The 57,671-nt window shown below is 34.8% G+C and carries 63 protein-coding genes and 1 pseudogene (1 of these 64 running past the window's edge); 43 read left to right on the top strand and 21 right to left on the bottom strand.

All coding sequences use genetic code 11. The annotated features are described in order from the left end of the window. Positions 1-659, bottom strand: partial view of a carbohydrate-binding family 9-like protein gene (locus EV142_RS15750; RefSeq protein ID WP_132036803.1) — the 5' portion only. 40 nt of this gene lie to the left of the window's left edge; 659 of the gene's 699 nt are visible here — the first part of the coding sequence; its start codon is at positions 657-659; its stop codon lies beyond the left edge, outside the window. Between the two features lie 179 nt (positions 660-838). Here EV142_RS15750 and EV142_RS15745 point away from each other — a divergent pair, with 179 nt between their 5' ends. Continuing rightward, positions 839-2,494, top strand: a complete 1,656-nt coding sequence (locus EV142_RS15745) for a M1 family metallopeptidase (RefSeq protein WP_132036802.1) — start codon at positions 839-841, stop codon at positions 2,492-2,494. Between the two features lie 353 nt (positions 2,495-2,847). On the opposite strand, the gene EV142_RS15740 is transcribed toward EV142_RS15745, so the two are convergent. Beyond that, on the bottom strand, positions 2,848-4,392 hold the full coding sequence (locus EV142_RS15740; RefSeq protein ID WP_132036801.1) for a hypothetical protein: 1,545 nt from the start codon (positions 4,390-4,392) through the stop codon (positions 2,848-2,850). A 155-nt stretch (positions 4,393-4,547) separates the two neighbouring features. Here EV142_RS15740 and EV142_RS15735 point away from each other — a divergent pair, with 155 nt between their 5' ends. From EV142_RS15735 to acs, 7 genes are all read left to right on the top strand, one after another. Then, positions 4,548-5,723 carry a 2-isopropylmalate synthase gene (locus tag EV142_RS15735; protein ID WP_132036800.1) on the top strand — a complete coding sequence of 392 codons (1,176 nt, stop codon included), beginning with the start codon at positions 4,548-4,550 and terminating at the stop codon, positions 5,721-5,723. A 95-nt stretch (positions 5,724-5,818) separates the two neighbouring features. Then, on the top strand, positions 5,819-6,937 hold the full coding sequence (leuB, locus tag EV142_RS15730; RefSeq protein WP_132036799.1) for a 3-isopropylmalate dehydrogenase: 1,119 nt from the start codon (positions 5,819-5,821) through the stop codon (positions 6,935-6,937). A gap of 267 nt (positions 6,938-7,204) precedes the next feature. Then, complete coding sequence (gene ilvD / locus EV142_RS15725; protein ID WP_132036798.1) at positions 7,205-8,878, top strand: dihydroxy-acid dehydratase; 1,674 nt, start codon at positions 7,205-7,207, stop codon at positions 8,876-8,878. Positions 8,879-9,038: 160 nt separating this feature from the next. Beyond that, positions 9,039-10,727: a biosynthetic-type acetolactate synthase large subunit gene (gene ilvB / locus EV142_RS15720; RefSeq protein WP_132036797.1), complete on the top strand. Its 1,689-nt coding sequence runs from the start codon at positions 9,039-9,041 to the stop codon at positions 10,725-10,727. Between the two features lie 93 nt (positions 10,728-10,820). Further along, a complete protein-coding gene (ilvN, locus tag EV142_RS15715; RefSeq protein WP_132036796.1) occupies positions 10,821-11,342 on the top strand; it encodes an acetolactate synthase small subunit in 522 nt (173 codons plus the stop codon). Positions 11,343-11,385: 43 nt separating this feature from the next. After that, positions 11,386-12,855 carry a ketol-acid reductoisomerase gene (gene ilvC / locus EV142_RS15710; RefSeq protein ID WP_132036795.1) on the top strand — a complete coding sequence of 490 codons (1,470 nt, stop codon included), beginning with the start codon at positions 11,386-11,388 and terminating at the stop codon, positions 12,853-12,855. A 503-nt stretch (positions 12,856-13,358) separates the two neighbouring features. Continuing rightward, positions 13,359-15,269 carry an acetate--CoA ligase gene (acs, locus tag EV142_RS15705; protein ID WP_132036794.1) on the top strand — a complete coding sequence of 637 codons (1,911 nt, stop codon included), beginning with the start codon at positions 13,359-13,361 and terminating at the stop codon, positions 15,267-15,269. A 105-nt stretch (positions 15,270-15,374) separates the two neighbouring features. Here the strand turns inward: acs and EV142_RS15700 are convergent, their stop codons facing one another. Both EV142_RS15700 and EV142_RS15695 read right to left on the bottom strand, forming a co-directional pair. Then, on the bottom strand, positions 15,375-15,971 hold the full coding sequence (locus EV142_RS15700; RefSeq protein ID WP_132036793.1) for a 3'-5' exonuclease: 597 nt from the start codon (positions 15,969-15,971) through the stop codon (positions 15,375-15,377). Between the two features lie 3 nt (positions 15,972-15,974). Next, entirely contained in the window at positions 15,975-17,891 is a 1,917-nt protein-coding gene (locus tag EV142_RS15695; RefSeq protein ID WP_132036792.1) for a DUF294 nucleotidyltransferase-like domain-containing protein, read from the bottom strand. 295 nt (positions 17,892-18,186) lie between these two features. Here EV142_RS15695 and EV142_RS15690 point away from each other — a divergent pair, with 295 nt between their 5' ends. From EV142_RS15690 to EV142_RS15625, 15 genes are all read left to right on the top strand, one after another. Beyond that, complete coding sequence (locus tag EV142_RS15690; RefSeq protein ID WP_127339953.1) at positions 18,187-18,495, top strand: hypothetical protein; 309 nt, start codon at positions 18,187-18,189, stop codon at positions 18,493-18,495. Positions 18,496-18,497: 2 nt separating this feature from the next. Next, complete coding sequence (locus EV142_RS15685) at positions 18,498-18,824, top strand: hypothetical protein (RefSeq protein WP_127339952.1); 327 nt, start codon at positions 18,498-18,500, stop codon at positions 18,822-18,824. Further along, the gene (locus EV142_RS15680; RefSeq protein ID WP_132036791.1) at positions 18,821-19,312 is read left to right on the top strand and encodes a hypothetical protein; all 492 of its coding nucleotides are present in this window, start codon (positions 18,821-18,823) and stop codon (positions 19,310-19,312) included. The genes EV142_RS15685 and EV142_RS15680 overlap by 4 nt, the downstream gene beginning before the upstream one ends. Before the next feature lie 85 nt (positions 19,313-19,397). After that, the gene (locus EV142_RS15675) at positions 19,398-20,591 is read left to right on the top strand and encodes a hypothetical protein (RefSeq protein ID WP_127339950.1); all 1,194 of its coding nucleotides are present in this window, start codon (positions 19,398-19,400) and stop codon (positions 20,589-20,591) included. Between the two features lie 3 nt (positions 20,592-20,594). Then, the gene (locus EV142_RS24070; RefSeq protein WP_158286334.1) at positions 20,595-20,765 is read left to right on the top strand and encodes a hypothetical protein; all 171 of its coding nucleotides are present in this window, start codon (positions 20,595-20,597) and stop codon (positions 20,763-20,765) included. Between the two features lie 110 nt (positions 20,766-20,875). Continuing rightward, entirely contained in the window at positions 20,876-21,595 is a 720-nt protein-coding gene (locus tag EV142_RS15670) for a hypothetical protein (protein WP_127339949.1), read from the top strand. A gap of 2 nt (positions 21,596-21,597) precedes the next feature. Continuing rightward, positions 21,598-22,104: a hypothetical protein gene (locus EV142_RS15665; RefSeq protein ID WP_127339948.1), complete on the top strand. Its 507-nt coding sequence runs from the start codon at positions 21,598-21,600 to the stop codon at positions 22,102-22,104. Between the two features lie 111 nt (positions 22,105-22,215). Next, positions 22,216-22,617, top strand: a complete 402-nt coding sequence (locus EV142_RS15660) for a hypothetical protein (RefSeq protein ID WP_127339947.1) — start codon at positions 22,216-22,218, stop codon at positions 22,615-22,617. Positions 22,618-22,642: 25 nt separating this feature from the next. Continuing rightward, on the top strand, positions 22,643-22,831 hold the full coding sequence (locus EV142_RS15655; RefSeq protein WP_132036790.1) for a hypothetical protein: 189 nt from the start codon (positions 22,643-22,645) through the stop codon (positions 22,829-22,831). Beyond that, the gene (locus EV142_RS15650; RefSeq protein ID WP_127339945.1) at positions 22,824-23,369 is read left to right on the top strand and encodes a hypothetical protein; all 546 of its coding nucleotides are present in this window, start codon (positions 22,824-22,826) and stop codon (positions 23,367-23,369) included. The genes EV142_RS15655 and EV142_RS15650 overlap by 8 nt, the downstream gene beginning before the upstream one ends. A gap of 157 nt (positions 23,370-23,526) precedes the next feature. After that, positions 23,527-24,048 (top strand): hypothetical protein, encoded by a 522-nt coding sequence (locus EV142_RS15645; protein ID WP_127339944.1) that lies wholly within the window; start codon positions 23,527-23,529, stop codon positions 24,046-24,048. Positions 24,049-24,053: 5 nt separating this feature from the next. Next, positions 24,054-24,911 carry a hypothetical protein gene (locus EV142_RS15640; RefSeq protein ID WP_127339943.1) on the top strand — a complete coding sequence of 286 codons (858 nt, stop codon included), beginning with the start codon at positions 24,054-24,056 and terminating at the stop codon, positions 24,909-24,911. Beyond that, positions 24,904-25,131 (top strand): hypothetical protein, encoded by a 228-nt coding sequence (locus tag EV142_RS15635; protein WP_127339942.1) that lies wholly within the window; start codon positions 24,904-24,906, stop codon positions 25,129-25,131. Before EV142_RS15640 ends, EV142_RS15635 begins: the two co-directional genes overlap by 8 nt. 127 nt (positions 25,132-25,258) lie before the next feature. Further along, positions 25,259-25,666: a hypothetical protein gene (locus EV142_RS15630; RefSeq protein ID WP_127339941.1), complete on the top strand. Its 408-nt coding sequence runs from the start codon at positions 25,259-25,261 to the stop codon at positions 25,664-25,666. Positions 25,667-26,189: 523 nt separating this feature from the next. Beyond that, entirely contained in the window at positions 26,190-26,600 is a 411-nt protein-coding gene (locus EV142_RS15625) for a helix-turn-helix domain-containing protein (RefSeq protein ID WP_132036789.1), read from the top strand. Positions 26,601-26,856: 256 nt separating this feature from the next. Here EV142_RS15625 and EV142_RS15615 read toward each other — a convergent pair whose 3' ends face one another. Continuing rightward, positions 26,857-27,276 carry a hypothetical protein gene (locus EV142_RS15615; protein ID WP_132036787.1) on the bottom strand — a complete coding sequence of 140 codons (420 nt, stop codon included), beginning with the start codon at positions 27,274-27,276 and terminating at the stop codon, positions 26,857-26,859. Between the two features lie 144 nt (positions 27,277-27,420). Between EV142_RS15615 and EV142_RS24715 the strand changes: the two are divergent. Next, positions 27,421-28,510 (top strand): annotated as a pseudogene (locus EV142_RS24715) (multidrug effflux MFS transporter). Positions 28,511-28,651: 141 nt separating this feature from the next. Here EV142_RS24715 and EV142_RS15605 read toward each other — a convergent pair. From EV142_RS15605 to EV142_RS15590, 4 genes are all read right to left on the bottom strand, one after another. Continuing rightward, on the bottom strand, positions 28,652-29,911 hold the full coding sequence (locus tag EV142_RS15605) for an NAD(P)/FAD-dependent oxidoreductase (RefSeq protein ID WP_132036786.1): 1,260 nt from the start codon (positions 29,909-29,911) through the stop codon (positions 28,652-28,654). 85 nt (positions 29,912-29,996) lie between these two features. Beyond that, positions 29,997-31,331, bottom strand: a complete 1,335-nt coding sequence (locus tag EV142_RS15600; RefSeq protein WP_132036785.1) for a DEAD/DEAH box helicase — start codon at positions 31,329-31,331, stop codon at positions 29,997-29,999. Positions 31,332-31,439: 108 nt separating this feature from the next. Then, entirely contained in the window at positions 31,440-32,978 is a 1,539-nt protein-coding gene (locus EV142_RS15595; RefSeq protein WP_127339934.1) for a DEAD/DEAH box helicase, read from the bottom strand. Positions 32,979-33,089: 111 nt separating this feature from the next. Further along, positions 33,090-33,620, bottom strand: a complete 531-nt coding sequence (locus tag EV142_RS15590; RefSeq protein ID WP_132036784.1) for a DUF6155 family protein — start codon at positions 33,618-33,620, stop codon at positions 33,090-33,092. 103 nt (positions 33,621-33,723) lie between these two features. On the opposite strand from EV142_RS15590, the gene EV142_RS15585 reads away from it, so the two are divergent. Together EV142_RS15585 and EV142_RS15580 are read left to right on the top strand one after the other, a co-directional pair. Continuing rightward, positions 33,724-34,011 (top strand): DUF3817 domain-containing protein, encoded by a 288-nt coding sequence (locus tag EV142_RS15585; RefSeq protein WP_132036783.1) that lies wholly within the window; start codon positions 33,724-33,726, stop codon positions 34,009-34,011. Further along, a complete protein-coding gene (locus tag EV142_RS15580; protein ID WP_132036782.1) occupies positions 34,004-35,260 on the top strand; it encodes a mechanosensitive ion channel family protein in 1,257 nt (418 codons plus the stop codon). The genes EV142_RS15585 and EV142_RS15580 overlap by 8 nt, the downstream gene beginning before the upstream one ends. Before the next feature lie 174 nt (positions 35,261-35,434). On the opposite strand, the gene EV142_RS15575 is transcribed toward EV142_RS15580, so the two are convergent. Then, the gene (locus tag EV142_RS15575) at positions 35,435-35,875 is read right to left on the bottom strand and encodes a hypothetical protein (RefSeq protein WP_132036781.1); all 441 of its coding nucleotides are present in this window, start codon (positions 35,873-35,875) and stop codon (positions 35,435-35,437) included. 54 nt (positions 35,876-35,929) lie between these two features. Beyond that, on the bottom strand, positions 35,930-36,313 hold the full coding sequence (locus EV142_RS15570) for an acyl-CoA thioesterase (protein WP_127339929.1): 384 nt from the start codon (positions 36,311-36,313) through the stop codon (positions 35,930-35,932). Positions 36,314-36,383: 70 nt separating this feature from the next. Between EV142_RS15570 and EV142_RS15565 the strand changes: the two genes are divergently transcribed. Then, positions 36,384-36,776, top strand: a complete 393-nt coding sequence (locus EV142_RS15565) for a glyoxalase (RefSeq protein ID WP_132036780.1) — start codon at positions 36,384-36,386, stop codon at positions 36,774-36,776. A 96-nt stretch (positions 36,777-36,872) separates the two neighbouring features. Here the strand turns inward: EV142_RS15565 and EV142_RS15560 are convergent, their stop codons facing one another. Then, positions 36,873-38,615: a DUF885 domain-containing protein gene (locus EV142_RS15560; protein WP_132036779.1), complete on the bottom strand. Its 1,743-nt coding sequence runs from the start codon at positions 38,613-38,615 to the stop codon at positions 36,873-36,875. 48 nt (positions 38,616-38,663) lie between these two features. Next, complete coding sequence (locus tag EV142_RS15555) at positions 38,664-40,640, bottom strand: alpha-ketoacid dehydrogenase subunit alpha/beta (protein ID WP_132036778.1); 1,977 nt, start codon at positions 40,638-40,640, stop codon at positions 38,664-38,666. A 267-nt stretch (positions 40,641-40,907) separates the two neighbouring features. Between EV142_RS15555 and EV142_RS15550 the strand changes: the two genes are divergently transcribed. The 12 genes from EV142_RS15550 to EV142_RS15495 all read left to right on the top strand — a co-directional run bounded on the left by EV142_RS15550 (position 40,908) and on the right by EV142_RS15495 (position 48,917). Further along, positions 40,908-41,858, top strand: a complete 951-nt coding sequence (locus EV142_RS15550) for an isopenicillin N synthase family dioxygenase (protein WP_132036777.1) — start codon at positions 40,908-40,910, stop codon at positions 41,856-41,858. Positions 41,859-41,972: 114 nt separating this feature from the next. After that, complete coding sequence (locus EV142_RS15545) at positions 41,973-42,305, top strand: translation initiation factor (RefSeq protein ID WP_132036776.1); 333 nt, start codon at positions 41,973-41,975, stop codon at positions 42,303-42,305. Between the two features lie 103 nt (positions 42,306-42,408). Next, entirely contained in the window at positions 42,409-43,278 is an 870-nt protein-coding gene (locus tag EV142_RS15540; RefSeq protein WP_132036775.1) for a nucleoside phosphorylase, read from the top strand. 116 nt (positions 43,279-43,394) lie between these two features. Then, positions 43,395-43,868 (top strand): DUF4265 domain-containing protein, encoded by a 474-nt coding sequence (locus EV142_RS15535; RefSeq protein ID WP_132036774.1) that lies wholly within the window; start codon positions 43,395-43,397, stop codon positions 43,866-43,868. Between the two features lie 69 nt (positions 43,869-43,937). Continuing rightward, a complete protein-coding gene (locus tag EV142_RS15530) occupies positions 43,938-44,789 on the top strand; it encodes a substrate-binding domain-containing protein (RefSeq protein ID WP_132036773.1) in 852 nt (283 codons plus the stop codon). A gap of 19 nt (positions 44,790-44,808) precedes the next feature. Next, a complete protein-coding gene (locus EV142_RS15525; protein ID WP_132036772.1) occupies positions 44,809-45,741 on the top strand; it encodes a transglutaminase in 933 nt (310 codons plus the stop codon). A gap of 184 nt (positions 45,742-45,925) precedes the next feature. Continuing rightward, complete coding sequence (locus EV142_RS15520; protein ID WP_132036771.1) at positions 45,926-46,291, top strand: hypothetical protein; 366 nt, start codon at positions 45,926-45,928, stop codon at positions 46,289-46,291. 156 nt (positions 46,292-46,447) lie between these two features. After that, complete coding sequence (locus tag EV142_RS15515; protein ID WP_194100239.1) at positions 46,448-47,023, top strand: YdeI/OmpD-associated family protein; 576 nt, start codon at positions 46,448-46,450, stop codon at positions 47,021-47,023. A 118-nt stretch (positions 47,024-47,141) separates the two neighbouring features. Then, the gene (locus EV142_RS15510) at positions 47,142-47,459 is read left to right on the top strand and encodes an ArsR/SmtB family transcription factor (RefSeq protein ID WP_132036769.1); all 318 of its coding nucleotides are present in this window, start codon (positions 47,142-47,144) and stop codon (positions 47,457-47,459) included. A 4-nt stretch (positions 47,460-47,463) separates the two neighbouring features. Beyond that, the gene (locus EV142_RS15505; RefSeq protein ID WP_132036768.1) at positions 47,464-47,931 is read left to right on the top strand and encodes an SRPBCC family protein; all 468 of its coding nucleotides are present in this window, start codon (positions 47,464-47,466) and stop codon (positions 47,929-47,931) included. Between the two features lie 5 nt (positions 47,932-47,936). Beyond that, the gene (locus EV142_RS15500; RefSeq protein ID WP_132036767.1) at positions 47,937-48,311 is read left to right on the top strand and encodes a DoxX family protein; all 375 of its coding nucleotides are present in this window, start codon (positions 47,937-47,939) and stop codon (positions 48,309-48,311) included. Between the two features lie 39 nt (positions 48,312-48,350). Continuing rightward, the gene (locus EV142_RS15495) at positions 48,351-48,917 is read left to right on the top strand and encodes a DUF4256 domain-containing protein (protein WP_132036766.1); all 567 of its coding nucleotides are present in this window, start codon (positions 48,351-48,353) and stop codon (positions 48,915-48,917) included. A gap of 82 nt (positions 48,918-48,999) precedes the next feature. Here the strand turns inward: EV142_RS15495 and EV142_RS15490 are convergent, their stop codons facing one another. From EV142_RS15490 to EV142_RS15480, 3 genes are read right to left on the bottom strand one after another with little or no spacing between them, the layout of a single operon-like run. Then, positions 49,000-49,914 carry a helix-turn-helix domain-containing protein gene (locus EV142_RS15490; RefSeq protein ID WP_132036765.1) on the bottom strand — a complete coding sequence of 305 codons (915 nt, stop codon included), beginning with the start codon at positions 49,912-49,914 and terminating at the stop codon, positions 49,000-49,002. A 31-nt stretch (positions 49,915-49,945) separates the two neighbouring features. Then, complete coding sequence (locus EV142_RS15485; protein ID WP_132036764.1) at positions 49,946-50,683, bottom strand: SDR family oxidoreductase; 738 nt, start codon at positions 50,681-50,683, stop codon at positions 49,946-49,948. 12 nt (positions 50,684-50,695) lie between these two features. Further along, a complete protein-coding gene (locus EV142_RS15480; protein ID WP_132036763.1) occupies positions 50,696-51,595 on the bottom strand; it encodes an NmrA family NAD(P)-binding protein in 900 nt (299 codons plus the stop codon). A 185-nt stretch (positions 51,596-51,780) separates the two neighbouring features. Between EV142_RS15480 and EV142_RS15475 the strand changes: the two genes are divergently transcribed. From EV142_RS15475 to EV142_RS15460, 4 genes are read left to right on the top strand one after another with little or no spacing between them, the layout of a single operon-like run. Next, positions 51,781-52,587 (top strand): SDR family oxidoreductase, encoded by an 807-nt coding sequence (locus EV142_RS15475; protein ID WP_132036762.1) that lies wholly within the window; start codon positions 51,781-51,783, stop codon positions 52,585-52,587. Between the two features lie 7 nt (positions 52,588-52,594). After that, a complete protein-coding gene (locus EV142_RS15470; RefSeq protein ID WP_238698736.1) occupies positions 52,595-52,921 on the top strand; it encodes a hypothetical protein in 327 nt (108 codons plus the stop codon). An 11-nt stretch (positions 52,922-52,932) separates the two neighbouring features. Then, on the top strand, positions 52,933-53,847 hold the full coding sequence (locus EV142_RS15465) for a helix-turn-helix domain-containing protein (protein ID WP_132036760.1): 915 nt from the start codon (positions 52,933-52,935) through the stop codon (positions 53,845-53,847). A 3-nt stretch (positions 53,848-53,850) separates the two neighbouring features. Then, a complete protein-coding gene (locus EV142_RS15460; protein ID WP_132036759.1) occupies positions 53,851-54,174 on the top strand; it encodes a nucleoside triphosphate pyrophosphohydrolase family protein in 324 nt (107 codons plus the stop codon). Positions 54,175-54,231: 57 nt separating this feature from the next. On the opposite strand, the gene EV142_RS15455 is transcribed toward EV142_RS15460, so the two are convergent. The 5 genes from EV142_RS15455 to EV142_RS15435 all read right to left on the bottom strand — a co-directional run bounded on the left by EV142_RS15455 (position 54,232) and on the right by EV142_RS15435 (position 57,567). Then, positions 54,232-54,678: a VOC family protein gene (locus EV142_RS15455; protein ID WP_132036758.1), complete on the bottom strand. Its 447-nt coding sequence runs from the start codon at positions 54,676-54,678 to the stop codon at positions 54,232-54,234. 17 nt (positions 54,679-54,695) lie between these two features. Beyond that, positions 54,696-55,433, bottom strand: a complete 738-nt coding sequence (locus tag EV142_RS15450) for an SDR family oxidoreductase (protein WP_132036757.1) — start codon at positions 55,431-55,433, stop codon at positions 54,696-54,698. 80 nt (positions 55,434-55,513) lie between these two features. Then, positions 55,514-56,083, bottom strand: a complete 570-nt coding sequence (locus EV142_RS15445; protein WP_132036756.1) for a Crp/Fnr family transcriptional regulator — start codon at positions 56,081-56,083, stop codon at positions 55,514-55,516. 124 nt (positions 56,084-56,207) lie between these two features. Further along, positions 56,208-56,957, bottom strand: a complete 750-nt coding sequence (locus tag EV142_RS15440; protein WP_132036755.1) for a glycoside hydrolase family 25 protein — start codon at positions 56,955-56,957, stop codon at positions 56,208-56,210. 1 nt (position 56,958) lies between these two features. Beyond that, positions 56,959-57,567 carry a hypothetical protein gene (locus tag EV142_RS15435; protein ID WP_132036754.1) on the bottom strand — a complete coding sequence of 203 codons (609 nt, stop codon included), beginning with the start codon at positions 57,565-57,567 and terminating at the stop codon, positions 56,959-56,961. Positions 57,568-57,671: the final 104 nt, after the last annotated feature.

Raw genomic sequence — 57,671 nt, 5'->3', positions numbered from 1 at the left:
TGAAACCCGAATTTTAAACTCTTATAAGGTTGTAAAGCAAGATATTCGGTTGTATTACCGTAATCAATCCTAAAAGCATTGGCTTTCCATTTTGTGCCGTTTTTTGGTTTCGAAAAATGGCCGTTTTGGATTTTTTCCAGACTCGAAAACGGAATCTTAATTTCGGTGCAGAAACCTTCCGGAGTTATTTTACTCACGGCTTCCAATCCCGAAATATCAAAACTTACTGAAGTTTTCCAGCCACCGCATTCCCGAGAAATACACTTTATCAGCATGTCATAATTCGTCGAGAACGCATTTACGCCAATTTCAATATAATTTTGACCATCTCCGTCCGGATCTATAAAAATTTCTACTAAATCATCTGTTTTATAAATTTCAGCATCCTTCTTTTTAGATTCACCAATAATCTTGGAATCTGCAGCACGATAGGCGATATAAAGGTTTTCTTCATTCCACGAAAGTGAAACAAAAGTATTTTGAGTGGCTTTTGCTCCTGAATTATGGATTACAAACAGGCCTGAAAAGGAAGTTTTCCAATCCGATAAATCGCCGTCGATCGTTATTTTGTCAGTTATTTTAGGAACGGCAATGGTCTGTGAATAAGTCTTCACATATATCATAACGCCCAAAAGAATGACAATTTTATTGATTTTCATACGTAACATAACTTTTTTGAAGAGCTAAAATACAGAAGAATAAATGAATTTTAACATTAATTTTATCTATTCACCCTTATAAAATTATTCAAAACTTGATTCGAATGTTTACATTTGTTGAGACATAAGCAGGTTGAAATGCCTTCTTTATTTCGATTAAAAGAAAATATTTAGTTCGTATGAAAAAATACTTTGCCGGCGTTTTTATCGCCTCCGTTTTTGGTTTTACTGCCAACGCACAAGGACTTTTAAATAAGTCTGAAATGGTTTTTACACATCAGGATACTTTACGCGGAAGCATTACAAAAGAAAGAGCCTGGTGGGATTTAAAATACTATCACCTGGATGTGAAAGTTAATCCTTCTGAAAAAACGATAACGGGATCTAATACAGTTCGTTATACTGTTTTATCGTCTAATAACAGAATGCAGATTGATTTGCAGGAACCCATGCAGATTTATAAAGTAACCCAGAACGGAAAAGAACAGAAATTTGTCAGAGAGGGAAATGCTTTTTTTATTGAACTGACTGCCGCGCAAAAAGTAGGAGAAACCAAAGAAATTGTAATTTCTTTTGGAGGAAAACCTAAAGAAGCCGTAAAACCGCCATGGGATGGAGGAATTACCTGGAAAAAAGATAAAAACGGAAAAGATTTTATTGCATCATCCTGTCAGGGCCTTGGTGCAAGTGTCTGGTGGCCAAATAAAGATCATATGTACGATGAAGTCGAGAATATGCTGATCAGTGTAAATGTTCCGGGAGATTTGACTGATGTTTCGAATGGAAGATTGAAAAGCGTTAAAAAAGAAAAAGACGGTACGAAAACCTTTAACTGGTATGTTTCGAATCCGATTAATAATTATGGGGTAAATATTAATATTGGTGATTACGTAAATTTTTCAGAGAAATACAAGGGAGAAAAAGGAGATTTAGATTGTAATTATTATGTCTTAAGAGACAATTTGGACAAAGCTAAAGAACAATTTAAAGATGCTCCAAGAATGCTGAAAGCTTTTGAAAATTGGTTTGGACCTTATCCGTTTTACGAAGACAGTTATAAATTGGTTGAAGCTCCCTATTTAGGTATGGAGCACCAAAGTTGCGTAACTTACGGAAATGGTTTTAAAAATGGTTATTTAGGCCGTGATTTAAGTGGAACAGGCTGGGGATTAAAATTCGATTTTATCATTATCCATGAATCTGGACATGAATGGTTTGCGAACAATATTACGTACAAAGACATAGCAGACATGTGGATTCATGAGAGTTTTACAAGCTATTCTGAAAGTCTTTTTGTTGAATATTATTATGGAAAAGAAGCCGGAGCTGAATATGTAATTGGTTGTAGAAACGGTATTCATAATGATAAACCCGTTATTGGGAATTATGATGTGAATAATGAAGGTTCCGGCGATATGTATCCAAAAGGAGCCAACATGCTGCATTCCATTCGTCAGGTAATTAATGATGATGCAAAATGGAAGTCGATTTTAAGAGGTTTGAACAGTACTTTTTACCATCAGACTGTTACTTCCAAGCAAATTCAGGAGTATATCAATACACAATCAGGAATTAATTTCAACAGGGTTTTCGCACAGTATTTAACGACAACCAAAATTCCGGTTTTTGAATATATGTTTAAAAACGGAAATTTAGGCTACCACTGGACCAACTGTGTTGCTAAATTTGATATGCCGGTAAAAGTTAAAATCAATGGTATTGAAACCTGGTTAAAACCAACAACAGAATGGCAATCAGAGAAAACTACCAATGAAAACAGAACTCTGGAAGTTGATAAAAACTTTTATGTAACGAGTGCTAATATTGTGGAATAACACTGAAGTATAAATTTCAATAGTAAAAATCCCAAATTCCAACCGATAATTATCAGGAGGAGTTTGGGATTTTTTTATTTTTAAACCCGACAAGTTTTAAAAACTTGTCGGGTTGTTGTAGATAAACTTTATAACCCAAAGTATGTCATTTCGACGAAGGAGAAATCTTCGTGAGAAACTCCGCAAAGAAAGTCGCCAGTCTTTGTGGAGCCTCTTGTGGAGATTTCTCCTCCGTCGAAATGACAAAACTATAGTAAAAGTAAACCTGACAGGTTCACTTTATTTTGGAATTTGGACCCAAGCGCTAGCGAACAGCGAAGCAATTCAAAAAAAAAAATTGGAATTTCAAACCCCTAGCGACTATTCAGTTTTGCTTTTTCCTTAATAATATCAGCAATTTTTCGGTTCTCAATTTTACTTTCCAGCCAGGAAATAATATCCAGATACAGGAAAGCCCTTTTCTCGTAAGTATTTTTCTCCAATTCAATAAAACGCAGGCGCATCTTGATAAATTCCTTTTTGATGTCCGCAGGATATAAATTATTCAGGTTTCTCAAAAACTTGATAATTTCTTTTTGAACTTCATGTAGGTCGTTCATTTTGATTAGAAACTTATACGTGTTTTTAATGTTGTTTTCTAAGTAATAATCTTTTCCAAGCTCATAATGTGCAATTAGAGACAAAAGTCTCGCAAAACACATTAAATCTTCGCGCATGGATAAGTTTTTATTATTGATGATTTTATCCAGATAATAAATACATTCCGTATACTTTTCATTACCAAAATAAATAGAAGCAATCTTATAGTAGAACAACATTTCGTGATGTTCATCCAGATGTTCACTGTGTATTTTTATTTTTTCTAAAATCTCCGGAATCAGGTATTCACTCTCTGCAAAAGTACCTTCCAGAATGTGCAAATTGAGCTTATTGTTATAAACGTATAGAAATGATAGCGATGCAATGTTATCGTTTACGGGAAATTTGGGATCCTCAATCGTTTCTTCCAAAAGCGCCAGGTATTTCTTGAAATTCGATTTGTATTTCAACATATATAAAGACTCCAGAAAGTAATGATTTCCCTTTAGGAAAAATACCGGATTCTGAATAATCATATTCGGGTTATCGTAAAACAGCCGAACCCATTTATAGGCATATTTGTAACTTGCTAAAAAATCCTGAACAAGGAAACTTCTCCAGAGATTAGCATTATAAAACCAGTATTTCTCACGGAAACCAAATTTGCTTTCGTCTAATTTTGCAATATGTTTGTTGAAATAGTCATCGATATATTTATACTCCTCATCACTTTTTACGTAACCTGTTTTCAGCATGATTCCGTAGAGCTGAAGCGATAAATTTGATAATTTACTCGAAATAGTATTGCGATAATTCAATTCTTTCGCCTGAATCACCAATTCGTCGGCGCGACCCTGAATACTTCTTGTAATATATTGCGATTCTATTAGTTTTTCGAATTCTACAATTTCATACGCCATATATTTTTCATCATTTTCAAGCGCGATAATTTTTGTTTTATCCAGAATTTTCAGACTCTGTTTGTACAATCCTTTGTTATACAGGATTACCGCAAAATCGATTTGTTCCCGCAATTGGTATCTTATGTTCTGACTTGGAATATTCAACCGTATACTTACCAAAATTTGTTTGTATAAGTATGATTTTAAGTTAGATAGCTGTACTTTTTTAATGATTCCGCTCTTCAGGATCAGCCTTTCATCGTAGTTTTCAGACTTATCTAAAATATTAAACAATTCAATAAATTTTGTATTTGAACTCGTCTCCAAACGACTTGCAAAAATTTTAAACTGTCTTTTTTCAGATTTTGAAAGTGATTTTATCAGAACAAATAAGAAATCTTTTTGATGGTTAGCCATTGTAAAATATAATAATGTAACTTATTGGTTGTTAGTTGTTTAATAGCGTATAAATTGTTTTATGAACAGTATAATTTCATTAAAATGAATTTCATACTTATAATGTACAATATATATTTGTTATCAAGATGTGAAATTACATTAAATAAATGAATATGAATAGAGAGAAAGTTCAAATTTTTGACACCACTTTGCGCGATGGTGAGCAGGTCCCGGGATGTAAGTTAGATACGAAACAAAAATTAGTTATCGCAGAAAGACTTGACAAAATGGGAGTTGACGTTATCGAGGCAGGTTTTCCTGTGTCAAGCCCGGGCGATTTTTTATCCGTCTCTGAGATTTGTAAAATAGTAGAAAACGCAACCGTCTGCGGACTGACAAGAGCCGTAAAAAACGACATTGATGTTGCCGCAGCCGCCCTGAAGCACGCTAAAAGACCCAGAATCCACACAGGAATCGGAACATCTGAATCTCATATACTCCATAAATTAAATACCACCAGAGAAGATATTATTGCAAGGGCAAAATATGCTGTATCTCATGCAAAATCTTATGTAGAAGATGTTGAATTTTATGCAGAAGATGCCGGTAGAACGGATAACGCTTTCCTTGCAAAAGTTTGTGAAGAAGTAATTAAATCCGGAGCAACTGTATTAAATATTCCGGATACGACAGGATATTGTCTGCCTGATGAATACGGAGCAAAAATTAAATATTTAAAAGAAAACGTAAAAGGTATCGAAAACGTAATCCTTTCGTGCCACTGTCATAATGATTTAGGAATGGCCACTGCAAATTCAATCGCAGGAGCCATAAACGGAGCGAGACAAATAGAATGTACTATTAATGGTATTGGAGAAAGAGCCGGAAATACTGCTCTTGAAGAAGTCGTAATGATTTTCAAGCAGCATCCTTACTTAAATTTAGATACCAATATCAATACAAGAGAATTGAACGAAATGAGCCGTTTGGTTTCTGAAAGTATGGGAATGATCGTTCAGCCAAATAAAGCAATTGTTGGTGCAAATGCTTTCGCACACAGTTCAGGAATTCACCAGGATGGAGTGATCAAAAACAGAGCAACTTATGAAATCATGGATCCGCTTGATGTGGGTGTAAATGAATCTTCCATTATTCTTACAGCAAGAAGCGGAAGAGCTGCTTTGGCTTACCGTGCTAAAAAAGTAGGTTACGAGCTTACAAAAGTACAATTGGACATTGTATATATTGAGTTTTTGAAATTTGCTGATATCAAAAAAGAAGTTTTAGATGTAGACATTCATCAAATTATTGAAGCTTCTAAAATTGAAGGCGATTTAATCAGAAGCTAGTTGAATAGAAAATAGAATAAAGAAAATAGAATAAAGAGAATAGAACAAAGAAGAAAGAAAAAATAGAGATTTAAATACATAAAGAACGAGACGTTATGAATTTGAAAATAGCAGTTTTACCGGGAGACGGAATTGGACCAGAGGTAATTTTACAAGCCAAAAAAGCATTATATGCCATTGGTGAAGTGTACAATCATGAATTTGTTTTTGAAGAAGCCCTAATGGGAGCTATCGCTATTGACAAAACAGGAAATCCTTTGCCGGAACAAACCCTGAATCTCTGTCTAAATACAGATGCGGTTTTGTTTGGAGCGATCGGAGATCCTAAATATGACAATAATCCAAATGCAAAAGTTCGTCCGGAGCAGGGATTGTTAAAACTGCGTAAAGAATTGGGTTTGTTTGCGAACATTCGTCCTATAAAACCATACAAATCATTGCTCGATGCTTCTCCTTTAAAAAGAGAAATTATCGAAGGAGCTGATTTTACTATTTTCAGAGAATTAACAGGTGGTGCTTATTTTGGAGCTAAAACATTAAATGAAGAAGGAACACATGCTTCAGATTTATGTGAATATTCAGAAGAAGAAATTACCAGAATTACACATTTAGCTTTTAAATCGGCACAAAACCGACGCAAAAAGTTAACCATGGTAGACAAAGCAAACGTTTTGGAAACCTCGAGATTATGGAGAAAAGTAGTGCAGAAAGTGAGCGTAAATTATCCGGATGTAGCCTTAGACTTTTTATTTGTAGACAATGCAGCTATGCAGATCATTTTAAACCCAAAACAATTTGATGTGATTTTGACAGAGAATTTATTTGGAGATATTCTATCTGATGAAGCCAGCGTAATTACAGGTTCTATCGGTTTACTGGCTTCGGCATCTTTGGGAGAAAAAAATGCGTTGTTCGAGCCTATTCACGGTTCTTATCCTCAGGCAAAAGGAAAAAACATTGCCAATCCAATTGCTTCTATTTTATCTGCCGCAATGTTGTTGGAACATTTCGGATTATTTAAAGAAGCAAATGTAATTCATCAGGCTGTTGAAAAAGCAATAGAGTTTAAAGTGGTTACAACGGACTTAAAATCAGATTCAAAATTCGGTACCAATGAAGTAGGGGAGTTTGTTTCCAATTTTATATTCAGTAAAGACGATTTACTGTATTTCAATAATGATAACGTTCATATCGGACAATCGACGATTGTTTAATTTTTGTATTAAAATAATGCAATAAATAACAAGAAGTATCTTAAATGTTGAGATTTTATTTTTTTAGTACTTAAAGTTTCTATACTTTTGTAACACTAAAAAATTAATGATGCAAATCTCAATTATTATTACTTCTGTCGTTGTTGTCAATGTGTTTAACACATCTGCATCGGGAATGGTATAAATATAATTGAAAAACTATATGACAAACCTTCCAAATACTGGAAGGTTTTTTTTTGAATAAAAATTAAAATAAATAATACAATAATGGAATTAAATAAGTACAGCAAAACCATCACTCAAGATCAGACACAACCTGCGGCGCAAGCAATGTTGTACGGTATTGGTTTAACTGAAGAAGATTTGAAAAAAGCACAAGTTGGTATTGTGAGCATGGGTTACGATGGTAACACTTGTAACATGCACCTGAATGATTTAGCAAAAGAGGTTAAAAAAGGTGTTTGGGATGCAAATCTGGTCGGACTTATTTTTAATACCATTGGTGTAAGTGACGGAATTTCAAACGGAACTGAAGGAATGCGTTTTTCGCTGGTTTCCCGCGATGTAATTGCAGATTCTATTGAAACTGTAGTGGGAGCGCAATGGTATGATAGTATTATTGCCATTCCGGGTTGCGATAAAAATATGCCCGGAGCCTTAATCGCAATGGGAAGAGTAAACCGTCCGTCGATTATGGTTTACGGAGGATCTATTCACTCCGGAAAGTGGAAAGGGGAATCTCTTAATATCGTTTCTGCTTTTGAAGCCTTAGGAAAAAAAGTTAAAAACGAAATTACTCCCGAAGATTTTAAAGGCGTAATTCAGAATGCCTGTCCGGGAGCTGGTGCCTGTGGTGGAATGTACACAGCAAATACAATGTCATCTGCCATTGAAGCATTGGGAATGAGTTTGCCATACAGCTCATCAAATCCTGCTTTAAGCCAGGAAAAAAGAGACGAATGTCTTGCTGCCGGAGCTGCTATTAAAATTTTATTAGAAAAAGATATTAAACCAAGAGATATCATGACGCGCAAAGCTTTCGAAAATGCTATTACAATTGTAGCAGTTTTAGGAGGTTCTACAAATGCGGTGATGCACTTAATCGCAATGGCTCATGCCGTTGATATCGAAATTACACTGGATGATTTTCAGGCAATAAGTGATAAAACACCTGTACTTGCTGATATGAAACCTAGTGGTAAATACATGATGGAAGATATTCATGCAGTCGGAGGAATTCCTTCATTAATGAAATATTTATTGAAAGTTGGATTAATTCACGGAGATTGTCTGACTGTAACAGGAAAAACAGTAGCGGAGAATTTAGCAGCTACTCCGGATTTACAAGATGGTCAGGAAGTAATTCATGAAATTCAGAAAGCACTGAAACCAACCGGAAACATTCAGATTTTATACGGAAACCTTGCAACTGAAGGAGCTGTTGCAAAAATCAGCGGTAAAGAAGGAGAATATTTTGAAGGTACAGCAGTGGTGTTTGAAGGCGAATTTGAAGTAATTCCGGGGCTTGAAGCCGGAAAAATAAAACCGGGTAATGTAGTCGTCATCAGGTATTGTGGACCAAAAGGTGGTCCGGGAATGCCTGAAATGCTAAAACCTACATCGGCAATTATTGGCGCCGGATTAGGAAGCAGTGTAGCACTGATTACAGATGGCCGATTCTCGGGAGGTTCACATGGATTTGTGGTAGGACACGTAACACCCGAGGCTTATGATGGTGGTGGTATTGCACTTGTTAAAGATGGCGATTTAATTGCTATTGACGCTGTGAAAAATACAATCGACCTGAAAATATCCGACGCAGAATTTGCAGCTCGTAAAGCGAGTTGGGTTCAGCCTCCTTTAAAAGTTTCAAAAGGAGTTTTGCTTAAATACGCCAGATCGGTTTCCAGCGCCTCTACAGGTTGCGTTACCGATAAATAATTATACAATAACAATTTCAAAAATCAATTACAATAGCAATGAAAAAAAATCAAGAGCAATAAAAAATAGAAACATAAAAGATCAATTTAGCTTGAAATTGATTTTTTAGATTGCCAGTGATTTTTGAAATTGACATTGAAATTGATAAAAAAAATATACTATGAAAATATCAGGGGCAGAAGCCGTTATAAGATGTTTGTTAGCAGAAGGAGTAGACCTGGTTTACGGATACCCGGGAGGGGCCATAATGCCGGTTTATGACGAATTATATAAATTTCAGGATCAGTTACACCATGTTTTAGTACGCCACGAACAAGGCGCGACACACGCAGCTCAGGGATATGCAAGAGCTACAGGGAAAGTTGGGGTTGCAATCGCTACTTCAGGACCCGGAGCAACAAACTTGGTTACAGGAATTGCAGATGCTCAGATTGATTCAACTCCAATGGTTTGTATCACCGGGCAGGTTGGGAAACATTTATTGGGATCTGATGCTTTTCAGGAAACCGATATCATCGGAATTTCGACTCCTGTAACCAAATGGAATTATCAGGTTACAGAAGCATCCGAGATCCCTGAAATCATTGCAAAAGCATTTTACATCGCACGTTCCGGACGTCCTGGGCCGGTTTTAATTGATATCACTAAAAACGCTCAGTTTGATGAGTTTGAATTTAGTTATGAAAAATGTACCAGTATCAGAAGTTATGTTCCGGTTCCGAAATTAAAACTAGATAAAGTAGCGGAAGCTGCCGCTATCATTAATAGCGCTAAAAAACCATTCATCGTTTTTGGTCAGGGAATTATTCTCGGTCAGGCCGAAGAACAGTTGAAAGCATTAATTGAAAAATCAGGAATTCCGGCAGGATGGACCATCTTGGGACTTTCTGCTTTGCCGACAGATCACCCCTTAAATGTTGGAATGTTAGGAATGCATGGAAATTATGGCCCTAATTTACTGACTAACGAATGTGATGTTTTAATTGCATTAGGAATGCGTTTTGATGACCGTGTAACGGGAGATTTGAAGACTTACGCCAAACAGGCGAAAGTAATTCATTTTGAAATTGATCCCGCTGAAGTAGATAAAAACGTAAAAACCGAAGTAGCCGTTTTAGGAGATGTAAGAGAAGCTTTAAATGCATTATTGCCTCTAATTGATGACAATTCTCATGCAGCCTGGCACAACGAATTCAAAGAAAAACATCAAATCGAATTTGATTCCGTTATAAAGGAAGAATTAAATCCGACCAATAATAAAGGTATTTCCATGGGAGAAACCATCGAAATGATCAATAAACACTCCAAAGGTGATGCGATCATGGTTTCAGATGTGGGTCAGCACCAGATGTTTGCCTGTCGATATGCTAAATTTAATTCCACTAAAAGTAATATTACTTCCGGTGGTTTGGGAACAATGGGATTCGCTTTGCCGGCTGCAATCGGAGCTAAAATGGGAAGACCGGATCGCGAAGTGGTGGCAATTATTGGAGACGGTGGTTTTCAGATGACCATTCAGGAATTAGGAACCATTTTTCAGACCAAAGTTCCGGTAAAAATTGTGGTGCTAAACAATGAATTCTTAGGAATGGTGCGTCAGTGGCAGGAATTGTTCTTTGATAACAGATATGCTTCAACAAATATGATTAATCCAAATTTTGTAGCAATTGCCGAAGGGTATTACATTAAATCTAAAAAAGTAACACAACGCGAAGATTTAGATGCTGCTGTTGCTGAAATGATGGCTTCAAAAGATTCTTATTTCCTTGAAGTTATGGTTGAAAAAGAAAACAATGTATTTCCGATGATTCCAACAGGAGCGTGTGTTTCTCAAATTAGATTAAGCTAAAATAGAAGTTTCAAGTTTTAAGTTTCAAGTTTCAAGTTCTCAGCAACGTGAAACCTGAAACCTGAAACAAAATAAACTTTAAACAAAAATTACATGGAAGATAAAACATTTACCATATCGGTATACTCGGAAAATAACGTGGGCTTGTTGAACAGGATATCAGGAATATTCTTAAAGCGTCACATTAATATATTAAGCTTAAACGTTTCAGAATCAGAAATAGAGAATGTTTCCAGATTTATCATTGTGGTCAATACAACGGAGAAATGGGTTCAGAATATTGTTGGACAAATTGAAAAACAAATTGAAGTGATAAAAGCATTTTATCACACCGATGAAGAGACGATTTATTTAGAAAATGCTTTGTTTAAAATCGCTTCAGGTTTGTTATTTGATGAAAAACAAATTCAGAACATTATCAAGGAAAGCCAATCGACAATTGTGACGGTTTCCCGCGATTTCTTTGTGATTTCAAAATCAGGAAGACGCTCTGAAATCGAAGAATTATATGCAAAATTCAAACCGTACGGCATTATGCAATTTGTGCGTTCGGGAAGAATATCGGTTTCTAAAGAGAAAATGGAAATTTCAACCATGTTAGAAGCACTTAAATAGTATCAATATTAAATTACACATTCATTAAATATTATTAAAAAAAATGGCAAATTATTTCAACACACTACCACTTAGATTACAATTAGAACAATTAGGCGTTTGCGAATTTATGGAGCAATCAGAATTTGCAGACGGAATTGCAGCTTTAGCCGGAAAAAAAGTTGTGATTGTAGGTTGTGGTGCACAAGGTTTGAATCAAGGTTTAAACATGAGAGACTCTGGATTGGACATTTCATACGCACTACGCGCTGATGCAATCGCCGAAAAAAGAGCTTCTTATAAAAATGCTGCAGAAAATGGTTTCAAAGTGGGTACTTATGAAGAATTAATCCCAACTGCTGATTTAGTTTGTAACCTGACTCCGGATAAACAACATACTGCGGTTGTTACTGCGATTATGCCATTAATGAAAAACGGTTCTACATTGGCTTATTCTCACGGATTTAATATTGTGGAAGAAGGAATGCAGATTCGTAAAGATATTACAGTAATCATGTGTGCCCCTAAATGCCCGGGTTCCGAAGTTCGTGAAGAATATAAAAGAGGTTTTGGTGTACCCACTCTTATTGCAGTTCATCCTGAAAATGACCCAAACAGTTTTGGTTTAGATCAGGCAAAAGCTTATGCTGTAGCAACTGGTGGACATAAAGCAGGAGTTTTGAAGTCATCATTTGTTGCTGAAGTAAAATCAGATTTAATGGGAGAACAAACCATTCTTTGCGGTTTATTACAAACCGGATCTATTTTATGTTTTGATAAAATGATTGAAAAAGGAATTGATGCTGCCTATGCTTCAAAATTAATCCAATACGGATGGGAAACAATCACAGAAGCGTTGAAACATGGTGGAATCACCAATATGATGGACAGACTTTCAAATCCGGCAAAAATTGAAGCTTACGAGCTTGCCGATGAATTAAAAGATATTATGCGTCCGTTATTTCAAAAACATCAGGATGATATCATTTCAGGAGAATTCTCCAGAACGATGATGATCGACTGGGCCAATGATGATGTGAACTTATTGAAATGGAGAGCTGCAACCGGAGAAACGAACTTCGAAAAAACAGCTCCGCAGGAAGCTCCGATTGCTGAACAGGAATATTTTGACAATGGCGTTTTGATGATTGCAATGGTAAAAGCCGGAGTTGAATTGGCTTTTGAAACTATGACAGAAGCCGGTATCATTGAAGAATCAGCTTACTATGAATCTTTGCATGAATTACCATTGATTGCCAATACAATTGCCAGAAAAAAATTATTTGAAATGAACCGTGTTATTTCAGATACAGCAGAATATGGTTGTTATTTATTTGACCATGCCTGTAAACCGTTATTGACTGAATTCATGAAAAAAGTAGAAACAAACGTAATAGGAAAACCATTCTCGACTTCAAACGGAGTAGATAATGCTGTTTTAATTGCAGTAAACAAAGAAATCCGTCAGCATCCTATCGAAGAAGTAGGAGCATGGTTGAGAGAATCGATGACTGCAATGAAAAAAATTGGATAATAAATTGGGAATTACCACACAATCGACTGTGATGGGATTTGCACTGTATCTCTGTTTTATGTAATATTTTGAATTAGTAAGCACTTATTAAGATAATATGGATATAGATGCATATTGTATTCACTTAACTTCTGTGAGTTTGTAAGTTAAGTGAAGGTAATCCCGAAGAATGGGGTATGTTTAGTAATAAATGTACTTGTATGGATTTCTATATTAATTAATAAAGATGCTGCTATTTTCAAAATAGAACAAAGCATTGTAATGCAGAATTACAAAAGAAAATTAATTGTTATTGAAATTGTTAAAAAGAAGAAGGCATGATATTTATATATTGTGCCTTTTTTGTGATAATCAATTTATCATAAAACCTTAATTTTTATATTAAATTCATAAAAAAACTACATTTTTTTTAATATATGTTTTTTTATGCTAAAATTTATGAATTAAATAATTTTAAGAATACGCTGATATTTAATACATTTATAAAAAAATTCCAAAAACATATGAGTTATTATAAAATTGAAAATTTAGAACAATATTTTAAACATTACAATAAGTCAATAAGGGAACCAAGGAAATTTTGGGGGAAAATAGCAGAAGAAAATTTCACATGGTACCAGCAATGGGAAAAAGTTGTAGATTTCAATATGGCTGATGCTGAAGTAAAATGGTTTACGGAAGCAAAAGTAAATATTACTAAAAATTGCATCGATAGGCATTTAAGTAAAAGAGGAGAAAAAACGGCAATCATTTTTGAACCAAACGATCCTTCAGAAACTGCTTTACATATCACATATAACGAACTTTATGAGCGTGTGTCAAGAATGGCCAACGTTTTGCGTGAGCAGGGAGTTCGCAAAGGAGACCGGGTTTGTATTTATTTACCAATGATTCCGGAATTAGCAGTGGCTGTATTGGCCTGTGCCAGAATCGGAGCTATTCACTCTGTGATTTTTGCAGGATTTTCAGCATCTGCTGTATCTGCACGAATCAACGATTGCGAGTGTAAAATGGTAATCACCTCAGATGGCGGTTACAGAGGAAACAAAACTATCGATCTAAAAGGAATTGTAGATGAAGCACTGGATACTTGTCCATGTGTTTCTAAAGTTTTAGTAGTTAAAAGAACTCAGACTGAAGTTAAAATGAAAGACGGTCGTGACTTTTGGTTACAGCCTTTATTAGATGCAGCTATAGATAATAGTGTTGCTGAAATCATGGACGCCGAAGATCCTTTGTTTATTTTGTATACTTCCGGATCAACAGGAAAGCCTAAAGGAATGGTCCACACCACAGCCGGGTATATGGTTTATACTGCTTATACTTTTAAAAATGTTTTCAGTCACGAAGAAAATGATATTTTCTGGTGTACGGCAGACATCGGTTGGATTACAGGTCACTCTTATATTTTATACGGACCCTTATTAAACGGAGGAACAACCGTAATTTTTGAAGGCGTTCCGTCTTATCCTGATTTCAGCCGTTTTTGGGATATCATCGAAAAACATAAAATTACACAATTTTATACGGCGCCAACTGCAATCCGTTCATTAGCAAAAGAAAGCTTAGATTATATTCAAAAATATCCTCTAAAATCGCTTAAAGTTATTGGATCTGTTGGAGAACCAATCAACGAAGAAGCATGGCACTGGTTCAATGACCACGTAGGAGACAAAAGATGTCCCGTAGTAGATACCTGGTGGCAAACAGAAACAGGTGGAATCATGATTTCACCAATTGCGTTTGTAACACCAACAAAACCAACCTATGCAACTTTACCATTACCTGGAATTCAACCTGTTTTAATGGATGAAAAACGTAATGAAATTGAAGGAAATCAAGTGGTAGGAAGTTTATGTATTAAATTTCCATGGCCGGGAATCGCCAGAACAATCTGGGGAGATCATGAACGTTATAAAGAAACTTATTTTTCTGCTTTTCCAGGGAAATATTTCACAGGTGACGGCGCTCTAAGAGATGAAGTAGGCTACTACAGAATTACAGGAAGAGTTGATGATGTTGTGATTGTTTCCGGACATAATTTAGGAACAGCTCCTATCGAAGATGCTATTAACGAGCATCCTGCAGTTGCAGAATCTGCCATTGTTGGTTTTCCTCATGAAATTAAGGGAAATGCCTTATATGGTTATGTGATTCTGAAAGAAACTGGAGAGGTTAGAAATAAAGAAAATTTATCAAAAGAAATCAATCAGTATATTTCGGATCATATTGGACCAATTGCTAAATTAGATAAAATTCAATTCGTTTCGGGATTACCAAAAACGCGTTCCGGAAAAATTATGCGTAGAATTCTGCGTAAAATTGCGGAAGGAGATTTTTCTAATTTTGGAGACACTTCAACTTTGTTGAACCCTGAGGTTGTTGAAGAAATTACAAAAGACAGAATTGCTTAAAAGAAGTTCGTTCACTATAAATTTAAAAAATAAAAATGCCTCTTAGTTTTAAGAGGCATTTTATATATAAGCTGCTTTGGAATTTAAAATTTAAAAATAATTATTTTATTTAATTCCTAATCGGGATTTCAGTTTTAAGAACAATAATGAAATTCGGTAAGCATCTTCGGAAGATGAATTCCGGTCGCTTTTTGGGATTTTATAAAGATCGCATAAATCATCTAATGAAAACTGTTTGTCGTTGATATCCATTAATTTCCGATACATCATATCAACATCCAGAGCCTCATTTTTTAATCTTCCACAATCCAGACGTTCCAAGGCGCTGTTGATCATTTCGACGTCAAAATTAATATGATGACCCACTAAAACCGCATTACCCAAAAAGTTGATAAAAGCTTCAATTGCTGCAGGTTCCTCCATTTTGATCAATTTGCTTTCAATGATAAATTCATTTGAAAGCCCATTGTCCTGCAAAAATTTATATTGCAGTAAAACAGATTCAAAACTATCTTTTATAACAACACTATCGTCAACTACAGAAAAAGCGCCCAAAGATAAAATCACATCCTTATTCGGATTAAGACCAGAAGTTTCTGTAGATAAAACTACAAAACGATTTGGTTTTGTCTCGAATTTCATCAGGTAATCCTTCCAGAAATCAGGATGTTCTTTGTTGATATTTTTAATCCAGTCAAGCATATATTACGAGAATTGTGTAAGTTGAAATTTGTTCTTAATTAATTCTTCAAGATCCTTCATTGGTGTTAAAGCATTTTTTAATTTTTCTTTATCATTTTTTGACATTTCTCTCAGATTTAAAAATTGTCCCGAATCATCATTTTTTAAACCTTCTACAGTTCTGAATTTTGACAGTGTCAAAAAAGCTTCGGCACAACTCAGGTAGATTTCAGCATTTTTAGAATCAGTTATTGCTAACTGCTTGAATCTTAAATAAGTATTTTGTATTCCTTTTATGTTTGAATTCAGAATTAGTAAACGCGCACCATCAATTAAAGGCATCAAGGCACGGGTTTTTATGTCAAATTTTCCTTTATTCGGACCATCTTCTTCTACAAGGAATTTTTTGAAAAAACTCAATGGAGAATTTTTCTTTAAGGCATCATTACCCAGAAAATCAAAGAATAAAGTATTGTTTACGGCATTTTTAAAAATAACATTTTCTATCGCTTCTTCAATTTTGGCCTCCCCGAAAACAATTTCATAATCAAAGAAAATACTACTCAGATCATTGCTGTTTTCACCTGGAGTATTCATCCAGCTGTTGTATTGTTTCGTCCAGTCACTCAATGATTTACACCATAACATATTACTTCCCATATGCCCGTTTGGACAAAGTTCATAACCTACTTTTTCCAAGATCGCGGTAGTTCTTTTTGCTAATCGTAAAAAGTAATCCTTTACATCTCTGTATTTTTCAGGTGTAACATCTTCAAATATCAAAATACTGTCCTGATCTGTTAATAAAAGTTGTTCTTTACGACCCTGACTACCAATACTCAGCCACGCAAATCGGGCAGGAGGTGAGCCTAAATCCAAAATGGATAACTCAACCGAACGTTTTATAATCGCCAGGTTGATTTCACTTGCAATATTACTGACATGTGAAATTGGAATATTTTTCTGAATCGAATTCTGAATCAGATCAGATAAACGATCCCGTATTTGTTTTAAATCTTTTGGAAGTTGTGCACGCTTGATTTCTTTAATTAAAACCCCGGGATTGCTGGCCTGGGCTACAATTAAATCATGCTCGGATATAATCCCTTTTACCGAAGATTTACTTGTACCATCCTTAGTTACACATAAATGCGTCACATTATGTTTTAACATTAACAACTGTGCCTCGGCCAAAGAAACATTTTCCAACACCGTAACAACAGGTGAAGACATGATTTTATCAATAGTTTCTGTAATAGGATAGCGGCCTGTAGCAATTTTTGATGATAAATCTGCATCTGTAACAATTCCAATAGGATGATTTTTTTCGCAGACTACAATATTGTCCACCATCGCTTCAGTCATTAAAATAGCAACATCTTTTACAATATGGTGCGGTTCTGTTTTTAATGGCGAATTATTGTAATTAAGGGACTGGATATATTGCATTTCTGACTGCTGATCGACGTAAAACGAAGTATCAGAAATCAGTTTTCCGTTAGAACTTACATTGTCCTTGGTATGTCTGGAGTTTGTAGCAAAACTTTCTAATAAAAAGTTTAAAACATCAGAATTATTAGCTACAAAAGGCCTGAAAACAGCTATAGGAATTGCATAAACAATACTTTCTTCACGAGCTTTGGCCGTCATCATATAGTTGTTTTTAGCAAAAAACGGACGCAAACCAAAAATATCACCTTCATGACATTTGTTTATAATTGTTTCTTCAGCATCAGCAATTGTCGTCAGATTTATAACGCCGGAAGCTACCACATAAAAACTATCATGCAGGATATCATTATTTTGAAATAATATAGCGTGTTTTTCTAAATTGATCACACGAATATTAGTTGCAATCTCAGATAGTTCCTGAAAAGTCAGATTTTTAAATGGCTGATATTCTTTTAAAAAATCTGCAATGTGCTCGGCAATTGTATTCATAAGTTTGATAATTTTTTTTAAAGTATCGAATGTAAAAATAATAAAATAAAGTCTTACAATGAAAGCATCTGTGCGATTTTAAGCAAAACTAGGAATATGCTATTCAGGAGGCGCAAATTTCCTTTTTTATTATTTCAAATCATTGATTGTGAAGTATTTTGTAATTATTTAAGATTCTATTATTTTACTGGAGCTATAATTGACTTATTTGGAGGCGTTTCTAAATATTCTATTTTACATAATATAAATTATAGTTCATCTTTGTGCTCTAGTTATTAACTAAAAACCGATAAATATGGCTTTAAAACGAAGTTCTTTAGAAAATTATGTTTTGCTTATGCTCTATGTTGATTCAATGAGTTTTACAAAATTTAAACCAAAAACATTTTTAAAAAAAATTCGTCCTTTCTGTAAAACTGAGCATTTGGGTTTTAAAATACTTCATATACGTATTAGAGGTTCGAATTTAGGTATTTCAATTGATATACAAAAAGATTGTTTTGTAGTTCGTCAAAATCATGCTTTACATGAGTTTATTTTTTATTGTGACTCTTGTAAGGTTTTACTTAAAAAACTTCTTAAACATAATCTTTTAATACCTTAATTATGACGGAAATTCAAAAATTATTCTCTAAAAAAGATGCCTTACTTGTTCAACTTGCTTGTATTCAAAATGATATAAATGATTATATAACTCATCCTGTTGAGACTGTATCTATTCAGCAAATTCATTATCAGTATGAATTTATCATTAAGGAAATTCGTCGCATTGATACAAAGATTTATGATTTATTTAATAAACAGTCTTTGTCTTTGGCTTTAAAGAATAGAGATTTAAAAAAACTTACTGACATAGCTACTTCTACATTTTTATTTACTGTAAAAGATTTACCGAAACTTCATTTTTTAATGTTTAATAATTCTGATTTATGATTACAGTTTTGTGTGCTTTGGAAAAATCTGTTTATCATCAAATACCTGGTATTGATGTTTATGACAAAAATAAAGATGCTTATACCTATGATGGCTGTGGCCTCGTAATTGCTCACCCACCTTGCCAGCAATGCAGTAAATTAAAACATTTTGCTGCTTATAATAAACTTGAAAAGGAATTGGCTTTTTTTTGCTTGGAAAAAATTCAAAAAAATGGTGGAATATTGGAGCATCCTCATGGTTCATCTTTTTTTAAAGAAGCTGGTATTAAACCTACTATTATAGTAGATCAAAGTTGGTGGGGTTTTCCTGCTCAAAAAAGAACTTCTTTATATTTTAATGAATGTATTCCTTTAGAATTACCTAAAATATTCTTTCCTCCTACTAAAACTGTTCAAAGAATGGATAAGTCTCATAGGTCGATAACTGTTTTACCCTTTGCGACCTGGTTAATTAATTCTGTGCAAAATAAAATATCGTTGCCGTAGGGTATAACGGCAACCAACTCGCTCAAAAAAGATTTTTCTTCTTTTTTGAGTGAGTTGGACTCAAACTAAATCTTAAACCAAAAACATGATTACATACAAAGAACGACACCAAACCAAGACTAAATTTAAAATCAACAAATTAAAAACTACTCTTATAAATATTGACTATTTAATTATTAATCTCGAGGGTCAACCTTTTGGAGAGTTCCCCGAAAACTCAAAATTCAGATTAAAACCATACGATTACGGAACTAAAATTTTTGAAATTCGTTCCGATCTTTATTATGAAGATTTAAAAATTGGCATTTATACTGCAAAACCTCGTAGCGCAATCATCAGTGATAACTTGGCTCAATTACAGATAGAAAACAATCTTTTTTACACTTTAACAAACGATACTTTAAAATGTATCATAAATACTTTTTGCGATGAAACACAATACATTTTTAAGTCAGTTAATAGATTGGATATATGCCTTGATAAGTCTGATATCAACAATTCTTACCGTAATTTATATAGTAATATTGTTGGAGGTCACTACCTTATTTCAGGCCGTCCCAAAAATATGCAGTCGTATTTTGAGACTTATAAAGGAAAGTCGATTCTTAACGGCTTTCAGATTGGGAAAAGAACTTCCGATAAAATAATTCGATGCTATAATAAAACGCTGTCATTGCAATTAACTGAAAAGCCATATATAAATCAGTATTACTCTAACAATGGTTTGAAAAATGATAATGTTTGGCGTTTTGAATATCAGTTAAATTCAGCGTTTTTTAGGGGTTTAAACGAGCATTCAAACGCTGATATAAATGTTAGTCAATCAATGACTTGGGGTATTTTTGATAAAGCAAATCTTTATGAATTGTTGAAAATAGCGAACAAAGGTTTTTTTGAATTACGTGAGAATACAGGTAAATCAGAGGTCAATAAAGAAAAGCTTATTACTTTGTTTGATTTTGATTATTTGCAGTCTCAAATATCAAAATTCAATCCTATAATCAAGCGTCTTAAGAAAGTAACTCTTTCCAGTACTACAATTAAAAAGCGTCTTGCGAAGTCTTTATTTAGAGAATATTACGCAAACAATCAGGATATATCTTATATCGTTGCTCTAAATCTTTTGCTTGAAGATATGGATATGACTACCGAAAATCCGCTTTTGATTTGGTTTCAAAATAAGTTACATTTTTATCTGCATGAGTTTAGAACAAAGGAAAAAATAGTAAATGATTTTGATTCTGAATTATTCCATGAACATCAACTGTTATTTTTATAAGCCATGAAAACACAAAATACAAGTCAAAAAGTTTCCAAAACAGAATTAATGCATTTGCTTGGTGTAAGCTATCCAACTGCATTAAAAGAGTATCAAATTATATTAGATAGTTTACAGTTAAAAAGAAATTATTTAATGATTTCCGATTTAATTACATATAAAATACTCTCTTAAAGTGTAAAAAAATATAAAGAATTATAAAGAAATGTAAAGAATTGTAAAACGTCAAATATTAGTTGTAATAACCTTTGTGAAAGAATTTAAACAAATAAAATTTATAACAAATGAAAATTGCAACTATTACAGGCGTTACAAAAACGCAGGAATTAACCGTAACAAAGTCAATTGGTTCTATTATTATTTCAAGTGGTTTGGCCTTGGGTCAATTAACTACTGAAAAAATAACTATCTACATTGAACGTGGAAACGGTTCTAATGTCATTTTAGCAAATAAGGTTTTGCTTAAAGATTTCATTTTAGCTAGTACCTATGGAACTGAGGCTACTCAATCAGATTCAAATAACGGTTTTATTGCTTTGTGTGAAATTGCGGACGAAGGTTCTGTTTATTTAGCTGAAAAGGAGAGTATTAAAATTGTTCTTGAAGACCTTGACGAAGATATGCGTTACGATTTGCATGGTATTGAAGAACCTGTCTCAACTAACAATTTATATTTTTTCGAGCAAAAAACTGTTGCTTCTGAGGAGTTCAACAAAAAAATTGATGTTCAGGGCTTTGATTTGGCTATTATGACGGTAGATGCTACTGTAAGTGATTTGTCTTATCAGTACTCAAATGGTCAGGTTGTAAAATATCTTCCATTTGAATTGCAAACTTTAAGTAGAGACATTGACCCTATTCAGGCTTTATCTCAGAACGGAACTGTTGTTCAGGGTTTAATTGATAGATTGACTTTGCCTTTGGTTGGTGTTGTTGGTCTTGAAATTAATAAATCTCAGGGTTATGTTATTAATTTCGTCGTTAGGGCGTTAAAAACTGTATAATTATGGGTTTTTTTAAAAAAATTGGAACTGCAATAAAGAAAAATGTTTCTTTCAAAAACTTGGTAAAAGTTGCTACTACTGCCGTAGGTTTTGTTCCGGGCTTTGGTGGTATTGCTCAGCAAGCTATTGAAAAAGTTACGGACGCTGTTGAAGCTAATAAACAGGAAAAAAGAGCTTTAGCGGAGGGTAAAGTTGATGAGGCTAATGCTTGGGCTATCAAGGCTCAACAGTTAAAGCAACAGTTGGCTGATGCTTCAGGTGCTGTCGCTGGTGCTGGTGCTAATATTTTCGGTAAAGCTATTGTTACAGGTGTTAACGATGGTTTAAGTTCTGGTATCATCCAAAATAGCGGTCAAATCGGTGCTACTGTAGTAAGTTCTACTATTAAGGTTTGGTTTGAGAGAAATTGGAAAATTGTTGTTGGTGCTGTTGCTGGTCTTATTGCTTTGATATGGTTTCTAAGACGTGGCAATAATCATTCAGGTCAGAGAGTTGCTAAAAGACGATAATCCAAGGAATTACAATCGAATCTATCTTTTAGTATTCTTGGTAGATTCGGCTGTAATTATATTAAAAAAAATGGCTGAAATAATATTAATAATTAAAAACATTATAAACTAATGGCACAAAATAAAAAAAGTTATAATTCAAACAATCAGAATAATAACAATAACAATAATAATCAGGCTCCTAAACATTCAGGTGCTAAGGCTACTACTTATACACCTGTTTCTGGTCCTAATAAAGGTATTGAACAGCATTTAACAACTGGTTGGAGATTATCCAAAGGTGAATTAATTGCCATAAAATGTGTGACTACTTCTAAGTCTAATCTTTCAGAAAAGGGCTGGTTTGGTTCTGTCGCATGTACTTTTACAAATACTAAGAGTGGTGTTACTTCATTTCATTGGGGTACAATGCAAAAAAACGGTGGCAAGGTCGTAATTGATAGCATGGCATTTGTAATCAATCCACGTGCTAAAAACGGCGGTTATGCTGGTACTTTTTTACGTTCTAACTAATTAAAAATTACAAAATATGAAAAGTTTGAAAACAATTTTATCGGTAATTGGTATTATCGTTAAGTATGGAGCAGTAGTTACTGCTATTTTAAAAGGGATTCAGGTTGTATCTGATGAATTGGAAAAACTTGATTTAGGAAAAGAGGATGTTAAAGCTTCTGCCCGACCTTTGCACGTTCAAACTGAAACTTTAATTTCAGAGGAACATGAGTAGTTTTTTAGGTCGAAAAGATTTGACCAGAGGTATACGAAATAACAATCCGGGTAACTTGGTTATAACTACTATCGCTTGGCAGGGTAAAATCCCAAACAGTCAGAATACTGATAAACATTTTGAGCAGTTTACAGAAATAAAATTTGGTATCCGTGCCATGTTGCGAGATTTGACAAATGATATTGATAAGGGTAAAAACACGGTTAGAAAGCTTATAACTGAATATGCGCCTCCATTTGAAAATGATACTCAAAAGTATATCCAGTTAATTGCAAAGGCTGTTGGTTTAGACCCTGACCAAACAATCAAAATCGTAGATGCAAAGTTTTATTTAGTGATTGCACGTGCAATTATTAAACATGAATGTAGTCCAGATCATAATTTAATTAACGATTCAGATATACAGGACGCAATTGACATTATTGGGGATTACAATCTTTCAAGTGTTACAGTAACATCTAAAAAGAATTTCAAATTTAATTATTTGATTATTCCTGTATTGCTTTTTTTTTATACTGTTTACAGCGTTACAGTCTAAACAAACGTACAAAACGATAAAAATTATTAATTCAAAATTTAAACAAAATGTTACATAAAATCAAACTTTTTTACGCAAACAATAAAACTATTGCAAATGTTGTCTTAGTTGCTTTAGGTGGATTCTTAGCTTATAAATTATTTAAGAAAAAATAATTATGGCTCAAAGAGAAATAAATAATAGAACAAAGAGCCAAGCCAATACAGTTTGGCTCTTTGACTTTCTGCAAAAATACTGGCTTTTGCTTGTTGGTATTATAGTGTGTTATCCGTTATTAAAAAAGTGGTACGATAAATTTGCTCAGGATGCTGAGGAAAAGGCTTTGGAAGATTCTGAAAAGGATTTAAAAATTGCAGTTTCTAACCCAATTACGAAAGAAATTGAATTAAATAAAATTACACCTCGTAAAGAAGTTCATGATATTGCAGAGTCTTTGGCTGTATGGTTAGGAACAAATAAGCAAACAAAAAATTCTCCTTGGTATACCTGGTTAACTGAGCCTATGTCTAATTTCGAAAATGAAAAAGAGACAATTAATGAGTTGTTAAAAGTTAAACAACCAACTACAGTTCCTTTAGTTATTGCTGCTTATTATGTTATTACAAGACGCGATTTGAAGGCTGATTTAAAAAAATATTTATCAACTTCGGAATTAAAAACAGTTCCGTTATTTAATTAAAAGATATGGCTTTTATACAATATATTGACGATAGCTATGCTGTCAAAGTCAAAGAAATCCCTTACTATGATGAACAGGGTTATCTTGTAAAAGATATTGAAACACCGTTTTTCATATTATCGTTATATATCGATAATAAGCGTGTAAATGGTGTGTCGTTGCTTAATTATGATAGTGTTTCTATGTTGTCGGTTATCAATGATATGGGTAATGTTGATTTAAACGTTATTCCTGAAAATCATTTTGCTACTGCTTATACTGAAATATTTTTATCTGTTTCTTCTGCTGGTCTTATTTCTGGAATACAAATTTCAAACTTTAGTGATTTCCAGACTAAACCTTTAAGATATTTAAAGGAGTATAAACTCCCTCAATTTAGGTTAGACGGTCGTTGGATGCAAGGTTCTGGCTATGCTGTTGATGATAGGGTTTATTCAATGCTTAAACTTGGTACTATTCAGGGAGATAATAAGTTTTATACTGCTTTGCATTCTACTTATAGGAATCACGTCGATATTGATAACCTTTATTTTCAAGGTCAACCTCCTGGTAATGTTATTAATGGTTATGCAGGAACTTATACTTTTCCTGTTCAGAATAACGGTAATATTGTTCAGTTTGGTGATTATTATGTAAAAGTGACTACTCAAAAATCATCTTATCCGTATGGTTTAAGTATTTTTATATTTAGCGATATTAGAACCAATGAATTTTGGCTTTATGTTAATTATATAGACGCTTCTACAAGTGTAATAACTAAAGGTGAATTTGATATTGACACGTTTGTTTGTGTAAATGGTGGTTTTAAAATTAAAAATATCTTGCAGGATGTAGAGGTTCAAATCACAAATATTTATGGCTAATACTACTCCAACGCCTTACAGTTGTACTGCTTTTAATAAAGACAAAAACATTCAGCCTATTAAAATAGAGTTTTGCAAGTCTATATTTTATTTGCATAATTGGTTGTTAAAAGATATCGGATTTGATTATCACTATATCAATATTTATAACCGAAAAACAGGTAAATATATTTCTCGCCAATATTGTAATGATTTTGTAATAGATAAACCTTTGTATTGAATTACAAAGGTTTTTTTTTTAAGGTATAATTATTTATTCTTTTATAACAATTGACAAAGTGAAATTAAAATTATTGGCACTATATTTGAAAAACTTTAATAACTATAAACCCACAAAAATAAATCTTATGAAAAAAATTACTTTATTATTGCTTTTGACTTTTTCTTTGTCTTATTCTCAGACTACTGTAGAGGAATATAATTATGTTACTAAGGGTTATGCTGAGACAATTTCTAAGGGTTTGGATTTAAAAAAAGGTTATTCTTTAACTGAGGTTTATCACTATACTGATTCCAATTATGATTTTCTTTTTCAGTCTCTAACCAATGATAGAACTAAAAAAACATCTTGTATAATGGTTATTGCTCATTCTTTAGGATGGGGTAATAGATATTATTTGTGTATTCCTATTGGTGATTCTCAATTAGAAGAAAAATATAAATATCAGTTGAATCTCTGGGATGCTCCTATTCTTTCCGCTTATTCTCTTGCTTTGTCGCAAATATTGACTTATTCTTTAATGTCTGCTGAATAAAATTTATTAAAAATTCTAATAAATAAACCCCAATAAAACGGGGTTTTTTTATGTTCCAAATATTTTTTTTGTACTTATTAACAATTTATTTATAATTATTGGACGGTTTATTTTGCTAATTATAAATTATAGTTCAAACTATATATGTTGAATTAACAGACATCAGCTTCATTATTTCTACTTCTTTGTGTTCGCAGATACCTAGCCCTTATTCAGAAATCTCATATTCTGAAAAACAAATTACTTTATTTAAAATATGAGATTTGTACGAATCCAAATTCATAATATTTAAAGCTTTAAATTTTCTCGTATTTGAGAAATAAAATTTTTAAATTTCAAATAACGGATTTATATGCGTTCAAATAAAAAAGCATCAGTACTATGTGATGCTTCAAATTTCTCCTATTTGAAAATTATTTTATTTTTTTTCAATAAACAGATTTTCTGTTAAGTGCAATTACTTTAAAGTATTCTTTTCAATATCGCTTAATTATTCTAGGTAAAAATCTTATATTTGACATTTATGATAAATACTAATATGCTGGAAAAGAAAATACATCAAGGTCGAAATATAAAGCGTTTCTGTGAAATGCTGGGTATAAAACAAGAAGTCCTGGCCTATGAATTGGGTGATGACTGGAATCAGAAGAAAATTTCTCTTTTGGAGCAGAAAGAATTGATTGAAAATGATATTTTAGACCAGGTTGCTAAAATTCTTAAAGTGCCTGCGGATGCTATAAAGAATTTTGATGAAGAACAAGCGATAAATATAATCTCAAACACTGCCTCTTTTGATAATTGCCAACAACCAGCTTTTTTTAATAACCAGCCTACCTTCAATCCTTTAGATAAAATGGTCGAGCTTTACGAGCGTATGCTTGAACAGCAAAAGGAAATGATAGACAGATTGGAGAAATTGATTCGGGAGAAATAATCTGTGCTTTTTCTCCCAGAACATAAACATATCCGGTAACTTCCATAATTCCGCTATTTAGCTTTTCGTTTTTACTGGTAACTTCTGCGGTTCCGTAAATTTTACTGTTGGATTGCGCTATATTTAAAAAGAAATAAATAAAAGCAGCAAAATGATTTTTCTCATAACGATTAAAATTTTCAGAATAATTGCATTTCAAATATAAAAGAAAAAAGCATCACTTTCGTGATGCTTTTCAGATGTTTCAAGAATATCTTTATTTAATTTTTTTCAGGTAAACTGATTTTCCGTTTAAAGAAACATTGATTTCGTTATTTTTCTCTGAGAAAGTTGTTCTTAAGGCATTTCCTTTAAAAATCTGAACATCTCCCCAAACTTTTCCAGTTTCATCAGAAACATATTCAAATAACAATTTTTTATTATCAGGCTCAATTCCTAATTTGTAACTTGAGAATTTTGAAGTTGTCAAATTAAATTCCTGTTGTGTGTCAATTATTTTACCATCAGCATAAAAATTGGTCACTGATTTGTTTAAAGTAATATCCGGGTAATATTTGTTTACTTTTTCAAGTAATACATATTGATCAGGACTTGCATCTTCAATTTTTGTGGTAATGGATTGTGCGAATGAAATTGTTGTAAAAATAAGAGCTAATAGTAAAGTGAATTTTTTCATAAATTTTAATTTTAAGGATTAAAGTTTCAAAATATTTTCTAAAACTTACATAATAACCACTTTTTGTGTAAAATGTAATTATTATATGTAACAAGGTACTAAATATTTATCTTTGCACGAAATAAAAAGCAAAGTTTTAAGAAAATGACAACAAAAAAATATATCAAGCTGATCCTTATTTTGGGTTCTCTGACAGCACTTGGTCCTTTTTCGATTGATATGTATTTACCCGGTTTCTCTGGTATTGCAAAAGATTTAAATACCACTGTGGCCAAAGTTTCCATGAGTTTGTCCAGTTATTTTATTGGAATTTCTGCCGGACAGTTGCTTTACGGACCTTTATTAGACCGTTTCGGACGTAAAAAACCATTGTTTATAGGCTTAATGGTTTATATACTGGCGTCTTTAGGATGTGTTTACGTAACTAATATTGATTCTTTTATACTTTTGCGTTTTGTTCAGGCTGTTGGAAGCTGTGCTGCGACAGTAGCTTCTGTAGCAATGGTCAGGGATTTGTTTCCTGTAAAGGACATTCCGAAAGTATTTTCTTTATTGATGCTTTTTCTAGGACTATCACCAATGCTGGCACCAACCATTGGTGGGTATGTAACCGAGGATTATGGCTGGCATATGGTTTTTTTAATCCTCATGTTCATGGGGATCGGGAATTGCTTTTTCAGGCTTATTTACGTACGTAGCGGCTTCTCCCATTATATTTATGGATATTTACTATGTTGATGCTAAAACGTACGGCTGGATTTTTGCATTCATGTCAATCAGTTTTATTGGCTCAAGCCAGTTAAACTCACTTCTTTTAAAGAAATTTTCGAGTGAACAGATGATTTTCAGTGCTTTAATTGTACAATCTGTTATAACGATCATTTTCCTGATTCTTTCCTTAAATAATTTATTAGGGTTATATGAAACTATTGGAATGCTATTTTTGTTTTTGGCTTGTTTGGGAATATCAAACCCGAATACTGCCGGACTTACAATGGCTCCTTTCGCTAAAAATGCCGGAAGTGCTTCCGCTTTAATGGGCGCTATTCAGTTAGGGCTTGGGGCTTTAGCTTCGTTTGCTGTCGGAATTTTTGTAAAAGATTCGGTAGCGCCTATGGTTGTTATTATGACCGCAACTACTATTATTGCTTTTATTGTTTTGAATGTTGGTAAACGCTTTATCACACAAAAAGTCGAAGTAGCAGCAGGAGATGACGCTGTAATTGGGCATTAAAGGACAATAATTTTTAATTTTTTTTAATTCCAAATTTCAAACGTGTTACGAAATTTGAAAAGCATAAAAAAGCCAGAATTTAATAAATTCTGGCTTTTTTATTGGAATTTGGAATTTAAAAAGATTGAAATTCACCTTTTTTCAGCTTCTCTTATCCGGTCTGATAATCATTCTAAGCGACTGATCACTGGCAAAATACGCTACCATCCAATTCCAGAAAGTATTTAATCTGTTTCTGTATGTTATTAAGGAAATCAGGTGAATAAACAACCATATAATCCAGGCAAAGAACCCTTTGAAATGCCATTTTGGACTAGGTAAATCTACCACGGCTTTATTTTTTCCTATAATTGCCATCGAACCTTTATCATTATAAGCAAAGGGCTTAAGAGGCTTGCTTTTGATAATTGCTTTAAAGTTTTTGGCTAAATTTAATCCTTGCTGAATCGCAACTTGTGCGACTTGCGGGTGTCCGTCTGGAAATTTTGCGTCTCCGGCTAAAATTGCCGTATCGCCAATCGCATAGATATTTTCAAGTCCGTTCACTTTATTATACTGATCGGTTGCCATACGACGACCGCGACCATAACTTTCTTTTGGAATTCCTTCGAAAATTTTAGCAGAAACTCCTGCAGCCCAGATTAAGTTTTTGGTTTTGATGGTTTCGCCATTTTCGAAATATACAGTATCATCGACATAATCTGTAACACGGCTGTGTAATTTAACAACAACACCCAAATTGGTGAGTGCTTCTAAGGTATCTTTTTGGGAAGCTTCGCTCATTGGTGACAGTAAAGCATCTCCTCCATCGACTAAATACACATTACTCGCCGATGTTTCCAGCTCCGGATATTCTTTTAACAGAATGTTTTTTCGCATTTCGGCAAACATTCCGGAAACCTCTACTCCTGTAGGTCCGCCACCAGCCACAACAATCGTCAATAATTTGCGGCGTTTGCGGATATCTTTGGTGATTGCTGCTTTTTCAAGGTTTTTAAGCAATGTGTTACGCATTTCGATGGCATCATTTAAGGTTTTCATCGGAATAGCGTTTTTCATTACGTTTTCCATTCCAAAATAGCTTGTTTCAGCACCTGTGGCAAAAACAAGATAATCGTAGGTCAGCTCACCGTTACTAAGAATAACTTTATTTTCGGCAGGAACTACAGAAAGTAATTCCCCAAGACGAAATTGAAGATTCTTTTTTCCGGCAAAAAATTTCCTAAAAGGATAACTGATACTTGATGGCTCTAAAAAAGCAGTGGCAACCTGATATATAAGTGGTGGGAAAAAATTATAATTGTTCTTGTCAACAAGCGTTACTTGTATCTGAGGCTGATTAACCAGTTCTTTCGCGAGATTCAGACCTGCAAAACCACCTCCAATAATGACTATTTTCATATATATTGTTTTACGAATAAGATTATTTTCTTTTAAATCACCTTAAAAGTACAACATAAATTAACAGTTACAAAGTCATTAGAACTTACTTTTTGAATTTTTTAACAGGTTTTTCTACTACATCGATTTTGTTTTGTAAAACATAATTCGCTAACAATTTTTCGATCAGTTCGTCTTTTGTTAAGTGATGAAAAACAGTTTTTACTTTTGTTTTTAAATCAGTAGAAATCTCCTGATTGGGTTTTGTTTTGAAAATTTGTTTCGCCCATAACAGGGTATTATTCTCTTCTAAACTTACTACGGAAGGTTTCTGAAACTGAGTGAATTTAATCCCTAATTCTTTTTCGAATTCCGGAATTTCAATTGCTTCTTCCTCTTGCAAAACCGTTAATGAAAGTCCCTTTGCTCCTGCTCTGGCCGTTCTTCCGCTACGGTGCACATAATTTTCATACGTATCCGGTAAATGATAATTGACAACATAAGCAATTTCTTTTACATCAATTCCTCTTGCGGCCAAATCTGTGGCAACCAGAATATTAATGTGCCCTTCACGAAATTGTTCCATGATTCTGTCACGAATTCCCTGCGATAGACTTCCATGAAGTGCTCCTGATGAAAAACGATTAATAGCCAAATTTTTAGCTAATTTATTGACCGCAGCTTTGGTTTTACAGAATATAATTCCGCGTTGGCCTTCTTTTGAATTTAGGAAATGCATTAAAACATCCAGTTTTTCGATTGGGTCAACAATAATATATTCATGGTCAATACCCTGGTTACCTACAGTTTCCATATCGGCACTAACCTGAACTACATTTTTATTCAGGTAATTCTGAATCAACTGCTTGATTGTTCCCGGTAAAGTAGCTGAGAATAACAGGGTGCGGTGTTTTTTAGGAAGTTCAGCAACAATTTCGTCTAAACTTTCTTTTAGGATTGAAACCATTTCATCGGCTTCGTCTAAAACTAAATATTGGGTTTGTTTTAAGTCAATCGCTTTACGCTGAATCAAGTCGATTAAACGTCCCGGAGTGGCTACTACAATATGTGTTGGCTGTGTCAAACGCTCTATTTGTGGTTTTATTGGGATTCCACCACAAGTTGAAGCGATAGCAATATTTGGAATGTGTTTTCCGAAATCTTCTAAATTTCTAAAAATCTGTTGTCCAAGTTCTCTGGTTGGAACCAGTATAATGGCCTGAACAATTGGTGATTCTGTATTTATTAATTGCAATAAAGGCAATCCAAAAGCAGCTGTTTTACCTGTTCCGGTTTTGGCTAAACCTACTAAGTCATGAGTCTCAGTTAAAAGAAGCGGAATTGTTTTTTGCTGAATTTCTGTTGGCTCAACAATTTTTAATTCGCTTAACGCTTTTAAAATGGGTGCTGAAATTCCTAATGCTGAGAATGGTTTAGACATTTTTTGTTTTTGTTATTATTTTTTTGTTTCAGGTGTGATGTTTCAAGTTAGATGTAGATTCCAATAACCTGAAACATGAAACCTGAAACTTTTTTAATCTTTCCGGGATCAATCCGGCTCGTTCATGATTTTTTCACGGTATTTTTTACCGATTAACAAGACCATCTTTAATTTATAATCGTCAACCAGCCATTCGCGGTAATTTTTACTGCATTGGCTCAAACATTTTGCATAACGTTTAATACGGCATTCTATATCGTCATCTAATTCTTTTCCAAGAGATTTGGCTTCTTGCAAAGTTTCAGTATTATCTACACACATTGCTGCATGTTGCTCTAATGATTTGTCTAATACAACTTTAGAACGTAAATTTTGTTTGATGATAAGTTTATGTTCTTCATCAACATCAAAAGTAACATCTGCAGTTTTACTGAATTTTGCACGTAATTCCGGAGGCATACTGTATTTGAAATACAATTCAATTTCGGTATCATCACGAAGATTTTCTAAATAAAACTCAGGTGATTTAAAAATATGCTGCCAGTTAACAGGCTCGCTCCATAAACCAAAACGTGCTGCATTATTACCTAAATCAATCACTGTAAACTCGTCCTTACCTGGTAATTTACGAGATCCGCGACCAATCATCTGGTAGTATAAAGTTAAAGATTTTGTAGCTCTGTTTAGGATAATAGTCTCAACAGTAGGCTCATCAAAACCAGTAGTTAAAATTCCAACCGAAGTTAAGATCGCATCCGGAGTTTTTTTGAACCATTGCAAAATATCCTTACGTTCTTCGGCACTGCTGGTGTTATCCAGGTGTCTGATATCGTAACCGGCTTCCCTGAAAGTTTCATATACATATAATGAGGTATGAATACCATTGTTGAAAATCAGGGTCTTTTTACCTAATGAACGCTCTGTATAAGCATGCAAAAGTTTTTCCTGCATAATCGTATTAGTATATAAATCGTCTGATGATTTTACGGTATAATCCCCATTAATACCCACTTTTAGAGAGGTCAGACCCACATCATAACTATAGGTTGTAGCACGCGCCAAAAAACCTTTGTCAATCAATGAACTAATGGTATCACCTACAATAAGTTCGTCATAACTTTGGTGCATTGGTAATTTTATATTCGAACTCAAAGGTGTTGCAGTTACTCCAAGAATAAAAGCATTTTTGAATGAGTTTAATAATTTACGGAATGAATTGTAATGCGCCTCATCAATAATAACCAAACCGATATTATCCAGATGTAATTTTTCATCATTGATACGGTTTTTTAAAGTCTCAACCATCGCTACAAAACAGGAAAATTCGTTTTGATCCGGTAATTCTTTTACTTTACTATTGATTATTTTATTAGAAACACCAAAGCCTTTCAGCATTTTTGAGGTCTGTTTGCAAAGTTCGATACGATGCGTTAAAACCACTACTTTTTTGTCATTATTGGCTAAATAACGACGAACGATTTCAGAGAAAATAACTGTTTTTCCTCCACCGGTTGGTAGTTGATACAATAAATGATGTTGAGCAGGAGCATTGTCTAAACGATCAAAAATGGCGTCAATATCGCCTTTTTGGTATGCATAAAGTTCTTTTTTCTCTTCTCTTTCTATTTCTAAAGTGTTTTGAGACATTGTAAATTTTTGGATTTTTGCAAAAGTACACCTAAAAAACAGTTATTCATCTTATTTTAACCTAAAATAAATGATTCTTTTTAATAAGATTTTTTATGGGAAGTGTTTTTATTAGTCGATTTTCTCTAAAATTGTCTCAAAATCATACTTGTTTTTCCATTTTTGTTGAATTGTTTCTTGTTCGACAGCAATTATTCGGTCCTTAAAATCATTCAAAATTCCGTTCGAAATTGTAAAATTCACCACCTGCTCAAAGGAATTGAGCATGCTTTTGTAGAATAATTCCTGCTTTATAAAGTTTTGGGAGGAAAAAGTTTGGGCAATTTCAATGTTAAACAACATTACGTCGGCAATCACAAAAGGATCCACTCCAAGTGAAATAAAATGCTTGATATATTTTTGCGCTACAGAACGGCGCATTTTTGCTTTCGGACGCCATTTTGCGTTGGGCTTTTTAATAGGGAAGTATTCATGTGAGATTTTGACCTTGCATTCCTGTAAAAGTTTATCTTCTTTCGGGTTAAAAGCAAAATCATAGTAGACTTTTACCGGACTAAACTTTTCGTACAATTCGATAATTTGCTCTTCGAGCTGTTCTTTATTTAATTCGCCTAAATATTTTTTTAAATCGCGCTTACTCATTATCAAAGTTTAAGATTACAAAAGTAAATTACTTTTGGCATTCATACTTAAAATGCCATCGATAATACTTAATTTTGCCTGTATAAACTCAAAAAATAAATACATGCTCAAGATTTTTAAAGTTACGGCAATTTTAGAAGGAATCTCCTATTTAGTTTTATTTGCTAATATGCTTATTATCAAAACCAACAATCCAGAACTTTATCATACTATATTACGTCCGTTAGGAATGACGCACGGAGTATTGTTTATTGGTTACATTGTATTGGCGTTTTTACTGAAAAAATCTCAAAACTGGGATTTAAAAACTTTTGGAATCATTTTAATTGCTTCTCTTATTCCGTTTGGAACTTTTTATATCGAGAAAAAATATTTAGAGAATAATGCATAAGCTTTTGGATAAAATATTTAACTTTTTGTATCCGATTTTTAGGGATTGGGGCATGAGCCGCAACTTTGCGTCTTATATCAGCCTGATTTTTAATATCATTATTTTAGTGGCTCTGGCCTATATTATCTATTATGCAGCCAAATTTGTGCTGGTGACGCTAACGGCTGTTTTTGCACAACGCACCAAAACAAAATTTGACGATTACCTAATTCAGAATAAAACTACCAGATATACCGCTTATCTGATTCCGTTTTTCTTTATTTATAAAGCGGTTCCGGTTATTTTAGACAAATACGAATACTGGGAATTGATTTTCGGAAAAATAGTTGGGGTGTATATCGTTATGCTTGGATTATGGATCGTTCGTACGATTTTTAATTCCTTACGCGATTATTTAAAACAAAAACCGGAATACAGCGACAAACCTATTGATAGTTTTGTTCAGGTAATTATGATTATCCTTTGGATATTTGGAGTTGCTATTATCATTTCGAAATTGTTCGGCATCAAACAGGGCGAACTTTTAACTATTTTAGGAACACTTTCCGCGATTATCATCCTGATTTTCAGGGATACGATCCTTGGATTTGTGTCAAGCGTTCAGGTTGCCATAAATGATATGGTTCGAATTGGTGACTGGATTACAATGGATAAATTTGGTGCCGACGGAGATGTGATCGAAATTAACCTTACGACGGTAAAAGTCCGAAATTTTGATAATACAATTACAACTATTCCAACTTATGCTTTGAGTTCGGATTCTTTTCAGAACTGGCGCGGCATGCAAAAATCGGATGGACGCCGTATTAAGAGACACATTTTAATCAAAAGCAGCAGTATCCGTTTTTTGACTGATGAAGATCTGAGTCAGATGAAAAAAGTCCAGCTTATCAGTTCCTACATAGAAACCAGACAGGCTGAAATTGAAAAATACAACGAGCTGCGCGGAGTTGATAAAACGCTGGCGTTAAATGGTCGAAATATGACTAATCTGGGCTTGTTTCGAAAATATATTATTCAATATTTAGTGACGCATCCCGGATTAAATAAAGATATGCACATCATGTGCCGTCAATTACAATCAACTGCTCATGGCGTTCCTTTGGAAATTTATGCTTTTTCGAGTGATAAACGCTGGGCAAATTACGAATATATCATGGCTGATATTTTTGATCATGTAATGGCTTCTGTTGCTTATTTTGATCTTGAAATATTTGAATTACCTTCTCAAATTGGCCGATGGGATTAACTTTTTTACCATATAAGTAATTTAAGTGCATTTTAGTTTTGCTTTTTATCGCTGAATTACTTGTAGGTTTGTTTTTCTTCCGTTTTGGTTGGCCGATGGATGATTTTTTTGGTCATATAAGTAATTTAAGTTCATATAAAATAAAGCTTAAATGAACTTAAATTACTTATATGGTTATTCTTCGGCTTTGATTTCCTCGAAGATAAATGCTGAATTATGGTATTCTATAGGAACCTCAGGAACAAAACAGGGAAGATTAAAATAGGTTCCCATCACTCCTTTTCCTAAAAATAATTTATTGTCTTTTTTCAGGAGCGCTAACGGCACTCTTTTCCAGCTTCCTCCAAAAGTTAAATAGTGGTAATCTCCGCGCAAAGTGTCCCCTTTTATATCCCCGCGTACCTCTCCGGAGTCCTTCCCTACTCCATAATGTGAAATTTCATAGCGGCCAAAGAATCGTTTATCATTCCTGTTGATTACCAAAACGGCAGTATCTTTATTATGTATGGCACGATATAAAGACTGCCGGTACTTTTCTTTTCCTTCTTTGGAATTACAGGAAAACAATAACGTAAAAAGGACTAACGAAAGAACAAGTTTAAGGGCTTTTGTCATTTTTTTAGGTATTATTTTTGAACAATTTAACTTAAATGGACTTTGAAGATTTAATTACAGACGGTCTTTTACAAATTCAATTTGCGTTTTTCCATGTGCCAGCGGTTTACCGCTTTCATCTAAATTAACCATTGTAGCATTGTCAATTGTAATAATGATTTCGCGGGTCATCATGTTTCTTACGGCACATTTGAGAACCAGGGAAGTGTTGCCAAATTTTACCACATCTATTCCGATTTCAACAATGTCTCCTTGTCTGGCAGAGCTTTTAAAATTTATCTCGGACATATATTTAGTGACCACTTTTTGATTCTGTAATTGAATAATACTGTATAATGCCAGTTCTTCGTCAATCCAGGACAATAAATGCCCGCCAAATAAAGTTCCGTTTGGATTTAAATCCTGAGGCTTAACCCATTTTCTGGTATGAAATCGCATATTTTTATTTTATATAAAACAAAAATAGGTTTTTACTATCGGATTTTTTCTTTAATTTTAAAGAAAAAACATGACAGACAGAGACACTTTTTTAAAAGAATTCAGAGGCGAAACTTTAGGAACTGTAAGTGCTCAGTCTTCGGCAGATGAGTTGTTCCAGAATCAGACTATCCGACCGGTTTTAAAACTTCAGAATGACCTCTTTATCGCTGCTTTTATCAATTATGCCAATAAAAACAAAGCTGACTTTTATTCGTATACCGTAGAAAAGAAATTACAAACCATTGAAAATTCAATCCAGAAAGACATCAAATTCAGAAATTCCCTGAAAGGAATGGCAATAGCGCTTTTTACTGTTGAAGAATACAATACCTACATTCAGAATTCATCAAGCCTAAACAAACGAATGATGAATTTACTAATTGATCGCCTGAAAAGCCAGGTGCAGTTGTTTGAAAAATAAGATGTGAAATGTAAACTGAGACTGCAAACTGAGATGTAAACCGAGACTAAAAAAAGAGGCTCTTTTCATAACGAAAAAAGCCTCTTTTTTATTAATTTACTCCTTAGACAACATCAATTCCTTAATATATTTTACCGGAGCGCTGCCGAAGCTCAGGAATTTTTCATGAAACTTTTTAAGGTTAAAGTCCTTACCTTGTTGTTTTTTGAGTTCTTCTCTTAAATTATAAATTTCAGTATATCCTGTAAAATAAGAACATAACTGAACCTGAGATAATGTTACACGTTTCCATTTTCCATCGGCTTCCGCTTGTTGCTGGAAAGCTTCTTTAGTTAGTAAATCCAAAGCATCTCCTTTAGACATGTTTTTAGTGTGAACGCTGATATCCAAAATGGTGTTACAAGTGGTTCTTAAATTCCATTTATAATACATCAGCCACATTTCGTCAGAATTTTTGTAACCGCTTTCCAGCATCATTTTTTCAGCGTAGACAGCCCATCCTTCTACCATTGCACCATTTCCTAAAATTGATTTTATGATACTCGGCGATTGATTACTGTAAACCAATTGTGTATAATGTCCCGGAATTGCTTCGTGTATGTTTAGGATTTGCAGAATGTAATCATTGTATTCGCGTAAATAGCTTTCCGAGTTTTCAGCTGTCCAGCCGGACATACTGCCTACATTATAGTACGTGTTTGCATTTTTGTCATATGGCCCCGGTGCAGAGATAGAAGCTCCGGCTACCCCAGCCATATAGGCAGGTTCTTTGCGCACTACAAGTGGTTTTGACGGATCGATATATAATAAATCTTTTGCTTTTACATAAGCGGTCAGCTCCGGAATTTGTTTTTCAATTTCAGATTGAAACTTCTCAGGCGTTGTATGCTGCAAGGATATTTTATCAATAACCTGTTTGATTAAGTCTAACTTATCTGTTGGTTTTGGTGCAGTTCCTTTGTATTTAGTCCAAAGTTTGTCTGCCAGAACAAACATTTTGTCGTGCAGGTCTTTTTTATGATCAACAGCTATTTTATAAATCTGATCTGCACTGTATCCGGACTGAATGTCCAGATCGAATTTTTCAGCATACAATTCAGCGCCTAATCTAAAAGAACGCGGCGTTTTGTTCGGTAATTTTTTTAACCAGTCTGCATAATCTGTAATTGCTTTTAGGGCAATTTTAGCTTTGTCCAGTATTTCTTTTTTCTCTGTGGCAGTCAATTTACTTTTCTCTACAGCAATGCTCAGCTCTTCTTCAAAAACAGAAGATCCGCCTAAGTTTTGGGCTATGGCAAGTTCGGTATGCTCTATAGTTGGGTTTTTAATATTTTTTTTAGCTGCTTCATAATAGGCGGGAATTCCGTTCATCTTAGTATTAAAAGCTTTTAAACGAGTTTCCAGGCTATCATAGCTTCCGTTCAGGATTTCCGAAAAAGAACCGCAGACATTATATTCAGAAGGATTCCATTGAGACGATTTCATCTTTTTAGCACTAAAAATAATAGCATCCATCTGATTTTTTATCATGTAGAAATCAGTCTTATTCTTATCCGATAAATCATCAATCGTATAGTGTTTTAAAGAATCTAATTGCGCAGCAGCAAAATCTAGCTGTTTTTTTTCATCCTTACTATCCGGAATTACCAGAACACTGTCCAGTTTATGGTAGCCCACACCGGAAGCCCAGCCGGGATACACTTCCCATAATGCGGTAACAAAACCATCTTTATAATGATCGAATTTTTTATCTAAGGAAGTATCGGCAGTACTTTTTGCACTTTTATTACAGGAAACCAGTAATGTTAAGGTACAAATGGAAAGAAGCAGTTTTTTCATAATTTATTAATTAGTAAACTAAAGTATTTAGGTCAGTTAAAAATAAGTCTAATATTGTAATAATTCCAATAAAACTTCTTCAAAACGGTTTTTAGGTAAAAACTGATCCTCAAGTGCTTTTGTGAAAGGAATAGGAGAATCCAGACTTGCTACTCTTTTTACCGGAGCATCCAGATATTCGAAACATTCTTCCATGATTAAAGCTGAAATATCACTGGCAATTCCGCCAAACAAAGTATCTTCCTGATAAATAATTACTTTTCCGGTCTTTTTAACGGATGCAAAAATAGCTTCTGTATCCAAAGGCTGAAGTGTTCTTAAATCAATAAGATCGGCTTGTATTTCAGGATTTTGAGCTAAAGTCTGCAATGCCCAGTGTACCGGAGCTCCGAATGCAATAATGGTAATTGCGCTTCCTTCTTTTAATAAGGCTGCTTTTCCTAACGGAATGGTATAATAATCTTCCGGAACATCCTGGTAAACGCTGCGATACAACTGTTTGTGTTCAAAAAACAAAACCGGATTCGGGTCATTTATAGAAGTATTCAATAAACCTTTGGCATCATACGGAAAAGCAGGATAAACTACTTTTAATCCCGGTGTTTTGGTAAACCAGGCTTCATTAGTTTGTGAATGAAAGGGGCCTGCCTGAGTTCCGCCGCCACAAGGCATACGAACTACCACATCGGCATTTTCTCCCCAGCGATAATGTGACTTGGCCAGTAAATTAACGATTGGATTGAAACCTGTCGAAACAAAATCAGCAAATTGCATTTCTACAATCGCCTTGTAGCCATTAATCGATAATCCCATTCCGGCAGAAACCACCGCACTTTCACAAATTGGCGTATTGCGGACGCGGCCTTTTCCATAAAGTTCTACAAAACCATCGGTTATTTTAAAAGCACCACCGTATTCAGCAATATCCTGCCCCATAATAACCAGGTTTTTGTGACGCTGCATCGATTGATTTAAACCATTACGGATCGCATCAATAAAACGAATATTTTCTGATGAAGAAGACGGGTTAATTTCCTCATGTTGATACGGTTTATAAACATCATCTAATTCTCCACTGTAAGTAGGAATGATTTCAGGTTCTGCATTGGCGATCGCCAGATTTTCATCTATTTCCTGTTTTATTTCGCTGTGCAAAGCTTCATCAAATTCGGCTGTCAGAATACCTGCTTCCGTTAAATAAGTCCTGTAATTGGCTACAGGATCTTTCGCAGCCCATTCGTCCATTAATTCCTTAGGAACGTATTTCGTACCACTTGCCTCTTCGTGGCCGCGCATTCTGAAGGTTTTAAACTCCAATAAAACCGGATGTGGGTTTTCAATCATTTCAGCTTTGAGCTGCGTCAGTTTGTTGTAGACTTCTACAATATTATTACCGTCAATAATATAGCTTTCAATACCGTAACCAATGCCTTTGTCAGCTAGATTTTCGCAAAGATATTGTTCATTTGTTGGTGTAGAAAGACCGTAACCATTATTTTCAATTATAAACATTACAGGCAATTTCCAAACGGCAGCAATATTCAGCGCTTCGTGAAAATCCCCTTCACTTGTGGCACCTTCACCGGTAAAAACGGCAGTGATTTTTTTATTATCCTGAAGTTTGTCCGCCAGCGCAATTCCGTCTGCGATCCCTAATTGCGGGCCGAGATGTGAAATCATTCCAATAATATTGTATTCCTGGGTTCCAAAGTGAAAACTACGGTCCCTGCCTTTTGTAAAACCATTCGCTTTTCCCTGCCACTGCGAGAATAGCCTGTACAACGGAATATTTCGTGTGGTGAAAACACCCAGGTTTCGGTGCATTGGCAATACGTATTCGGATTCGTCCAAAGCAGCGGTAACCCCTACCGCGATGGCTTCCTGCCCTATTCCGGAAAACCATTTTGATACTTTACCCTGACGGATTAAGATGAGCATTTTCTCTTCTATCAATCGGGGTTTTAGTATTTTTTTATATAAATCTAAAAGTTGGGAATCGGTTAAGTTTTGTCTGTAAAAGATCATTTTTCAGGTTGTTTATTTTATAGTTTTCAAATATATAAAAATATAACAATTTTAACAGTATTTGTTAAATAATTAAATGTTTAAAAGTTTTGAGTTAGCTGAAATAAAAATATAAAATTAATAACCGATACCATTCTTTTTTACCATAAAAGTATAATTTCAAATGAATTTTATCCTGAAATTTAAAATTCAAATATAAAATATTCTCTACCTTTGTTATTGAAAGACTTTTCTATGTCTTTTATCTTTTAATAAAAAATGTAAAGTATGCAAAACATTCCTAGTGTAGACTTACGTGATTTCCTTTCGGGCGACCCGGAACGTAAACAAAAATTTGTAAATGAAATCGGCAGTGCATTTGAAAACATTGGCTTCGTAGCCCTAAAAGGTCATTTCCTGAATGATCAGCTGGTAGACGAACTTTATGGTGAAATAAGAAAATTTTTCTCCTTGCCAATAGCAACCAAGCATAATTATGAAATTCCCGGAATTGGTGGTCAGAGAGGTTATGTTTCTTTTGGAAAAGAACATGCCAAAGGTCGAAAAGAGGGAGATTTAAAAGAATTTTGGCACTTTGGTCAATATGTTGACAAAGATTCCAAATACGCTTCAGAATATCCGGATAATGTAGAAGTAGCAGAGTTACCGCGTTTTAATGTGGTTGGTAAAGAAGCTTACCAAATGCTTGAAAAAACTGGTGTGTATGTGTTAAGGGCCCTTGCTCTGCATTTAGGTCTAGATGAGTTTTATTTTGATCAGTATGCCAAAGAAGGAAACTCTATTTTGAGACCGATTCATTATCCACCGATCACTTCTGAGCCTGAAAATGCAATTCGTGCTGCGGCTCACGGAGATATCAACCTGATTACACTTTTGATGGGGGCCCAGGGTAAAGGACTGCAAGTTCAGAATCACGATGGAGAATGGATTGATGCTATCGCCCAGGATGATGAGTTGGTAATCAATGTTGGGGATATGTTATCCAGACATACCAATAACAAATTAAAATCGACTATTCATCAGGTTGTGAATCCGCCAAGAGAATTATGGGGAACTTCACGTTATTCTATTCCGTTTTTTATGCATCCTGTAAGCGACATGCGCCTGGATTGTTTAGAAAATTGTATAGATGCTGAAAATCCTAAGAAATTTGAAGATATCACCGCTGGAGACTACTTATATGAACGTTTAGTAGATTTAGGTTTGATCAAAAAATAAAAACTTAAATGAATTCCAATATTAAAATTCCAAATTCCAATTAAGTTTGGAATTTGGAATTTAATTTTTACAAACCTTAATAGTTGGAATTTATTTTTTTAGCATACAAAAATTATGGATTTACAAGATCAGTTAAAAAATTTGTTTCCCGATCATATCGAATCAACTGAACCTGAACAAGTTCAACAGGAAGATCATGTGCTTTATGTTCAGAAAGAGCCTATGATCTGCAAATTTGAAAAACGAAAAGGAAAAGCAACAACCATCATCGAAGGCTATGAAGGCAGTGACGAGGACTTTAAAATTTTAGCGAAAGAAATCAAAACGAAATTAAGCGTCGGCGGAACCTTCAAGGATGATTCCATTATCATTCAGGGAGATTATCGCGATAAGATTATGGCAATTTTAAAAGAAAAAGGATTTAAAACAAAAAGAGTTGGAGGGTAAGAAGATTTTAGATTTCTGATTTTAGAGTTTAGATTACTAGATTTAGAATTTCAGAAAAAAACTCAGAACCTTAGTACCTCAGAACCTTAGCACCTCAAAAAAAATGATACAAGCATCAGAATTAATATTAAATCCTGACGGAAGTGTTTATCACTTAAACCTTCTTCCGGAACACATAGCCAACGATATAATTTTTGTTGGAGACCAGAACAGAGTAGAAAAAATCACTCAGTTTTTTGATTCAATCGAATTTTCAACTCAGAAAAGAGAATTCAAAACCCAAACCGGAATTTATAAAGGGAAACGCATTACTGTAATGTCAACCGGAATCGGACCAGACAATATTGATATTGTTGTAAACGAATTAGACGCTTTAGTAAATATTGACCTGAAAACACGTCAGCCAAAGGAAAACCTGACTTCACTGAATATTATCAGAATCGGAACTTCGGGATCTTTGCAGGAAGATATTCCGGTAGACAGCTTTGTAATGTCAAAATTCGGATTGGGATTAGACAATATGCTTCGCTCCTACCTGATTGATGAAGTTTCGAATGTTGCGATCGAAGACGCTTTTATCGCCCACACGAACTGGGATATCCGAAAAGGAAGACCTTATGTGATTGCCTGTTCTGAGAAATTGGAAAAAATTATCGAATCTGATAAAATTTTTAAAGGAATTACAGCAACAGCCGGAGGATTTTACGGTCCGCAAGGACGTGTATTGCGTTTGAATATCCAGGATGAGGAGTTGAATAGTAAAATGGATAATTTTATTTTCAATGAGAACCAAATCACGAATCTTGAAATGGAAACTGCTGCGATTTATGGTCTTTCCTCACTTTTAGGGCATAATGCTTTATCGTTGAATGCTATTATTGCCAATCGTGCATCCGGAACTTTTAGTGAAGATCCGTACAAGGCTGTAGACGAACTGATTACTTATACCCTTAATAAATTGGCAGGGAAATAATTAGAGAATGTGTCAATTTGAAAATTGGGTAATTCTTAAGACTTGGATAACTAATTTAGTGGTACATTTAATTTAATTGAAGGAGAATGGATAGTGTATCAAATACAAAATAAATAATGGCGGAATCACATAAAAAGGTCCTTTTTAAATATTACAGTACTTATCTGGAGGAAGTAGTTTCAGAAACCATGTGGGCAGAAATTATTGATCTGGAAAAAGGATATTTTAAATTAGATAATATTCCCTTTTTCGGGCCTCTAATTGCAACAGATGATATTTTTCGGGCAGAATTCGATGAAAATGAAAAGGTCTTTTTACATAAAGAAACTATTGAGCATTCCGGAAATTCCATCATTCAGGTTTTAATTTTGGAAAAAGAATTTGACAAAGAAATAATCATAGAGAAACTAAAATCGATAAACTGTATTTCGGAAAGTTTAAACGATACTTTTCTTGCTGTAGAAATTATAAAGGATATTGATTATTCTATCGTAAAAAGCCTTTTAAATGAATATGAAAAGCTTTCTGTGATAGAGTTTGCAGAACCTTGTCTTTCGGACAAGCACAGAACGGATTTATTAAAAAATTAATTAAAAACAACAAACTTATATACCAAACTTAGCATACGCATACCCAACTTAACTTAAACTTAAACTATAATGAAAACCGTAAAAATTGTAGGTGTTCCTGAACACTTCAATTTGCCATGGCATCTATGCATTGAAAATGGCGAATTTGAAGCAGAAAATATTGATTTGCAATGGAATAACATTCCCGAAGGTACCGGTAAAATGTGTCAGATGCTTCGTGACGGGGAAGCTGATATTGCCGTAATCCTGACGGAAGGAATTGTAAAAGATATTGTAGCCGGAAATCCGAGTAAAATTGTTCAGATTTATGTGCAGTCTCCTTTAATCTGGGGCATTCATGTGGCAGCTAAATCAGAATTTCAAACCATCAAAGACCTGAAAAACAAAAAAGTAGCGATTTCCCGACTAGGTTCAGGATCGCAGCTTATGGCTTATGTAAATGCAAATGAACAAGGCTGGGAAACAGATGATTTAAAATTCGAAATTATAAATACCATAGACGGCGCTGTTGAAGCTTTGACAAATGGAACCGCAGATTATTTTATGTGGGAACATTTTATGACAAAACCACTTGTAGACAGCGGTGTTTTCAGAAGAGTTGGTGACTGCCCTACTCCATGGCCTTCGTTTGTGATTACGGTTCGTGACGAGTTTTTGAAAAAGAACCCGAAAATAGTTGAAAAAATTCTTGAAATTATCAACAAAACAACCCACGACTTTACCCAGATTCCGGATATTGACAAAACATTGTCGGAACTTTTTCACCAAAAACTGGAAGATATCCAGGAATGGTTAAAACTCACACAGTGGTCTCAGAAACATTTAACTGAAAAAGCATTTATTAAAATTCAAAATCAATTATTTGATCTGGGAATTATTGATAAAAAAAGTACTTTTGTAGAAACGGTAAAAGCACTATAAAAAACTGCTTTTGATTCTTATGATAAAATTCCCTAAAATCGACTTTCCGCAATTAAAATCCAAATTACAGGTGAAATCACCCTGGGACAGGATTATTATTATGCTGTTGAGTCTTTTAATCACGGTTCCGATTTTCATCATACTGCATCAAAATCTGATCGATCTGAAATGGCCCTTCAATTTAGATCGTGTCTTCATATTTATATTTGTTTTTGCTGCTGTTTTCGTGCTTCTTATGTTTCTGCGAACCATCATTATTGTTTGCATCGCGATTTATTTACTGGTTTTGTTCTACGGAAGTGTGATAGGCAATTATGGTTTTACTGAAATCTCCGAAGATTACAATTCGATGATTTACACCATGTCGGATAATCCTTTTCCACAAGATATTATTGTGGCAAAATTACTTCCGTTTCCGAATAAGTCGAAAATTATAAGTGCTATCGAATACGAAAATCCAAAAGTTCGGAATTTTGCTATTATGGCCACCACGAAGCATTTTAAGGGCATAAAAGGATATTCTGATTACAGAACAATCATTCAGTGTTTTGCTGTATTTCAGGAAATAAACAGTCGCTGGAACTATGTAAACGATCCCAAAGAAGGAGATTATATTGCAACGGCCAGTGAATCTTTACAATATTTCTCCGGAGATTGTGACGACCATTCCATTTTAATGGCCGCCGCCATACGTTCTATTGGCGGAACTCCGAGGCTTATTCATACCAAGGGACATATTTATCCTGAAATATTAATTGGTTCTTTAATCGACCTTGAAAAAGTCAATTATCTGATTAAGAATGTGCTTTTTGTTAAAGAAAGCTACAAACAGACTTTACATTATCATATAGATGAACGGGGTCAGGTCTGGATGAATCTTGATTATACGGCCAAATATCCGGGAGGACCTTTTATGTATGAAGAGATTTTGGGAGCCCTTACCCTTAATTAATTTAAGATTGAAATTTGGAACTAAGTTGCTGATTTTTTGCTTTTTAAGAATAAACCCTACAAAGACTGAAATTTTCCAGGTCAAAATCCTAAAAACATTCCACTTTTTCTAAATAACTGACCGTGAGTATTTTGGATTTATTTTTTTTGTAACTTGTTTCCTGTTTAACTTTTAATCAAACATCATGAAAAAATCTAAATTATTTATCTTTGGAATTATGCTGGCAGCCATAGTCATGTTTTCGTGTAAGGGTCGAAATAAATTGATTAACTCCTGGAAAATTACTACCGTAGAAGCTAAAGTACCTCTTTCTGATTCTGCTAAAAATGTAATTCTCAAACAAGGAAAATTAACATTTACAGAAGACGGACATGTAAATGGCTATTTACAGAGTGAGATAACGAATGGTACGTATGCATTGACGAAAGGAGGTAAAAGTTTGGTTATTAAAGACGAAACAGGTACGCCGTATCCTTGTGAAAGCACTATCACCAGTGATGAACTGATCTTAGACAGTAAAGAAATGAAGTTGACACTCAAAAAAATATAATTTCCGTTTTCCCATTGAATGAGAATAAAATACCACACCAAAAGAATAAAAACTTCTTAATTTAAGGAGTTTTTTATTTTTATAATTAAATCAAGCTGTTGACATACCCTTGTCACAAACACTTTTTAGATTTGTCTACTAAATTGAATAAACAAGATGCAGGATTTAGAAACTTTTTATCCGACAAGTAAACAGCATTGGAGAGAATGGCTACAGGAAAACCATATGCTCAAACAATCTATTTGGTTGGTTTGTTATAAAAAACAAGCGAATGTACCCACCATCACCTGGAGCGATGCCGTTGATGAGGCGCTCTGTTTTGGCTGGATCGACAGCACGAGAAAATCTATTGATTCTGATAAATTCATACAATTTTTCACCAGACGCAAGCCCAACAGCATCTGGTCAAAAATAAACAAGGAAAAAATTGAACGTCTGATTAGTGAAGGCCTTATGTTTCAGGCCGGTCTTGAAAGCGTTGAAAAAGCAAAACAAAACGGTTCCTGGATTATTTTAGATACTGTAGAGGCATTATTTATCCCGCAAGATCTGGAAATTGCTTTTGAATCAAATCCGGGCGCAAAAGACTATTTTTTAAGTTTAAGCAAATCTGTAAAAAAGATGATACTGTACTGGATTGTTGCCGCCAAGCGTCCCGAAACGAGGCAAAACCGCATCAATGAAGTGGCGATACTTGCCGCTCAAAATTTAAAACCAAAGCACATTAGCTAATGGTACTATTCTTTTAACGGCTGTAAATGATTGTTTTTAAGTGTTTTATTAAAAATAATGCTAAATAAATTTGCGCAGTCAAATAACTGCATTATATTTGCAGTCAAATAACTGCGTAATGGAAATTAGAAGAGATGTTTTTCAGGCAATAGCCGACCCGACCCGTAGAGCCATATTAAGCTTAGTCGCCCTGCAAGCGATGACACCCGGTGCAATAGCAGCCAATTTCGATTCTTCAAGGCAAACCATTTCAAAACACATCAAAATTCTTAATGAATGTGAGTTACTGCATCAAAGCCAAAACGGAAGAGAAATTTATTACCATTTAAATCCCGAAAAAATTAAGGAAATTGACAGTTTCATTGAGCCTTTCCGGAAAATGTGGGACGAACGTTTTAATAAACTGGAAGCAATCATGAAAAATTATAAAAAATAATCACATGGAAAGAAAGACCAAAATTAATGCCGAAGACGATAAACAGGAACTAGTCATTACAAGAGAATTTGATTTGCCTTTAGAATTACTTTTTAAAGCGTATGCAGAACCGGAAATTGTAGCACAGTGGATGGGAACAAAAGTTATAAAACTGGAAAATAAGAAACATGGCAGCTGGCAATTTGAAACCACTGATCCGAACGGGAATGTGGTATTTGGGGCGAATGGTGTTATTCATGAATTTATTCCAAACCAGAAAATTACCCGCACCTTTGAAATGGAAAACAGCCCCTTCCCTGTTCAGCTTGAGTTTTTAGAATTTGAAAAAGCTACGGAGGAAACCAGTACACTTACCATACACATCATTTATAAATCTGTTGCCCTGAGAGATCAAATGCTCAAACTGCCTTTTGCACAAGGCCTGAACATGGCGCACAACAGATTACAGGACATTGTAAATGAACTAAAATAAATATCATGACAAAGAGAACTAAAATTATCTATTGGATAGTCACAGTCTGGCTTGCTCTGGGAATGGCATCTACCGGAATTGTACAATTGATTCCATTGAAAGAAGAAACCGAAATGATGAAACATCTGGGGTATCCGCTTTATTTTTTAACCATTTTAGGCGTTTGGAAAATCTTAGGGGTTATTGCCATTCTAATTCCTAAATTTGCTCTATTGAAAGAATGGACTTATGCGGGGTTTTTCTTTGCCATGTCGGGAGCTGTTTTTTCTCACTTATACTGCGGTGATGGTGCCAAAGAACTTTTTGGTCCGCTATTATTGATCATTCTGACCCTTTTATCCTGGTATTTTAGGCCTGCTGACCGAAAAATAATTTCTTAGTTCAATTGAAACATCCTCCCTACAAAACCATAAAACAACATGAGTACTACTAAAAACAAACTGTCAGCAGATCAACAGGAAGCATTACTTACGGTATTGCAGAACCGTTTTGAGAAATATACACATCGCCATAAAGGCCTTGACTGGAACAAAATACAGACAAAATTACAAGCCAGTCCGCAAAAAATGTGGTCGCTTGACGAAATGGAAAGAACCGAAGGCGAGCCCGATGTTATTGGCTATGATAAAAATACAGATGAATATATTTTTGTGGATTGTGCAGCAGAAAGTCCGAAAGGCCGAAGAAGTATTTGTTACGATCATGAAGCGCTGGAAAAAAGGAAAGAAAACAAACCCAAAGACAGTGCGGTTAATATCGCCGAAGAAATGGGAATTGAAATACTAACCGAAGAACAATATCGCCAATTACAGCAACTCGAAAAACTGGATACCAAAACTTCAAGCTGGATCAAAACGCCCGCTGACATCAGAAAATTAGGCGGTGCCCTTTTTTGTGATTTCCGCTATAATACTGTTTTTGTGTATCATAATGGTGCCGATTCTTATTATGCGGCCAGAGGTTTTCGCGGTATATTGAAGGTTTAGTGTAACAGATTCAAAATTTATAAAGAGAAAGCTCCATTATGGCTAATGGAGCTTTTTTTGTTTTTATGTGAGTTGGTTATTATTAATTGAAAGAATTTCGGAACTCCAACGGCGATACCGCAGCTTTTGTTTTGAATAATTTACTAAACGATTGCGGATGCTCAAAACCGAGCTGATACGCAACTTCTGCTATCGTTAAATTAGTGATGGACAATAATTCTTTTGCTTTCTCAATGAGTTTCGCATGAATGTGTTGTTGTGCATTTTGACCTGTCAGCGCGCGCAACATATCACTCAGATAACTTGGCGATACATTTAAAAGTGCTGCAAGATGCTGCACTGTCGGAATTCCGTTTAGGGATGTTTTTTCATGGTTGAAATAATCGTCCAAAATTTCTTCCAGCTTTTGCAATAAATCATTATTGACACTTTTACGGGTTATAAACTGGCGTTTGTAAAAACGATTGCTGTAATTCAGTAATAATTCAATTTGTGAAATAATGACGTCCTGACTGAAATCATCTATTCTGCTTTCGAGTTCGTCTTCAATTATTTTAAAAATAGAAATAATGGTTGTTTTTTCCTTACCGGACAGGTATAATGCTTCATTGGCCGCATACGAAAAGAAACCATATTGTTTGATTTTTTTGGCTAAGGCATACGTCAGAAATAAATCCGGATGAATCAGTACCAAATAACCTGAGGCTCCTTTTTCAGGAGGAGATTCAAATAACTGATGCGGTGCCGAAAAGACTAAACCTCCTTCACCAAAATCATAGTAATGCTGACCGTATTTTGCTTTGCCGCAAACATTTTCCTTTAAGGCAATTTTGTAAAAATCCAGAATAAAGGAATGTCCCAATTCATTTGGAACAATATTGATCTCTTTCATATCTATACAACTTATCATCGGGTGCAAAGGCTTTGGAAGCCCAAACACCCGATGAAAGTCAGATAAAGATTCAAATTTCCGAGGTAAATTCTCTTCTTTTTTCATCTGGTAAAGTTAAATTAAATTTTGCCCAATTTTACCACGGACATTCTCCTGTTTCAGGATTGTGTTCTTCACTGATAAATTTTCCTGTCGGGCCATTTTCATCAATCATCACATATTTTGCAATTCTTGCCCCCGCTTCCTGTACGGTTCCGGTTCCGCGATGTGCGTTAAAATCGGTTGCAACAAAGCCCGGACAAACCGCATTTACCTTAAACAGGGTGTCTCTTAATTCATAGGCCAGATCAATAGTATACATGTTCATGGCAGCTTTGGAAGCCGGATATACGGCAGCTTTGTGTGTATAATATTTCCAGGAAGGATCACTGTGCAAGGTCAGCGAACAGCCACTGGAGGAAACATTTACGATACGCGGTTGTGGTGATTTTTCCAATAAATCAAAAAAAGCCTGTGTCATGCGTACCACACCATAAACATTTGTTTCAAAAACCTCTTTAAACTGCTCTACACTGGCTTCCAGTGCAGTCTGCGGCATTCCGCCATGAATACCGGCGTTATTGATCAGCGCATCCAAAACCGCTGTTTTTTTTCCTATTTCAATTCGTGCTGCTTTTACCGATTCAGTGTCGGAAACATTCAGTTGTATGGCTTCGACTTCGGTAAAACCTGCTGCTTTTAATTGATTCACCGCTTCCTGGCCTTTTTTTAAATCACGACTTCCTAAATAAACATAATATCCGTTTTGTAAAAGCTGGCGTGCTGTTTCAAATCCAATACTTTTATTGGCTCCTGTAATTAATACTTTTTTTATTTTACTGGTTATTTAATTGTTATAAAGAAGGGCAAAATCTTTAGCAAAATCAGCTAGTTTTACTTTTCCTAACATGGGTTTATGGCGGTAAAAATCTTCGTATAAGGCACCGCTTCCCTGAGCGGCCTGCATTTCGGTAAGACCTTTTGCAATCCGGGCATTCATGCCAAAAGCCAACATTCCATTGAATAATTCCTCGTCTGAAATTTCGAGCCATTTCAGATCCGGATTTCCGATACTTTCGCCCAAAACTTTTGCAATTTCATTAGGAGAAAACTCGTCGCTGGCGATGTAACGCACTTCCCTGCCGGCAAAAGGCTTTTCTATTTCTTCTGCAATTGCAGCCGCAATGTCTAAAGGCGAAACCCAGGGTTCTTTCTGATCACCACCATAATTGGAAATGATGACTCCTTTTTCTTTGATTGTTTTTAAGGATCTGTAAATATTGGTAAAAAAGCCAACAGGGCGCATAAATCTTATGTGAACCTCTTCCGGCAGCTGTTTCAGGATGTTTTCTACATTGTAATGCATCACAAGATTTCCATTGCCTTTGTTGGTATGAGCGCCAACACTGCTTAAAAGCATGATACGTTTTACACCTGAGTTTTCAATAGCTTGTTTGTAATTACGACCAATTGCAGCAATCTCGGCTATAATGTCAATATCCGGATCCGTGAAAGTACTGTGGTCCAATGTTTCCATGAGATAAACGGCATCAGCCCCTTTAAACGTTTCTGACAGAAAATCAACGTCCTGCATCGTACCAATTGCAGCTTTTGCACCCAAGGCTTCAATGGCTGATTTTCTTTCAGATTTACTGCTGATCACGGTTACGGTATGTCCTTTTTGTACTAATTCTTCCGTTAGAGGTTTGCTGATATTCCCTAAAGAACCTGTTATTACTATTTTCATTTTTATGCTTTTAAAATTATAGTACAAAGGTCAGCAGACAATATTGTCGTGACTTAGCCTAATTGAGAAAATGCGAAGTCAAAATGGAGGAAACCGTCATTTTGGCTCATACAAAACGCAAAACGGCTACTTCCCTGTTTACATTTCGGTCCAACTTTGCAGTATCATTTTAAAACAATAAAAAAATGCAAAAGACAATTTTTATCACAGGGGCATCAACAGGTTTAGGAAAAGCAACAGCTCTTTTGTTTCAAAGCAAAGGCTGGCAGGTAATTGCTACGATGCGTAATCCGGAAAAGGAAAACGAACTTCGTACATTAGAAAATGTAATTTTACTTCCATTGGATGTGACGAATGCCGCACAAATCGATCAGACTATAAAAAGTGTAACTGAAAAATATACGGTAGATGTGGTGGTGAACAACGCCGGCTATGGTTTAATTGGTGCCCTAGAAGCTTTATCGGATGAACAGATCTTTCGTCAGATTGAAACAAATTTAATGGGCGTTATAAGAGTTTCTAAAGTCTTTACGGGACATTTTCGTGAGAAAAGAAGTGGAATCTTCCTCAATATCACTTCCACATTTGGATTAATGGGATTCCCGACTTGTTCTGTGTACAGTGCTACGAAATTTGCCGTAGATGGTTTTTCGGAGAGTCTCGCGTCAGAATTGGTGCAATTTGGCATACAGGTCAAAGTGATTGCTCCGGGCGGAATGCAGACCGATTTCGCCGTTCGCTCTATGGAAATGGGCCAGCATGACGCTTACGAGAAATTAACAGCAGAAGTCAGTAAAGGCTACAGTGCAGAACAATTGGCTAATTACACCAAAGTCGAAGATGTTGCCAAAATTGTATATGAAGCAGCTACCGACGGCAAAAATCAAATGCGATATGTGGCCGGCAACGATGCCATAGCCCTATATGAGGAACGCATTCAATCGGGATCGGAAGCTCAGGTTGAAAATATAAAAGCAATGTTTACTTTTTAATTTTGTAATGATGAAAAATCACGCTATAGAACTTACTACCTTTAAGCTAAAAGGTTTTACGATTAAAGAATTTACAGAAGCCAATGCAGAAATTGATGCTTTTTTAAAACGTCAGCAAGGCTTTCGTTCCAGAACAATCTTCGAATTAAAAGGTACTGTATACGATATGCTGGTGTGGGACAGTACAGAAGACGGAACCGCGGCCATGCATTTACTGATGGACGAACTAAGTGATTCTGTTGTACACGATATGATAGATCAGCGTACCGTGAGCTGGAATATTACGCCAATAGAACATTTCGTAAGTTTGCAAATCAAGCCATCAGGGATTTAAAATTATTATTCATGAAGAATCAGCCTAAAATATTCTATACCCTTTCTGAGTTGCATAAAGCAATGGAACAGCCCAAACCCCTGCATCCGCTGATCAGTATTATCAATTATGGCGAAGCTATTTTTGATCCGAAGGATTTTGAACAGGGTATCATTATGGATTTTTATAAAATATCTTTTAAAACCAGTTTTAACGGAAAAATAAAATACGGACATGGCTTTTACGATTTTGAAGAAGGCGGAATGTCGTTTGTTGCTCCCGGACAGCTCTTGAAAATGCAGGAAGAAGAAGCGGATTACAGCGGAATGTCACTGCACATTCACCCTGATTTCATTCGTCCCTATGCTTTAAATGCTAACATCAAACAATACGGTTTTTTCAATTATACAGCTTCAGAAGCTCTGTATTTGTCCGAAAATGAAAAAGAAACGATTTTGGGTGTCTATAACAGTATTCAGAATGAATTGAAGGAACGAATTGATAATTTTAGCCAAGATGTTATTATTTCGCAGATCGAACTTTTGCTTAATTACAGTAATCGGTTTTACAATCGCCAGTTTATAACACGAAAAGCGATAAACAATGATGTACTGGCGCAGCTGGAAAGTTTACTCAATAGTTATTTCAATGATGAAGAGGCCTTGTTAAATGGTCTGCCTACAGTAGCTTTTGTGGCCGAACAACTGAAGCTGTCGCCAAGATACCTGAGTGATTTACTGCGAAATCTCTCCGGAAAGAATACACAGCACTTCATTCATGATAAACTCATCGAAAAAGCGAAAGAATATATTATGAAAGGTAACTTTTCGATAGCCGAGATTGCTTATAAATTAGGATTTGAACATCCGCAGTCGTTCAATAAATTATTCAAACAAAAAACCAATAGTACACCGATCGCATTTCAAAAGTCCTTTCATAAAAATTAAAGTATGGCAAAAATAAATTTAGAAGAGCTGAAACACCGCTCTCTGGCAATAAGAAAACAATATCGCGAATTAGAACTGCAGCACCACGGCAGCGAATGGACGGTAGAAGAAGATGCCTTAGCTTTCCTGACCGATGCCGGTCTGGTGGGAAGGCTCACGATGGCACAGCAAGGAAGATGGCCCAAAACAAACACAGACGAAGAACTCCGACATAAATTGGGGGAGTCGATCTGGTGGCTTGTGGTGTTGTCTGAGCGAATGAATATTGATATTGAAGAAGCTGTTGAAAGCTTTCTGTCCAAAACAGAAAAATTAGTAGGTAATTAAAAGTAAAAAACCTCCAAGCTCAGATGATTTTGGAGGTTTTTGATTTAATTTAATATACTATTTAAGTTCATCACAAAATTCAATCGTATTGCCAAAAGGATCTGTGATAAAAGCCATTCTCAGACCAATTGCCGGAACGCTAAAACTTCTGTTGATCGTGATGTTTTTCTTTGTAAGGTGTTCGATCGTCTGATCTAAATTATCGACACTAAAAGACAAATGGTTGTAACCCGATTTTTCTGTTTCAGTGTAGGGGTTTTCAGCACTGTCGTAACAAATAATTTCAATAATAAAATTATTGTCATTGGGCGGTGCAATAAAAGCAAGTTTAATCTCACCCACATTCCATTTATGAATTATTCTAAAGTCCAGGTTTTCCTGGTACCAATGCAATATTTCATCATATTGTGTGGTACGGATACCTACGTGCTCTGCTTTCATATCACTAAAACTGCTGGCAGCGTTTTTCTCTGAAAATGTTAAGGGCGTGATTTGATTTTCCATTTTACTTTTATTTTAGTTTACCACGGACTTTCTTCGCTTTCGTCTTCGATATCGTTGCTGAAAAACTTTCCTGTTGGTGCATTTTCATCCGTTAAGGTATGTTTAACGATAAAACTGGCTGCACTTTCCACACTTCCGGGACCGCTAAAGTGATTAAAATCGGTTGCGGTGTAACCGGGATCGATGGCATTTACCTTAAACGGCAAATCTCTGAGTTCATAAGCCAGTGTAACCGTAAAAGCATTCAGGGCAGCTTTAGATGAAACATAAGAAAGTGCTTTTATAGCGTAGTATTTCCAGGTCGGATCGCTGTGCAAAGTAAGCGAACCAAGTCCCGAAGTGATATTGCTGATTCTCGGGCTATCTGATTTTTTAAGCAAATCCAGAAAAGTCTGAGTAACCGTTATTACTCCGAAAAAGTTGGTGTCAAAGGTTTGCTGAATATTTTCTATCGAATTCGTTGAGGGTTCTTGTGGCATAGCGCCCAATACGCCGGCATTGTTAATAAGAAGATCTAATTTTCCCTGTTCTTTTTCTACGATGTTTCTGGCTGCTAAAACGCTTTCGGGATCAGTAACATCAATCTGAATGGCTTTGATATTTTTGAAACCGTTTTGGGTTAATTCTTTTACGGCTTCCTCCCCTTTTGCAAGGTCACGGCTTCCGATGTAAACAAACAATCCTTTTTCCGAAAGTTGTCTGGCTGTTTCCAGACCGATGCTTCTATTGGCTCCTGTAATTAGTGCTGATTTCATTTTGTTATCTTTTTAAATTATTGATTACAAAGTTGCAGCGATAAAAAACAAAATCATTTGCCATTTGGCAAAAAGCGATTTTAGCGAATGTTTTTTCTAATCCGGCTTAAGGAAGATTGGGTAATTCCTAAATAAGAGGCTAAATACGAAAGCGGAATTCGATTGATCACTTTGGGGTATTTTTCCATAAAAGACAGATAACGCGTTGTAGCGTCTTCTGAAACCAAAGGGCTTCTTCTGTCTACTTTCTGCATCAGTGCTCTCGAAATAATTTTATGTACAATGGTATCCCAACCTACAATGGTAGCAAGAAGTTCTTCCCAATCTGGTTTCGAAAAAACAATAAGCTTACAATCTGTAACGGCCTGAACATAAGCCGAAGAACAAATGCTATTGTTAAAACTTTCTAAATCTACAACCATATTATTTTCTTCTATGAAGTATCTGGTGATTTCCTCGCCTTTATTATTGTAGTAACACACTCTCATGATGCCCTCTATAATAAAACCCACCTGTACGGCAATTTTTCCGGCTTCAGAAAAATATTCGTCTTTGCTAAAGGTTATTTCCGTAGCTTTCTTTGAGATTAAATCAATCTGTTGCTGATTTAAATTGCCAAACTGCAAAATATAAGATAGTAATTCTTTCATGACGGCAAGTTAGGAATAACTTTTTATTAGGGATTTGCCTTATGGCAAAAAGTATTTTATTTTCTCTTACTGATTTATATTTGCTAAATAAAAAATGATTTACACCCCTTTTTAGACCAATAATTTATCTTCCCCAATTTTCAGTCAATTCTTTAAATGTTCCGTTATAAATATCATAATCCATATAACAATCAATACCATTAACTTTATAATAACATGGTTTTTTAGCACCTTTACAGCAGTTAATCTCACAACTAAATTGCCACAGAGAATAGCTATTCCAAATCGTATTGTTTTTGAATTTGCCCGTAATATTTCCATCTACTGGCAATGCGATCAGCCAAAGTTTGCATTTATTGAATGTTTCAACATATTTTGAATCTGTAAGTTTGTCCATATTGTTTAATCCACAGTATATATGCGGATATCTTCCGGTTTTTTCATATATCCTTTTTATAAATAAAGAAGCATTGTAAGGTGAAATAAATTCTTTTGTTAATTTATGTTCTTCAAAATCCAATGCAATAAACTCCTTATTTAAAGCCGAATCTCCAATCATTTTTAAATATAAGTCAGCTTGGGCTGCTCCGTCATAATCATGTTTCGGAAGCCAATAAGAACCAAAAAGTAAGTTCTTTTCATAAGCATCTTTTCTTCTTAGGTAAAAAGCAGCACTGTCTTCTTCAGACATTTTATGTATTATTCCTTTGATTCGCTTGTCTTTTACTAGTTGCTTAAGATCGTAACTATTATCTTTATATACATCAATTATTATTGGTCGGTTTAAATCTTCCCACGGTTTGTTAAATTCAGATTGCGACCAACAATTTGCGAGGTTTATTGAAAAGAGCAGTAGTGTAAAATAAAGTTTCATTTTATGATGTTTTAATGAGTGCTATTAATCGAAGAACCTCGCTGGTAAATTTGTCCAATTCAAAATTCTGCGGATCATCATGTCCATCTTTCAAACCTTCATCGATATTTACGTGAAATGCCGGTACGAGCCACTCTCCTTTTCTAATACTGGCACAAATATAAAGTAAAGCCAGACGCTGGTATTGAGCATCAGTAAATCCAGGCGTTGGTGCAACAGGCGCGCTTACGGCATTTCCAGGAGGATATATTCTTGGTTGTAATAGCTCAATATGCAAAAATAAACCTCTGCAGGAAACCCCTATTTTTTTTTCAAATTTAGTAGCTCTCCAGCCTAAACCAAAATCATTCAGCGTTTTTGACTTGCCTGTCCTTGTTACAATAGAGTGTGATGGTTCACTTCCTTTTGGCCAATTCCAGGAGGTTAAGTTATTTTTAGACCAGGTACTACTATTAATATTTCCAGGAAAATTATTTTCATAAGCTGGTGTGCTCATGTCATGTATTACAAAATACTTTGCATAAACATTATTCCCATTTACAAGAATATGAGAAACAGGCAGATCAATGTTACCACATATTTCATTGTTTGTAATGGACGCTCTTTGCAAATAGTTTTTAAGCTGTTCTTTGCTGATTTCAGGTGCGGAGTTTAGTAAGTTTTGAAAAGCCAGATCAATATTGGGCTCTTTATTCTCTATTACCCCTCACATTT

The sequence above is a fragment of the Flavobacterium circumlabens genome, assembly GCF_004345565.1.
Lineage (GTDB): Bacteria > Bacteroidota > Bacteroidia > Flavobacteriales > Flavobacteriaceae > Flavobacterium > Flavobacterium circumlabens.
Note: the sequence above shows the minus strand (reverse complement) of the source record. Positions and strands in the feature narration are given on the sequence as shown.

Coding starts and splice junctions, on each gene's coding strand:
- EV142_RS15745 (WP_132036802.1), top strand. CDS start 839: ATGAAAAAATACTTTGCCGGCGTTTTTATCGCCTCCGTTTTTGGTTTT.
- EV142_RS15740 (WP_132036801.1), bottom strand. CDS start 4,392: ATGGCTAACCATCAAAAAGATTTCTTATTTGTTCTGATAAAATCACTT.
- EV142_RS15735 (WP_132036800.1), top strand. CDS start 4,548: ATGAATAGAGAGAAAGTTCAAATTTTTGACACCACTTTGCGCGATGGT.
- leuB (WP_132036799.1), top strand. CDS start 5,819: ATGAATTTGAAAATAGCAGTTTTACCGGGAGACGGAATTGGACCAGAG.
- ilvD (WP_132036798.1), top strand. CDS start 7,205: ATGGAATTAAATAAGTACAGCAAAACCATCACTCAAGATCAGACACAA.
- ilvB (WP_132036797.1), top strand. CDS start 9,039: ATGAAAATATCAGGGGCAGAAGCCGTTATAAGATGTTTGTTAGCAGAA.
- ilvN (WP_132036796.1), top strand. CDS start 10,821: ATGGAAGATAAAACATTTACCATATCGGTATACTCGGAAAATAACGTG.
- ilvC (WP_132036795.1), top strand. CDS start 11,386: ATGGCAAATTATTTCAACACACTACCACTTAGATTACAATTAGAACAA.
- acs (WP_132036794.1), top strand. CDS start 13,359: ATGAGTTATTATAAAATTGAAAATTTAGAACAATATTTTAAACATTAC.
- EV142_RS15700 (WP_132036793.1), bottom strand. CDS start 15,971: ATGCTTGACTGGATTAAAAATATCAACAAAGAACATCCTGATTTCTGG.
- EV142_RS15695 (WP_132036792.1), bottom strand. CDS start 17,891: ATGAATACAATTGCCGAGCACATTGCAGATTTTTTAAAAGAATATCAG.
- EV142_RS15690 (WP_127339953.1), top strand. CDS start 18,187: ATGGCTTTAAAACGAAGTTCTTTAGAAAATTATGTTTTGCTTATGCTC.
- EV142_RS15685 (WP_127339952.1), top strand. CDS start 18,498: ATGACGGAAATTCAAAAATTATTCTCTAAAAAAGATGCCTTACTTGTT.
- EV142_RS15680 (WP_132036791.1), top strand. CDS start 18,821: ATGATTACAGTTTTGTGTGCTTTGGAAAAATCTGTTTATCATCAAATA.
- EV142_RS15675 (WP_127339950.1), top strand. CDS start 19,398: ATGATTACATACAAAGAACGACACCAAACCAAGACTAAATTTAAAATC.
- EV142_RS24070 (WP_158286334.1), top strand. CDS start 20,595: ATGAAAACACAAAATACAAGTCAAAAAGTTTCCAAAACAGAATTAATG.
- EV142_RS15670 (WP_127339949.1), top strand. CDS start 20,876: ATGAAAATTGCAACTATTACAGGCGTTACAAAAACGCAGGAATTAACC.
- EV142_RS15665 (WP_127339948.1), top strand. CDS start 21,598: ATGGGTTTTTTTAAAAAAATTGGAACTGCAATAAAGAAAAATGTTTCT.
- EV142_RS15660 (WP_127339947.1), top strand. CDS start 22,216: ATGGCACAAAATAAAAAAAGTTATAATTCAAACAATCAGAATAATAAC.
- EV142_RS15650 (WP_127339945.1), top strand. CDS start 22,824: ATGAGTAGTTTTTTAGGTCGAAAAGATTTGACCAGAGGTATACGAAAT.
- EV142_RS15645 (WP_127339944.1), top strand. CDS start 23,527: ATGGCTCAAAGAGAAATAAATAATAGAACAAAGAGCCAAGCCAATACA.
- EV142_RS15640 (WP_127339943.1), top strand. CDS start 24,054: ATGGCTTTTATACAATATATTGACGATAGCTATGCTGTCAAAGTCAAA.
- EV142_RS15635 (WP_127339942.1), top strand. CDS start 24,904: ATGGCTAATACTACTCCAACGCCTTACAGTTGTACTGCTTTTAATAAA.
- EV142_RS15630 (WP_127339941.1), top strand. CDS start 25,259: ATGAAAAAAATTACTTTATTATTGCTTTTGACTTTTTCTTTGTCTTAT.
- EV142_RS15625 (WP_132036789.1), top strand. CDS start 26,190: ATGATAAATACTAATATGCTGGAAAAGAAAATACATCAAGGTCGAAAT.
- EV142_RS15615 (WP_132036787.1), bottom strand. CDS start 27,276: ATGAAAAAATTCACTTTACTATTAGCTCTTATTTTTACAACAATTTCA.
- EV142_RS15605 (WP_132036786.1), bottom strand. CDS start 29,911: ATGAAAATAGTCATTATTGGAGGTGGTTTTGCAGGTCTGAATCTCGCG.
- EV142_RS15600 (WP_132036785.1), bottom strand. CDS start 31,331: ATGTCTAAACCATTCTCAGCATTAGGAATTTCAGCACCCATTTTAAAA.
- EV142_RS15595 (WP_127339934.1), bottom strand. CDS start 32,978: ATGTCTCAAAACACTTTAGAAATAGAAAGAGAAGAGAAAAAAGAACTT.
- EV142_RS15590 (WP_132036784.1), bottom strand. CDS start 33,620: ATGAGTAAGCGCGATTTAAAAAAATATTTAGGCGAATTAAATAAAGAA.
- EV142_RS15585 (WP_132036783.1), top strand. CDS start 33,724: ATGCTCAAGATTTTTAAAGTTACGGCAATTTTAGAAGGAATCTCCTAT.
- EV142_RS15580 (WP_132036782.1), top strand. CDS start 34,004: ATGCATAAGCTTTTGGATAAAATATTTAACTTTTTGTATCCGATTTTT.
- EV142_RS15575 (WP_132036781.1), bottom strand. CDS start 35,875: ATGACAAAAGCCCTTAAACTTGTTCTTTCGTTAGTCCTTTTTACGTTA.
- EV142_RS15570 (WP_127339929.1), bottom strand. CDS start 36,313: ATGCGATTTCATACCAGAAAATGGGTTAAGCCTCAGGATTTAAATCCA.
- EV142_RS15565 (WP_132036780.1), top strand. CDS start 36,384: ATGACAGACAGAGACACTTTTTTAAAAGAATTCAGAGGCGAAACTTTA.
- EV142_RS15560 (WP_132036779.1), bottom strand. CDS start 38,615: ATGAAAAAACTGCTTCTTTCCATTTGTACCTTAACATTACTGGTTTCC.
- EV142_RS15555 (WP_132036778.1), bottom strand. CDS start 40,640: ATGATCTTTTACAGACAAAACTTAACCGATTCCCAACTTTTAGATTTA.
- EV142_RS15550 (WP_132036777.1), top strand. CDS start 40,908: ATGCAAAACATTCCTAGTGTAGACTTACGTGATTTCCTTTCGGGCGAC.
- EV142_RS15545 (WP_132036776.1), top strand. CDS start 41,973: ATGGATTTACAAGATCAGTTAAAAAATTTGTTTCCCGATCATATCGAA.
- EV142_RS15540 (WP_132036775.1), top strand. CDS start 42,409: ATGATACAAGCATCAGAATTAATATTAAATCCTGACGGAAGTGTTTAT.
- EV142_RS15535 (WP_132036774.1), top strand. CDS start 43,395: ATGGCGGAATCACATAAAAAGGTCCTTTTTAAATATTACAGTACTTAT.
- EV142_RS15530 (WP_132036773.1), top strand. CDS start 43,938: ATGAAAACCGTAAAAATTGTAGGTGTTCCTGAACACTTCAATTTGCCA.
- EV142_RS15525 (WP_132036772.1), top strand. CDS start 44,809: ATGATAAAATTCCCTAAAATCGACTTTCCGCAATTAAAATCCAAATTA.
- EV142_RS15520 (WP_132036771.1), top strand. CDS start 45,926: ATGAAAAAATCTAAATTATTTATCTTTGGAATTATGCTGGCAGCCATA.
- EV142_RS15515 (WP_194100239.1), top strand. CDS start 46,448: ATGCAGGATTTAGAAACTTTTTATCCGACAAGTAAACAGCATTGGAGA.
- EV142_RS15510 (WP_132036769.1), top strand. CDS start 47,142: ATGGAAATTAGAAGAGATGTTTTTCAGGCAATAGCCGACCCGACCCGT.
- EV142_RS15505 (WP_132036768.1), top strand. CDS start 47,464: ATGGAAAGAAAGACCAAAATTAATGCCGAAGACGATAAACAGGAACTA.
- EV142_RS15500 (WP_132036767.1), top strand. CDS start 47,937: ATGACAAAGAGAACTAAAATTATCTATTGGATAGTCACAGTCTGGCTT.
- EV142_RS15495 (WP_132036766.1), top strand. CDS start 48,351: ATGAGTACTACTAAAAACAAACTGTCAGCAGATCAACAGGAAGCATTA.
- EV142_RS15490 (WP_132036765.1), bottom strand. CDS start 49,914: ATGAAAAAAGAAGAGAATTTACCTCGGAAATTTGAATCTTTATCTGAC.
- EV142_RS15480 (WP_132036763.1), bottom strand. CDS start 51,595: ATGAAAATAGTAATAACAGGTTCTTTAGGGAATATCAGCAAACCTCTA.
- EV142_RS15475 (WP_132036762.1), top strand. CDS start 51,781: ATGCAAAAGACAATTTTTATCACAGGGGCATCAACAGGTTTAGGAAAA.
- EV142_RS15470 (WP_238698736.1), top strand. CDS start 52,595: ATGATGAAAAATCACGCTATAGAACTTACTACCTTTAAGCTAAAAGGT.
- EV142_RS15465 (WP_132036760.1), top strand. CDS start 52,933: ATGAAGAATCAGCCTAAAATATTCTATACCCTTTCTGAGTTGCATAAA.
- EV142_RS15460 (WP_132036759.1), top strand. CDS start 53,851: ATGGCAAAAATAAATTTAGAAGAGCTGAAACACCGCTCTCTGGCAATA.
- EV142_RS15455 (WP_132036758.1), bottom strand. CDS start 54,678: ATGGAAAATCAAATCACGCCCTTAACATTTTCAGAGAAAAACGCTGCC.
- EV142_RS15450 (WP_132036757.1), bottom strand. CDS start 55,433: ATGAAATCAGCACTAATTACAGGAGCCAATAGAAGCATCGGTCTGGAA.
- EV142_RS15445 (WP_132036756.1), bottom strand. CDS start 56,083: ATGAAAGAATTACTATCTTATATTTTGCAGTTTGGCAATTTAAATCAG.
- EV142_RS15440 (WP_132036755.1), bottom strand. CDS start 56,957: ATGAAACTTTATTTTACACTACTGCTCTTTTCAATAAACCTCGCAAAT.